General features: G+C 42.2%; 40 protein-coding genes, 1 tRNA gene and 2 pseudogenes (1 of these 43 running past the window's edge). 14 read left to right on the top strand and 29 right to left on the bottom strand.

Annotated elements, in window-relative coordinates; all coding sequences use genetic code 11:
* Both ACWPKD_RS14120 and ACWPKD_RS14125 read right to left on the bottom strand, forming a co-directional pair.
* Positions 1-1,539, bottom strand: a pseudogene (locus tag ACWPKD_RS14120) (hypothetical protein); the annotation flags it as partial.
* A 13-nt stretch (positions 1,540-1,552) separates the two neighbouring features.
* Complete coding sequence (locus tag ACWPKD_RS14125) at positions 1,553-1,855, bottom strand: hypothetical protein (RefSeq protein ID WP_455413341.1); 303 nt, start codon at positions 1,853-1,855, stop codon at positions 1,553-1,555.
* Positions 1,856-2,120: 265 nt separating this feature from the next.
* On the opposite strand from ACWPKD_RS14125, the gene ACWPKD_RS14130 reads away from it, so the two are divergent.
* Entirely contained in the window at positions 2,121-2,882 is a 762-nt protein-coding gene (locus ACWPKD_RS14130; RefSeq protein ID WP_455413342.1) for a UDP-2,3-diacylglucosamine diphosphatase, read from the top strand.
* On the opposite strand, the gene ACWPKD_RS14135 is transcribed toward ACWPKD_RS14130, so the two are convergent.
* The 3 genes from ACWPKD_RS14135 to ACWPKD_RS14145 all read right to left on the bottom strand — a co-directional run bounded on the left by ACWPKD_RS14135 (position 2,873) and on the right by ACWPKD_RS14145 (position 5,738).
* Complete coding sequence (locus ACWPKD_RS14135) at positions 2,873-3,328, bottom strand: hypothetical protein (protein ID WP_455413343.1); 456 nt, start codon at positions 3,326-3,328, stop codon at positions 2,873-2,875. The genes ACWPKD_RS14130 and ACWPKD_RS14135 overlap by 10 nt on opposite strands.
* Positions 3,329-3,494: 166 nt before the next feature.
* On the bottom strand, positions 3,495-4,805 hold the full coding sequence (locus ACWPKD_RS14140; RefSeq protein ID WP_455413344.1) for an HTTM domain-containing protein: 1,311 nt from the start codon (positions 4,803-4,805) through the stop codon (positions 3,495-3,497).
* Positions 4,806-5,738, bottom strand: a complete 933-nt coding sequence (locus ACWPKD_RS14145) for a bifunctional riboflavin kinase/FAD synthetase (protein ID WP_455413345.1) — start codon at positions 5,736-5,738, stop codon at positions 4,806-4,808.
* A gap of 171 nt (positions 5,739-5,909) precedes the next feature.
* On the opposite strand from ACWPKD_RS14145, the gene ACWPKD_RS14150 reads away from it, so the two are divergent.
* The 4 genes from ACWPKD_RS14150 to ACWPKD_RS14165 all read left to right on the top strand — a co-directional run bounded on the left by ACWPKD_RS14150 (position 5,910) and on the right by ACWPKD_RS14165 (position 17,667).
* Complete coding sequence (locus tag ACWPKD_RS14150) at positions 5,910-8,579, top strand: zinc-dependent metalloprotease (protein ID WP_455413346.1); 2,670 nt, start codon at positions 5,910-5,912, stop codon at positions 8,577-8,579.
* Between the two features lie 133 nt (positions 8,580-8,712).
* Positions 8,713-11,973: a zinc-dependent metalloprotease gene (locus tag ACWPKD_RS14155; protein ID WP_455413347.1), complete on the top strand. Its 3,261-nt coding sequence runs from the start codon at positions 8,713-8,715 to the stop codon at positions 11,971-11,973.
* Positions 11,974-12,092: 119 nt separating this feature from the next.
* On the top strand, positions 12,093-14,879 hold the full coding sequence (locus ACWPKD_RS14160; protein ID WP_455413348.1) for a reprolysin-like metallopeptidase: 2,787 nt from the start codon (positions 12,093-12,095) through the stop codon (positions 14,877-14,879).
* A gap of 109 nt (positions 14,880-14,988) precedes the next feature.
* A complete protein-coding gene (locus tag ACWPKD_RS14165) occupies positions 14,989-17,667 on the top strand; it encodes a reprolysin-like metallopeptidase (protein ID WP_455413349.1) in 2,679 nt (892 codons plus the stop codon).
* A gap of 47 nt (positions 17,668-17,714) precedes the next feature.
* Here the strand turns inward: ACWPKD_RS14165 and ACWPKD_RS14170 are convergent, their stop codons facing one another.
* From ACWPKD_RS14170 to ACWPKD_RS14185, 4 genes are all read right to left on the bottom strand, one after another.
* Entirely contained in the window at positions 17,715-18,236 is a 522-nt protein-coding gene (locus tag ACWPKD_RS14170) for a hypothetical protein (RefSeq protein WP_455413350.1), read from the bottom strand.
* A 37-nt stretch (positions 18,237-18,273) separates the two neighbouring features.
* A complete protein-coding gene (gene pth, locus ACWPKD_RS14175; RefSeq protein WP_455413457.1) occupies positions 18,274-18,888 on the bottom strand; it encodes an aminoacyl-tRNA hydrolase in 615 nt (204 codons plus the stop codon).
* 392 nt (positions 18,889-19,280) lie between these two features.
* Positions 19,281-19,889 carry a 50S ribosomal protein L25/general stress protein Ctc gene (locus ACWPKD_RS14180; protein WP_455413351.1) on the bottom strand — a complete coding sequence of 203 codons (609 nt, stop codon included), beginning with the start codon at positions 19,887-19,889 and terminating at the stop codon, positions 19,281-19,283.
* A gap of 29 nt (positions 19,890-19,918) precedes the next feature.
* Positions 19,919-20,860: a ribose-phosphate pyrophosphokinase gene (locus tag ACWPKD_RS14185; RefSeq protein ID WP_455413352.1), complete on the bottom strand. Its 942-nt coding sequence runs from the start codon at positions 20,858-20,860 to the stop codon at positions 19,919-19,921.
* 159 nt (positions 20,861-21,019) lie between these two features.
* Between ACWPKD_RS14185 and ACWPKD_RS14190 the strand changes: the two genes are divergently transcribed.
* Positions 21,020-21,099 (top strand) — tRNA-Leu (locus ACWPKD_RS14190).
* Between the two features lie 469 nt (positions 21,100-21,568).
* On the opposite strand, the gene ACWPKD_RS14195 is transcribed toward ACWPKD_RS14190, so the two are convergent.
* Positions 21,569-22,333, bottom strand: a complete 765-nt coding sequence (locus ACWPKD_RS14195) for a DUF5995 family protein (protein ID WP_455413353.1) — start codon at positions 22,331-22,333, stop codon at positions 21,569-21,571.
* A gap of 194 nt (positions 22,334-22,527) precedes the next feature.
* Between ACWPKD_RS14195 and bioB the strand changes: the two genes are divergently transcribed.
* The gene (gene bioB / locus ACWPKD_RS14200) at positions 22,528-23,625 is read left to right on the top strand and encodes a biotin synthase BioB (RefSeq protein WP_455413354.1); all 1,098 of its coding nucleotides are present in this window, start codon (positions 22,528-22,530) and stop codon (positions 23,623-23,625) included.
* Between the two features lie 114 nt (positions 23,626-23,739).
* Entirely contained in the window at positions 23,740-24,609 is an 870-nt protein-coding gene (locus ACWPKD_RS14205) for a cupin-like domain-containing protein (protein ID WP_455413355.1), read from the top strand.
* Positions 24,610-24,653: 44 nt separating this feature from the next.
* Here the strand turns inward: ACWPKD_RS14205 and ACWPKD_RS14210 are convergent, their stop codons facing one another.
* Entirely contained in the window at positions 24,654-28,709 is a 4,056-nt protein-coding gene (locus ACWPKD_RS14210) for a reprolysin-like metallopeptidase (RefSeq protein WP_455413356.1), read from the bottom strand.
* A gap of 141 nt (positions 28,710-28,850) precedes the next feature.
* Entirely contained in the window at positions 28,851-33,713 is a 4,863-nt protein-coding gene (locus ACWPKD_RS14215) for a choice-of-anchor D domain-containing protein (protein WP_455413357.1), read from the bottom strand.
* Positions 33,714-33,849: 136 nt separating this feature from the next.
* Here ACWPKD_RS14215 and ACWPKD_RS14220 point away from each other — a divergent pair, with 136 nt between their 5' ends.
* Positions 33,850-34,332 carry a regulatory protein RecX gene (locus ACWPKD_RS14220; RefSeq protein ID WP_455413358.1) on the top strand — a complete coding sequence of 161 codons (483 nt, stop codon included), beginning with the start codon at positions 33,850-33,852 and terminating at the stop codon, positions 34,330-34,332.
* On the opposite strand, the gene ACWPKD_RS14225 is transcribed toward ACWPKD_RS14220, so the two are convergent.
* The 10 genes and pseudogenes from ACWPKD_RS14225 to ACWPKD_RS14270 all read right to left on the bottom strand — a co-directional run bounded on the left by ACWPKD_RS14225 (position 34,327) and on the right by ACWPKD_RS14270 (position 42,303).
* On the bottom strand, positions 34,327-34,803 hold the full coding sequence (locus ACWPKD_RS14225) for a hypothetical protein (RefSeq protein WP_455413359.1): 477 nt from the start codon (positions 34,801-34,803) through the stop codon (positions 34,327-34,329). The two genes, ACWPKD_RS14220 and ACWPKD_RS14225, sit on opposite strands and share 6 nt — an antisense overlap.
* Before the next feature lie 17 nt (positions 34,804-34,820).
* A complete protein-coding gene (locus tag ACWPKD_RS14230; protein ID WP_455413360.1) occupies positions 34,821-35,972 on the bottom strand; it encodes a beta-ketoacyl synthase N-terminal-like domain-containing protein in 1,152 nt (383 codons plus the stop codon).
* Between the two features lie 19 nt (positions 35,973-35,991).
* Positions 35,992-37,263, bottom strand: a complete 1,272-nt coding sequence (bioA, locus tag ACWPKD_RS14235; protein WP_455413361.1) for an adenosylmethionine--8-amino-7-oxononanoate transaminase — start codon at positions 37,261-37,263, stop codon at positions 35,992-35,994.
* 40 nt (positions 37,264-37,303) lie between these two features.
* Positions 37,304-37,924 carry a dethiobiotin synthase gene (bioD, locus tag ACWPKD_RS14240; protein ID WP_455413362.1) on the bottom strand — a complete coding sequence of 207 codons (621 nt, stop codon included), beginning with the start codon at positions 37,922-37,924 and terminating at the stop codon, positions 37,304-37,306.
* Positions 37,925-37,927: 3 nt separating this feature from the next.
* On the bottom strand, positions 37,928-38,335 hold the full coding sequence (locus tag ACWPKD_RS14245) for a DUF2007 domain-containing protein (protein WP_455413363.1): 408 nt from the start codon (positions 38,333-38,335) through the stop codon (positions 37,928-37,930).
* Between the two features lie 205 nt (positions 38,336-38,540).
* Positions 38,541-38,663, bottom strand: a pseudogene (locus ACWPKD_RS14250) (RNA polymerase subunit sigma-70); the annotation flags it as partial.
* Positions 38,664-38,671: 8 nt separating this feature from the next.
* Positions 38,672-39,526 carry a TraB/GumN family protein gene (locus ACWPKD_RS14255; RefSeq protein WP_455413364.1) on the bottom strand — a complete coding sequence of 285 codons (855 nt, stop codon included), beginning with the start codon at positions 39,524-39,526 and terminating at the stop codon, positions 38,672-38,674.
* A gap of 41 nt (positions 39,527-39,567) precedes the next feature.
* A complete protein-coding gene (locus ACWPKD_RS14260; RefSeq protein WP_455413365.1) occupies positions 39,568-39,759 on the bottom strand; it encodes a hypothetical protein in 192 nt (63 codons plus the stop codon).
* Between the two features lie 73 nt (positions 39,760-39,832).
* Entirely contained in the window at positions 39,833-40,969 is a 1,137-nt protein-coding gene (locus ACWPKD_RS14265) for an aminotransferase class I/II-fold pyridoxal phosphate-dependent enzyme (protein ID WP_455413366.1), read from the bottom strand.
* 158 nt (positions 40,970-41,127) lie between these two features.
* A complete protein-coding gene (locus tag ACWPKD_RS14270) occupies positions 41,128-42,303 on the bottom strand; it encodes a T9SS type A sorting domain-containing protein (RefSeq protein ID WP_455413367.1) in 1,176 nt (391 codons plus the stop codon).
* Positions 42,304-42,640: 337 nt separating this feature from the next.
* Here ACWPKD_RS14270 and ACWPKD_RS14275 point away from each other — a divergent pair, with 337 nt between their 5' ends.
* Both ACWPKD_RS14275 and ACWPKD_RS14280 read left to right on the top strand, forming a co-directional pair.
* Complete coding sequence (locus tag ACWPKD_RS14275) at positions 42,641-43,144, top strand: DUF2975 domain-containing protein (RefSeq protein WP_455413368.1); 504 nt, start codon at positions 42,641-42,643, stop codon at positions 43,142-43,144.
* A gap of 3 nt (positions 43,145-43,147) precedes the next feature.
* Complete coding sequence (locus ACWPKD_RS14280; RefSeq protein ID WP_455413369.1) at positions 43,148-43,360, top strand: helix-turn-helix domain-containing protein; 213 nt, start codon at positions 43,148-43,150, stop codon at positions 43,358-43,360.
* On the opposite strand, the gene ACWPKD_RS14285 is transcribed toward ACWPKD_RS14280, so the two are convergent.
* The 7 genes from ACWPKD_RS14285 to ACWPKD_RS14315 form a co-directional block, all read right to left on the bottom strand.
* The gene (locus tag ACWPKD_RS14285) at positions 43,361-44,005 is read right to left on the bottom strand and encodes a DUF6624 domain-containing protein (RefSeq protein WP_455413370.1); all 645 of its coding nucleotides are present in this window, start codon (positions 44,003-44,005) and stop codon (positions 43,361-43,363) included.
* 68 nt (positions 44,006-44,073) lie between these two features.
* Complete coding sequence (locus ACWPKD_RS14290; RefSeq protein ID WP_455413371.1) at positions 44,074-48,870, bottom strand: VPS10 domain-containing protein; 4,797 nt, start codon at positions 48,868-48,870, stop codon at positions 44,074-44,076.
* 239 nt (positions 48,871-49,109) lie between these two features.
* The gene (locus ACWPKD_RS14295; protein ID WP_455413372.1) at positions 49,110-49,391 is read right to left on the bottom strand and encodes a F0F1 ATP synthase subunit epsilon; all 282 of its coding nucleotides are present in this window, start codon (positions 49,389-49,391) and stop codon (positions 49,110-49,112) included.
* A 76-nt stretch (positions 49,392-49,467) separates the two neighbouring features.
* A complete protein-coding gene (atpD, locus tag ACWPKD_RS14300; protein ID WP_455413373.1) occupies positions 49,468-50,979 on the bottom strand; it encodes a F0F1 ATP synthase subunit beta in 1,512 nt (503 codons plus the stop codon).
* A gap of 150 nt (positions 50,980-51,129) precedes the next feature.
* A complete protein-coding gene (glmS, locus tag ACWPKD_RS14305) occupies positions 51,130-52,977 on the bottom strand; it encodes a glutamine--fructose-6-phosphate transaminase (isomerizing) (protein WP_455413374.1) in 1,848 nt (615 codons plus the stop codon).
* Between the two features lie 2 nt (positions 52,978-52,979).
* Complete coding sequence (locus ACWPKD_RS14310; protein ID WP_455413375.1) at positions 52,980-54,674, bottom strand: DUF4270 domain-containing protein; 1,695 nt, start codon at positions 54,672-54,674, stop codon at positions 52,980-52,982.
* 13 nt (positions 54,675-54,687) lie between these two features.
* Positions 54,688-55,494 carry a glycogen/starch synthase gene (locus tag ACWPKD_RS14315; RefSeq protein ID WP_455413376.1) on the bottom strand — a complete coding sequence of 269 codons (807 nt, stop codon included), beginning with the start codon at positions 55,492-55,494 and terminating at the stop codon, positions 54,688-54,690.
* 109 nt (positions 55,495-55,603) lie between these two features.
* Between ACWPKD_RS14315 and panC the strand changes: the two genes are divergently transcribed.
* The 3 genes in view from panC to ACWPKD_RS14330 are tightly spaced (at most 50 nt apart) and all read left to right on the top strand, a layout consistent with a single transcriptional unit that may run on beyond the window.
* Complete coding sequence (panC, locus tag ACWPKD_RS14320) at positions 55,604-56,452, top strand: pantoate--beta-alanine ligase (RefSeq protein ID WP_455413458.1); 849 nt, start codon at positions 55,604-55,606, stop codon at positions 56,450-56,452.
* A 14-nt stretch (positions 56,453-56,466) separates the two neighbouring features.
* Positions 56,467-56,817, top strand: a complete 351-nt coding sequence (panD, locus tag ACWPKD_RS14325) for an aspartate 1-decarboxylase (RefSeq protein WP_313804708.1) — start codon at positions 56,467-56,469, stop codon at positions 56,815-56,817.
* 50 nt (positions 56,818-56,867) lie between these two features.
* Positions 56,868-57,671, top strand: partial view of a lysylphosphatidylglycerol synthase transmembrane domain-containing protein gene (locus ACWPKD_RS14330; protein WP_455413377.1) — the 5' portion only. It continues 111 nt past the right edge of the window; the window shows 804 of its 915 coding nt (coding positions 1-804); its start codon is at positions 56,868-56,870; its stop codon lies beyond the right edge, outside the window.

Raw genomic sequence — 57,671 nt, forward strand, 5'->3', positions numbered from 1 at the left:
GGTCATTGCAGTATTGATACAAACCGTCTGGCTTGTTCCCGCTGCAATGGTATTTTGTGGGTTTACCGTGATGGTGCCTGTAGCCGTTGCCGGTGGACATCCGCCCGTAGTAGTTACCGTATAGTTGAACGTACCTGATGCCGTTGGCGTTCCGCTTATCGTAGCGACATTAGCTGCCCATGAACCCGTTACCCCTGCAGGAAGTCCTGCAAATGTAGCACCCGTTGCACCTGTGGTAGCTAACGTTATATTGGTCATTGCAGTGTTAATACAAAGTGTTCTGTTAACACCTGCAGCAATGGTATTTAAAGGATTAACATTAACGGTAACTGTCGCTGTTGCCGTACAAGTCGCTGTTGTCCCGGTTACAGTATAGGTCGTGGTTACAGCCGGATTGGCGGTCACACTTGCCCCCGTCGTTCCGGACAATCCTGTTGCAGGTGACCAAGTATAAGTAATACCCGCACAACTTCCAGCACAACTTGCCGTTAATGTGGTCGAGCCACTTGGACAGATTGGATCTACCGAAGTGGTAGCAGTTACTGTTGGCGGCGTTACACAAGTACTTGCCGAAGCAGAAACCTGAATGCTATACGTACAGGCTGTTCCTGCAAATCCATCCAAAACAATTAAATAACATTGATTCGGGTTGGCCGTAAACGTATAATTATAATTGGTTGTAGCACCTGGATTCTGACAAACTAAAGAAGTTGCGGTTCCGGCAGTGATATCGGCACAATTCGTGGTATCGTCATAAATAGACAACTGCAACCCTTGCGTACTGTTACAAATCTGATTATTAACATTCAAAAATGCCGTTTGACCGGGTGTCCAGGTTGAAGGAGCGCACCATTGGTACCAAACATTATTTTCAACACTTCCCGATGGCGGATCCTGACAAACAGAAGGTCCATCCGCTGTTCCGTCTGCATTAGTGGAAGTGTAAGTAACGTTATTGGCTAAAACAAAAGCGCCAGCACAATTATTGTTACTTGCCGAGTGTGCTACTGTACTGGTAATACATGTGGCTACTCCATTAGCTGAAGGATATCCTGTGTATGCAGCCGCGGATTGCGACACCATAATAAAATAATTTTGACCCGCAGTCAAACCCGTAACATTGACCGTTCCGTTTATGGGAATATTGGCACTACAGGCTATCTGTGTCAAACTGCTGCAGGTTCCGGAATAAATCGCATAATCACGGGTTTCGGCTGTAGCTGCTCCCGGGCCTATATAATCGGTTAAATTGGTAATGGTGAAAGAAGTCGTAGTTGCCGTAACCATCAACCATTCTACCGGTTGAGAAGTTTCGTTGTCCGTAGTACAGGCCGGGTTTAAAGTAGAGGTTCCCGATAAGGTAACCATTGTACCGTCTCCCGTTTCCATTTGGTAATGACCTGCATACTGCATGCCGCTGGTATTGGCACAAGTAGTATAAGGGTACAACTGGATGGCATTGCAAGGCGTAGTTCCTTGCGCCATGCCCAGCTGAAAACACACAACATTTATAAATACTAATAGTAGTTTTTTTATCATGATCAACCTTTAATTAATTGGTAAATTTTTCCACCACAACATATTCAGGTTGTCGTGTTTTATCAATGGTTTGTAAAGCTTTTCGCGACCAGACCTTAATTCTGACTTTATCATTAACCATAAAGTAAGTGGTTTGCTCCTCTTTGCGAATCGCTTCAATTTTTTCAAGAATTTCAGTAGTAACCGCAATAGGTTGTGTAGCGGTACTTAAAAATTCGATTTGGAAGGTTCCCTCCAGTTTGTCAGGAAATTTTGCCTTTTCCTGAGCCAACAGGAAAGTTGGAAAAAGCATCAGTAGAAGAAAAAGGTGTTTCATTTTACAGGTTTTTGTTATTTTTTTACACTTAATCGACATTTTTATGTATTTTATCGATTGAAGCGTTACTAATTTACACTTTTTTAACAATTGTTCTGTTTATTTGATTGTTTTTTTAGTTAAAAATAGACGAATCAGAAATCCTTTAGCATATTTTATTACAGCAATTGAAAACAAATCCTACAAAAAAATTATCGTTTTAACATTTAACTCCAAAACGTTCCCTAAAGAAAAAAACCTTTTCTATCTTTGACTTATTTTTCTCATGAAACTACAAAACATAAAAAAAGCCTATTTTGCTTCAGACCAACACTTTGGAGCGCCAGATGCCGAAAGCAGCTTCCCGAGGGAACAAAAATTCGTGGCCTGGCTGGACGAGATTAAAAAGGATGCTGATGTGCTTTTCCTGTTGGGTGACTTATTCGATTTTTGGTTCGAATACAAAACTGTTGTTCCAAAAGGCTTTGTGAGGGTTTTGGGAAAATTGGCGGAATTAAGAGACAGTGGCATTCCGATATACTTCTTTGTAGGGAATCATGACTTGTGGATGTACGATTACTTCGAGAAAGAATTAAACATTCCCGTGTACCACAAACCTAAACACTTCGTCATAAACAATAAAGAATTCCTGATTGGACACGGAGATGGCTTAGGACCCGGAGACAAAGGCTATAAGAGAATGAAAGCCGTTTTCACCAATCCGTTTTCGAAATGGCTGTTTCGCTGGCTGCATCCGGATGTGGGTGTAAAATTGGCACAATACCTGTCTGTGAAAAACAAACTGATTTCCGGCAAGGAAGATGTTAAATACTTAGGAGAAGAAAACGAATGGCTGGTGCAATACGCCAAAAGAAAACTGGAAACCAAACATTACGATTTCTTCATTTTTGGGCACAGACATTTACCCCTTGAAATCATACTTCATGACAATTCAAGGTATTTCAATCTGGGTGATTGGATCGGTTATTTCACCTATGGCGAATTCGACGGTTCCGAGTTCAAACTGAAGCGGTACAATCACTCGTGAGTAAGGTGACCGTCACGAACGGTTTGCCCTTTCCAATACTGCATTAAGGCAAAAGCTGCGATGGCTGAAGAAGCCAATCCTTCAAACAACAAACCTACACAGTACTGATAAATCGAAGGGCTGCCCCCGAAAAGGAACGCTTCCGAAAGGGTTTTGATGTACTCGGCCCCTCCACGCAAATGAATGTAAATATTCAGTGCAATCACACTCAGGATAACCCCGATAAATGCGGTTATTGCCCCGGAAGTCAGGTTAAAAAGATAATCCCTGTGGCCGGCATAAATATTCGATTTGATGGTACGGTTGATGCCGTAGCAGACAATGAAGATATTGACAAATCTCAAGTAAAAAATATTAGACCAACCCATCATTTCCATCAACAGGAAGTAAATCCCGATTCCGACAAAAACAATAATTCCGTTCTTAAATTCTTTTGAAGCGACCATAGCGTTATATTTTATAAGTTACTACATTATTTCAAGAGAAAACAATAAAACTGTTAATTAGTTTTTACTCTTTTACGTCTTTAACAAATTTATAAAATATTTATTAATACGTTTTATGCAAAACCCTAATTATTAGTTAAATAACTTATTTATCGGTCAGAACGCATTATTCGTATAAAAGAATCCAGTCATTGTGCCCAAAGTAATCCCATTTGGCAGCGGCGAGATCCACATAAGGATCGATTAGTTTGCGATAAGGCTTGCCGTTTACCGATACATTGCAGTCGGCATAAACCGCAACCGCTTTCCCTTTGGCACGGAATTCCGATTTTATCCGCTGGGCCATCTGCCAGATCATATCAGGTTTATCCGCCATGCCGTCCAGTTGTTTACGGGTAAGTTGTTCGCGAAACGGATAATACAATTCCTTCCCGGTGGCTTTGTCAAGTACCCGGAACAAAACAACGCCGTCCCTTTCCCTCAACATCATCCGCCAGCTTAACCGGTGCCCTTCTTCCGTCCAAAGCACATCGCCAGCAATGAGCCAATGACGCAAAGGTAAAACCAACTGCACCAGAAAATACAGCGAAAAGAAAAGGATAGTCAACCGCGTTCTTGCACTTACTTTTTCAACATGAACCTCAGTCACAATAGGTTTGTTTCTGAAGAAAATACGGCGGATGGTTTCCGGTTCATAGAAAAACAAAGCAAAACTCAAGGCAAAATATGGGAAGATCCCGATCTTTAAAGTAATCGAGTTAAAAAGATGAAAAATCAAAGAAGCCAACAAGGCAATCGTTCGGGTTTTTTTAAAAAAGAGTGCCGGGATGATCAGTCCGTCAAAAAGAATTCCGGCATAAGCAATGAAAAGGTAAAACCATCGCTGTTGAAAAATGGCTTCCAAAGCCGGAGCATTATCCATAGACGCAAAAAGGTTTTTGGTAAACGTCCCGTCCAGCCAGTCCGGGTAAAATTTGGCTGCTGTGGCGTAAAAATAAACGATTGCTATCTGAAGCATCATCACCCAGGAACACCATATAGGCATGGTCAATCGTTTCAGACTAGGGTTTCTTTTAGCATCTAAAGAAGCATAGGTATTGGCCGGCAGGAAGATCATGATAAAAGCTACCAGCATCAACAAATAGTAATGATTGTTGTAAGAGGTTTTCTGCATGAAATAAACGCCCGCCCAAAGCACCGTCAGCAAAGACAGGCTAATCCTGTAGCGGTACCCGAGCATCACCAACAAAGACAAAAAGCCCATTGCCATGAAATAGAAATACATGCCATAACCCGGCAACGGTTGCAGCCATTCCATACCGATATGTGAAAACGTAAAATTGGGCAACATAAAATTACCCTTAACCCAACCCGTGATTATAGCCCCAAAAGTTTCGCAGGCAAAGAGAAAGCCGAAAAAGATCCTGAAAAGAACCAGAGGCGCATTGTCTATCTGCCTAAAAAGCCTTGATTCCATTTAAATCATTTTTGAAATAATCTGCATAGCAGTTTGCTTGTCGCTGGCTAGTTTAAGTCGTAAGGCATCTAAAGAATCGAATTTCATTTCGCTTCTTATCCGGTGATGAACGGCAATACGAAGTTCCTGATCGTACAAATCCGAATGGAACTCAAAAAAATGCACTTCAATGGATCGTTCCATACCGTTTACCGTGGGCCTGAACCCAATATTCATCATCCCAAAAACGGTTTTGCCCTCAATTTGTGAGGAAACCACATAGACGCCGTCATGAGGTATGAGTTTGTAGTCTTTGCTGATTTGAAGATTTGCCGTTGGATAACTGATGGTGCGTCCGAGTTGTTTTCCTTTGACCACTTTCCCTTCAAAAAAATAATCGTATCCCAAATAACGGTTGGCCAAAGCCACATCACCACTTTGCAGCGCATTTCTGATTTTGGTCGAACTGATGGACACCTCGTTGATTTCTTCAGCAGAAATCTGTTCCACTTCAAAACCGTATTTTTCCCCAAACAGGATCAGATCGTCGATAGTTGCCGAACGGTTCTTGCCGAAACGGTGATCGTAACCGATGATGATCTTGGCAATATTAAACTGCTTGACCAGGATCTCCTCCACAAAATCTTCCGCGGAAAGCTGTGAAAACTTTGCATCAAAAGGATGGATGACCAGATTATCGACCGCTGCCTTATCCAGCAAAAAGGCTTTTTCTTCAATCGTATTTAAAAGTTTGATCTCCGAATCCTGTTGCAGCACCATTCTGGGATGCGGGAAAAAAGTCAATACCACCGTTTCACAACCCAGTTCCAAAGCGGAATTTCGCAGCTTTTTCAAAATAGCCTGATGCCCTAAATGGACACCGTCAAAGGTTCCCAGGGTCAAGATCGTTTTTTGGGCTGAATGAAATTCCTGTATGGATTGAAAAATTTTCAAAAGTGTGAATTTTTGGCAAAGATACTTATTGTTGCCTTATTTCAAACTTTCAAACCATGGTTGGTTATAATTAATTTTAATAAAATACGCATTTTTTTGTTAATTTTATATTAATTTCAAAAAAGAAATCTATTTTTGTACTTATCAACACTAATTTTAATTAACTAAGAAATGAAAAAAACACTACTCAGCCTTTCGCTTTCATTAGCCTTTATCGGTGGAATGAATGCTCAAGCGAAAAAAGACTGGTCTGAAGTGAGGTCAAGCGATAATCTATCTATCGCAAGAACTGCACAAAGACAAAGTTTTCCAGAAACGTATTCGCTTTTCAGACTTGATTTCGAGAGCATCAAAAGAAAACTTTATGCCGCTCAGGACCGATCTGCTTCGAATGCTAATTATGTAATTGTGGAAATTCCAAACGCCAAAGGAGCAATGGAACGTTTCAAAATGTATGAAGCTTCAAACTTTGATGCACAATTACAGGCGCAATTCCCGGACATCCGAGCGTATGCCGGAGAAGGTTTAGATGACAAAACGGCTCAAATCCGTTTAAGCATCAGCCCGTCTGGAATCAACACCATGACATTCAGAGCTGACAAGCCAACGGAATACATGGAAGTTTACTCGGCAGACAAAACTACATATGCTTTATACACCAAAGACGCAAAAAGCAGCAGAGTTCCATTGACCTGTTCAACTGCGGATGATCATATGGTGGCTGATTTAACACAAAAAGCAAACCAGTTAAACACTACACAATCCAGTGACTTAGTTTTCAGAACATTCCGTTTGGCAATGTCCGTAACTGGTGAGTATGCTGCTTACTACGGTGGTACCCTACCTCAGGTTGTAGCGGCGGTTAACGCAACAATGACACGTGTTAACGGTGTATTCGAAAAAGATTTGGCAATCAGAATGACCCTTATTGCTAACTCCACCAACGTAATGTACCTAAATGCAGGTACAGACCCTTATGGTGCTACGGATGCAAATTACAACACGGAACTTCAGACTACTTTAACAGCGGTAATCGGTGAAGCGAATTACGATGTTGGACACTTAATGTCTGCTATCGGAAACAACGGTAATGCTGGTTGTATCGGATGTGTTTGTACAAACGGAAGCAAAGGAAGTGGTTTCACTACCAGTACAGCTCCTGTAGGGGATAATTTCGACATCGACTTCGTAGTACACGAATTAGGTCACCAGTTTGGTGCCAACCACTCGTTCACTTTCAGCAGTGAAAACAACTCGGTTAACTATGAGCCAGGATCTGGTGTTACTATCATGGGTTATGCCGGAATCACAAGTTACGACGTTGCACCGCACTCTATTGACACTTTCCACGCAGGTAACATTGCTCAGATCCAATCTAATATGGCATCTAAAACCTGTGAAACAGAAACAGCTATTACACACAGTGCTCCTGTAGTAAATGCAGGTGCAGATTACACCATTCCTTTAAGTACACCATTTACCTTAACAGGTACTGCTACTGATGCAGGAGGAGGTACTTTAAGTTACCAGTGGGAACAATATGACGAAGCAACTGCTGCTGCGCAATTGACAACAGGATCACCTGCTTCTCCTACTAAAACCGCAGGTCCTAACTTCAGATCGTATTTGCCTTCTGCTTCAGGCGCAAGAACATTCCCTAACTGGACGTCTGTTTTAGCATTAAGCCCTACCACAATGGGTGCTGACATCGTTGTGGAAGCGTTAAGCTCTGTAGCAAGAACTTTAAATTTCCGTTTAACGGTTAGAGACAATGTTCTTAACGGCGGACAAACTAATTTTGACAATGCTGTGGTTACGGTTGCCAACATCACTGCATTAACAGTACCAGTACCTAACGGCACTAGCTACGCTACAGGATCTACCCGAACAGTTACATGGACTGGAACTGGAGCTTCAGGACACAACACTATCGCAGGTGCCACAAACGTTGACATTTTATTATCAACTGACAACGGAGCAACTTGGGGTTATACTTTAGCAACTGGAACACCGAATGACGGTTCAGAAAACGTAACTTTACCAGCAGGAGTAAGTGCTCCTTACTGTAGATTCATGGTTAGAGCAAGTGCTAACATCTTCTTTAATGTTTCACAAACTTTCGCTATCGGATATACTATTACCAACACTTGTAACACCTATACAATCAACCCTAATGCGGCTATTCCGGATAACACTCCAACATTCTTAACGCACGGTCTGAATGTTCCTACTACTGCCAATATTTCTGATGTAAATTTGGCCGTGAATTTAACACACACTTGGATTTCAGATATCACTTTGGCTGTATTAAGTCCGGGAGCTACACAAGTAAACGTATTCAGTGGTGCTTGTACCAGCAACGACAACATCAATGCAACATTTGACGATCAAGGTAGTACTATCGTATGTGCGGCTACAATTACCGGAAATGTAATTCCATCTCAGCCGTTATCTGGCTTTAACGGTCAGAATCCAAACGGAACATGGACATTTGGAGTTCTGGACAATGCAGCTCAGGATACCGGAACGATCAACACTTACGCATTAACAATTTGTAGTCAAACAGTTACTTTATCAGCTAACAACTTTGGCTTAGAGAATTTCACAATCTATCCTAACCCGAACAATGGTAACTTCAATGTTCAGTTTGATACAAACTCTGGAAACGAGGTTTCAATCGAGGTTCACGATATGAGAGGAAGATTGGTATTCGAAAAAGCGTACCAAAACAACGGAACTTTCAACCAAAACATTCAGTTGAACAATGTTCAGTCAGGAATCTACCTGGTAACTGTACAGGATGGCGACAGAAAAGAGGTTAAGAAAATTTCGATCAAATAATTAATCGATTTCATACAGAGAAAGGAGGCATTTGCCTCCTTTTTTTTATTACATTTTTTACTACAATTTTCCGTTATTTAACTGAGAATCAAAACTTTTTTTATATTTGCTACACTAACTAAAATAACTAACAATGAAAAAAACGTTACTACTTGTCTTTGCATTGGCGGTATCCGGTGGATATGCGCAGTCTGACAGGTTTTGGAACGCTTCTACGAAAAGCAATGTAGAAGCCTCCAAGTCTGCAAAGAGGGACAACTTCCCTAAAGATTTTAAGCTTTACGACTTAAATCTTGAACAAATCAAACAAACTTTATTTTCTGTTAACGGCAGATCATCAGGAGTAATCATCACCCTTCCGAATGCGGACGGACAACTGGAACATTTCCAGATGTATGAAGCCTCGAATTTCGATCCGCAATTACAGGCACAATTCCCTGGAATCCGTGCGTATAAAGGATATGGTTTAGATGACAAATTAGCGCAGCTTCGTTTAAGTATCGCTCCGGACGGCATCCAGACCATGGTTTTCAGAACCGACAAAAAAAACGAATTCATTGAGCGCTATTCGGCTAACGGAAGCACTTATGCTGTTTTCACTTCTTCCAGAAACAAAGGAGAGATTCCTTTCACTTGTTCTACAGACGACAAAAAAATGTTCTCTGACATTTCCAAAACAGCGCAAACACTAAAATCATCCAGCGGAAAACTACTTACGTTCCGATTGGCGATGTCGTGTACCGGTGAATACGCGGCTTATCATGGGGGAACAGTACCAATGGTCATGACCGCTTTCAACAATACCATGACAAGAGTTAACGGTGTTTTCGAGAAAGATTTGGCTATCCATATGAACATGATTGCCAACACCTCAAGTGTAATCTATCTTAACGCCGGATCAGACCCTTACGGACCAAACGATGCCAATTACAACACCGAATTACAAAACACTTTAACTTCTGTTATCGGTAATGCGAATTACGATATCGGACACCTTGTTTCGGCTATTGGAAATAATGGTAATGCAGGTTGCATCGGATGTGTATGTGATTCCGGAAAAGGAAGTGGTTATACAACCAGTACCGCACCAATCGGGGACAATTTCGACATCGACTTCGTCGCACACGAAATGGGCCACCAATTTGGAGGAACCCACTCGTTCTCAAACAGCAATGAAGGATCAGGAACCAATGTTGAAGTTGGATCCGGAGTAACCGTTATGGGGTATGCAGGGATTACGCCGTATGACACTCATTTACACTCTATTGATGTTTTCCATGCTTCAAACATTTCTCAGATTCAAGCCAACATGGCATCCAAAACATGTCCTACGGTTACCAATTTGACGCACGGAGCTCCTGTGGTAAATGCAGGTGCCAACTATACAATTCCAAAAAGTACACCGTTTATCCTGACAGGATCCGCTACAGATCCTAACGGAGATACCTTAAACTATGTTTGGGAACAAAACGATGACGGTGTCGGACAAACCAATGCAAACAGTGCGGCCCGTGTCAACAAACCGACAGGTCCGAACTGGGTAAATTACATCCCTTCAGCAACTCCATCGAGATATTTTCCAAAATTAACTTCTGTAATTGCCAACCAGGCAACTACGGGCGGATTGGACATTGTCGCAGAAGCCCTTAGTACGGTGTCCCGTACGCTGAATTTCAGACTTACGGCACGCGACAACAACATACTTGGAGGTCAGACCGGATTTGACGATATGACTGTTACGGTTAACGGAGCAGTAGGAGTAGGACCTTTCCAGGTGACAGCACCAAACACAGCTGTTTCCTGGGGCGTGGGTACCAACCAGACAGTGACCTGGGATGTTGCCGGAACCACCACCAATAACATTAACGCTACGTATGTGGATATTTATCTTTCTACCGATGGCGGAAACACTTACCCAATTCTTTTGGCACACAGAGTTCCAAATGACGGAACAGAGACTGTTACCGTTCCGAACAACCCTGGAACGACAAACCGTGTAATGGTTAAAGGAAACGATCATATTTTCTTCGACATTTCAAACGCAAACTTTACTATTGCCGCTCCGACAAGTACTTTTGGCGTTGCTTTTAACGGACAGGTAGACGGACAGAACAAAACCGCTTGCCAGGGGTCCAATGCTGTATTTACCATTCCTTATACTACATATGGCGGCTTTAGCGGTACCACAACCTTTAGCGTTGCCGGTTTACCGGGAGGTGCAACTTCGGCTTTCGCTCCGACTTCAATTTCAAGTAATGGAAATGTTACCTTAACCATAAGCAACACTAATGCAGCAGCAGCGGCATTATACACAATGACTGTAACAGCTACTTCGGGAGCCACTTCTAAAACAGTTCCGCTTTATTTAAACCTGGTAAGTTCTAACTTTGGCACACAAAACTTAACCTCGCCTGCAAATGCGGCTACGGCTCAAAGTACCACAACCATTTTAACATGGCCGGTTAACGCCGCTGCCACACTATATGATGTACAGGTAGCTACTGATGCCGGTTTTACCAGCTTAATAGCTAACACAACAGTAGCTACAAATAGTTATGCTGCTTCAGGATTAACCGTAGCAACTACTTACTACTGGAGAGTAAGACCTAAAAACGCAGGATGTTCCGGAACTTTCAGTACTGCTTTCTCTTTTATGACAGGTCAGTCCAACTGTACTTACACTTATTCCAACAATACAACTTTGAATGTACCGGACGGAACAGGATCTAACACCCCTGGTGCCGAAGTAAACAAAACAATTGTTGTACCGGGAACGGTAACAGGAACTTTAAACGATGTGAATGTAACCTTATCGTTCAACCACGCTTATATTGATGACTTAGTAGTGTGGATGTCACATCCTGACGGAACCAATGTGTACTTATGGAACAGAAACTGTGAAAACGAATTCAGCGCTGTTAATGTAACGTTTGATGACGGTAACCCGTTCATTTCCGATACTTCATGTTCGGCTTCAACCGGAACATTTTCACCGAACACGCCATTAGCTGCTCTTAACGGAAAATTAGCTGCAGGTACCTGGACTTTACGTGCCCGTGATTACTGGAACGGAGACATCGGTACCGTAAACAACTGGAGCATTAATCTGTGTGTGGCAGAAAATTTAGGCACCAACAGTTTTGGCATCAGCGATTTGATGGTATACCCTAACCCTAACCAGGGAACTTTCAATGTACAGTTCGATTCTAAGTCCCAGGAGGATATCAAAATCGGTGTGTACGATATGAGAGGTCGCCTTGTTTTTGATAAAACTTATAAAAATTCAGGCATGTTCAACCAAACTATTCAGTTGAACAATGTACAATCCGGCATCTACATGGTAAACATTCAGGATGGGGAAAGAAAAGAAGTGAAAAAAATATCTATTAAATAGTTTTTAATTTTTCCTACAAAAAAGGCGTCAATATTGACGCCTTTTTTAGTTTAACTAATAATTATTTTGAATTTAATAAAAAAAATATAAATTTGACACAAACTTAACAATAACTAAAAATGAAAAGAAATTTACTATTAACTTTAGCTGCTTTCGCGTTATCCTCCGGATATGCCCAGAGTGACAAATTCTGGTCTGCATACAAGGGAGATGCTGGTAAAATAGCTACTGACAAGGGGGTTGCAAGGCTTACCTTCCCTAAAGATTTCGACCTGTACTCTTTGAATTTAGGCTCGCTTAGAGAAACCCTATTTTCGTTGCAAAACAAATCTACCAACCAAAAAGTTATCATTTCATTGCCAAATGCAGATGGTAAATTGGAACAATTTGAAATGTACGAAGCCTCTAACTTCGAAGCTGATTTACAGGCGCAATTTCCTGAAATCAGAGCTTATTCGGGAAAAGGAATCACTGACCCTTATGCAACGCTTAAATTAAGTATCTCTCCTCAAGGGATACAAACTATGGTTTTCAGAACAGATAAGGCAAACGAATTCATGGAGCCTTATTCTCAGAATCACGAAATTTATGCTGTTTACAAATCACAAAGAGACAAAGGACAGTTAAACTGGACTTGTTCAACTGACGACAAACAAGCCTTTACAGACATTTCAGGAAAAATTCAGAATGTTGCCAAGTCAAGTACCGGACAATTAAAAACCATGCGATTAGCGCAATCTTGTACTGCTGAATACTCCAACTATTTTGGAGCTACAAGTGCTGCACAAGTGAACTTAGTTCTAGCCGCTTTCAACAATACTTTAACCCGATGCAACGGCGTATATGAAAAAGATTTAGGGCTTCACTTAAATTTAGTTGCCGCTTCTACAAACGTAATCTATTACACGGCGGGTACTGATCCTTATTCTGATGCTGCAACAGGTTCCGGAGGTGCTTGGAATGCAGAGTTACAAAACACTTTAAGTTCAAGCTTAACAGGTCCTTCAACATCTTTGGCTGCCAACAATGCTGCCTATGACATTGGTCACTTGTTTGGAGCTTCCGGTGGTGGTGGTAACGCAGGTTGTATCGGATGTGTTTGTGATGACGACACAGCCAGTACTACGGACAAGAAAAAAGGAAGCGGATTCACTTCTCCTGGAGACGGAATCCCACAAGGAGATAACTTTGACATCGATTATGTAGTACATGAAGTAGGACATCAATTAGGTGGAAATCACACGTTCTCGCATGCAAGCGAAGGTTCGGGTGTAAATATGGAAGTGGGTTCAGGTGTGACCATTATGGGGTATGCCGGTATTACCAACTATGACTTTGTACCCCATTCAATCGATGCCTATCATGCTGCCTCAATTGCTCAAATCCAAGCCAATTTAGCAGGAAGATCTTGTCCTGTTACAACTGCAATATCTGCAAACAATGCAACTCCGGTTGCCCTTGCAGGTGCTGATTATACAATTCCAAAAAGCACACCTTTTATGTTAACGGGATCTGCTACAGATGCAAATGCAGGAGATGCCCTTACTTACAGCTGGGAACAATATGACGATGTTTCCGGACAAACAGCGGCTAACAGTGGTGCTTCGGCAGGAAAAACGGCAGGACCGAACTGGAGAACATTTGCTCCAACCGCTTCCCCAACCAGATACTTCCCGACTATGTCGACTGTTTTAGCCGGATTAACCGCTACTCCTGGAATTGAAGTTGCTTCGGAAGCGCTAAGTTCTGTTGCCAGAACGTTAAACTTCAGATTAACCGTGAGAGACAATGCTCCTTTCAGTTCTTCTGCTCCAATTAAAGTAGGTCAAACTAATTTTGACAATATGGTTGTGACTGTGGACGCAACAAGAGGTCCTCTGACTGTGACTTCTCAAAACACTGACGGCATCAGCTGGAATCCGGGTCAAACCCAAACGATCACTTGGGCGGTAAACAACACCAATACCAGCACAGGTGGTACTAACGTAGACATCTTATTGTCAACTGACAACGGAGCAACTTTCGGTACGGTTTTAGTTGCCAATACGCCAAATGACGGTTCAGAAACGATTACCGTTCCAAGTACTCTGGCACCTTACTGTAGAGTTATGGTAAAAGCATCCGGAAGCATTTTCTTCAATGTTAACGTTAAGAGTTTTGCCATTGGTTATATTGTAACTACTACAACAACATGTACCGATTACACGAGAACTTTTAGCCCTGCTCAAGCAATGGCTACAGGATGGACAGGATACACCATTCCTGCTATTACAGATAGTTACACCATCTCTGATGCTAACTTTAAAATAGTGTGTACTGCTGCAAGAACCAACCAGGTTTCTTTCGGATTGGTAAAACCAGGTTCTTCTGTAGTAGATTATGTGGCTTTCGACGGACCTACTTCAGGATGTGGAAACGCTGTAGCAAACATGAATGTAGTTTTCGATGATGAAGGTGCGGCTTTCAGTTGTGCTAACACTAACTCAGGAGCGGCTTACCGACCAGTATCTTCATTTGCTACATTAGACGGCATGAACTCTGCAGGCACATGGCGTTTAGCGGCAAAAAGTACCGTAACAACAAATACAATTACAAGTGCTACGTTAACACTATGCCACACGGACACTACTATTACCCTTGCTTCTGAAAGCTTTGGTCTAGAGAATTTCTCTATCTATCCAAACCCGAACAAAGGGAATTTCAACGTTCAGTTTACTTCTAACTCGTCTAACGAGATCAAAATCGGAGTACACGATATGAGAGGCCGTTTGGTTTTCGAAAACGACTTCCAGAACACAGGAACTTTCAACCAGAATATCGCTTTGAGCAATGTTCAAGCCGGAATCTACGTTGTAACAGTTCAGGACGGTGAAAGAAAAGAAGTGAAGAAAATTGTTATTGAGTAATCACTATAGATATTGTTAAAAAAGGAGGCTTTCGCCTCCTTTTTTGTTGTTTTTTTAAAAAGACATTGAAACATTTCTATATTTGCAACACTAACTGAATTAACTCCTTATGAAAAAAACTTTACTAACCCTTTCAGTATCCCTTTTGGTTTCCTTGGGGTACGGTCAATCAAAACTTTGGACAAAGACTTCTGAAGAAAAGATTGGAATTTTAGAAAAATTCGAACGGACTTCCCATCCGGATAAATTTGAACTTTTCGCCGTAAATTTTTCCCAATTAAAATCACAATTGGCAAATGCACCGCTTGACACGTCAGGAAGCCTTTCCAATGTTGTGGTTACTTTCCCGGATTACACCGGAAAACTATCGGAGTATGTTATTTACGAAGCTCCGGTTATGGAAAAAGGCTTGTCGGACAAATATCCTGATATCAAATCGTATGTAGGTAAAGGAATTACCGATAAGACCGCAACGATCCGTTTCAGTACTTCCTTATTTGGCTTGCATGTGATGATGACCTCCGGTGAAGCAGGAACGTATTATATTGATACTTACACGAAAGACTTAAACAATTATATCGTTTACAGCAGAAAAGACATCCGAAATACCAGAACATTCAGTTGTATGGTTGAAGACAGCCCGGAAGATGTTGTAAACAATACAGCAATTCAAGTTCAAAAAGCCACCGACGGAAAGTTCAGACAATACCGTCTTGCAATGGCTTGTACTATAGAATATGCGGCCTTCCATGTAAATGCTTCTCCGCAAACCGAAACAACCGATGCGGAAAAAAAAGCAACGGTTCTGGCGGCCATGAACACCACCATGACCCGTGTTAACGGTATTTACGAAAAAGACATGTCGTTACGCATGAACTTAATTGCAAATAATGATTTAATCATTTTCATATCCTCTGACAACTTCAACAACACCAACGCCAACACACTGATTAACCAAAGTCAGACGGTTATTGACGGTGCCATTGGCGCTGCAAACTATGACATTGGACACACTGTAAGTACCGGTGGTGGTGGTCTGGCGCAGTTAAACTCGCCGTGTACGGCTAATAAAGCAAGAGGAATCACTGGTTCCGGCGCACCGGTTGGTGACCCTTACGATGTAGATTATGTGGCACACGAAATGGGGCATCAGTTTGGAGGCCCTCACACGTTTAGCGGAACCGGAGGCAGTTGTGCCGGAAACGCAAGTGCCGCCGATGCTGTTGAACCTGCCAGTGGTAGTACAATTATGGCTTATGCCGGTATTTGCGGACCTGATGTACAACCCAACTCTGACCCGTATTTTCATGCTGTAAGCATTGCAAAAATGACCACTTTCATGACGGGAACCGGAAATTGTGCTGCACAGGCAAACAATAACAATACACCTCCTGTAATTGCACCTTTAACAAATTACACGATTCCTTACGGAACAGCTTACATATTAACCGGAAGTGCATCCGATGTGGATGGTACTGCAGCGTTAACGTATTGCTGGGAACAGACAAATGCGAGCGCGGGCACCGATTACCCTACTGCTGCACAAACCACTGGTCCTGTATACAGATCGATTAACCCAACAACTTCCCCTAAACGTTATCTGCCAAAATTTTCAGATGTACTGACCGGTAATTTAACACCGGCTTGGGAAGTAACACCGAATGTGGCCAGAACCATCAATTTCGCCTTAACGGTAAGAGACAACCAAACCCCTACAGGTGGTCAAACAGCAAGAGCAAACATGACGGTTACTACCGCCAATGTTGGTCCTTTTGCATTAACTTCACCTGCATCCGGAGCATCATGGGCAGTTAGCTCTTCTCAAAACATCACCTGGAATGTTGCCGGTACAACCACAAACGGCATTAATACGGCAAACGTTAACATCTTAATTTCTACTGACAACGGCGTTACCTTTACAACCCTTCTGGCAAACACGCCTAACGACGGTAATCAGCTTGTAACCATGCCAGCGGTTGGGGGCGTTAACTGCAGAATTATGATTGAAGCCGTTGGAAACATCTTCTACGCGGTATCTCCGAATTTCAGCATTGGTTATTCGGTTGTGACAACCTGTAACACATATACAGACGCTTCAGCTCTTCCCTTTGTGGATCAGGCTCCCGGTAATTACACTACAAGAACATTAACCGTTCCTATGAGTGGTTCTATTAGTTCGGTAGAAGTTAAAAACAACATCACACACACCTATCTTTCAGATGTACAAACAGACATCAGCAGCCCGGCTAATCCAAGCACTTTCGTTAAGCTTTTTAACAGAAGTTGTGGCGACACGAACGGGACTGTAAACCTTAATTTCGTTGACGGTGGCGGTGTGATCAACTGTACAGCCGGTGCCGCAACCCTTCAGAATGTAGCTCCAAGCGCAGCTTTATCCGCTTTTAACGGTCAAAATCCGAACGGCAACTGGACTTTCAGAGTCTATGATAATTTTGCAGGCGATACCGGAACCGTAAACTCATGGGCAATAACCGTTTGTACGCAAACGATTACCACCTTAGGCAATAACAGTTTTGGATTGGATAATTTCACCATTTATCCGAACCCTAACAACGGAAGTTTCAATGTACAGTTTACCACCAATACTTCTAACGAAATCAAAATTGGTGTACACGATATGAGAGGACGCTTGGTTTTCGAAAACAACTACCAAAACACGGGAACCATCAACCAGAACATTCAGCTGAACAATGTTCAGGCCGGGGTTTACATGGTTACCGTACAGGATGGTGAAAGAAAAGAAATGAAGAAAATTGTTGTGGAATAACAAACGCAACTTACAATAAACAGAAAAGCCCCATAAAGGGGCTTTTTTTATTCAACGCTTATGCTGTTTATGATTTGAGGCACATCGGTAATCACAAAATCCAAAGTGAAATACAATTTACCTTTTTCCTTTTTTAAATCTAATTTTCCTTTTTTTACATAAAAATAACCCGCCTGTCCTTTGCAGAAACAATGCCTGCCAAAAAGCATCTTGACATTTCCCAAGTCTTTATCGGTTAAACTTAGCTTATCTGCCTTGTTGTCAATCTCAAAAAGGATCTCTTCCCGATAACCGGCATCCTGCAAATCCTCGGGCGCCGTTTGAGCGTATTCAAAAAGCACAACCGATTTCGAAGGATCGTCTACGGTTTTATAATACAACTTTCCAGTTCCGTCTACGCTTACCTCAAGACGCTTGTTTTTTTTGATTTTTAAGCCACATTTCCCATCTTCCGGACATGATGACCGCAACGATGCCAAAACAACCTCATTTGGACTGTCTGCGACTTTTTCTTTTGTAGCCGTACAGCCCAAACAAAGCAACAACGGAAAAATAAAAAATGCTTTCATGGTTTCTTTTTGATAACTACTGCAAATACTACACCAATTATTTTCCGTTATATTCGCTCATGGTGTTGCCCAAACCGGCTAAAGCGAAAGAATTGATAGCCTGAAGGGCCACATCCATACGTTCGATAAGCTTTGTCTTTTCTTCTTCATCCCATTCGCCCAAAACATAATCCACCTGTCTTCCTTTTTTGAAATCATCGCTGATCCCGAAACGGAAACGCGGATAATCTGCAGAATTTAAAACCAGTTGGATATTTTTCAAGCCATTGTGCCCGCCGTCGCTGCCTTTTGGTTTGATTCGGATGGTTCCAAACGGCAAATTCAGATCGTCGGTGATGACCAAGATGTTGTCTTTGGCGATTTTCTCTTTTTCCATCCAGTACTGCACGGCTTTACCGCTAAGGTTCATGTACGTGTTGGGTTTCAGCAGCATCAGGGTTCGTCCTTTAACTTTATATTCGGTAACAGAGCCTAACTTAGCTGTTTCAAAAGAAAGCGACTCTTTTTTGGCCAAATGGTCAAGGATTTTAAAACCGATGTTATGACGCGTGTTCACGTATTCGGCACCGATGTTACCTAAACCAACTATTAAAAATTTTTTACTCACTTCGTTTCTGTTTTTTTGATGGAGTTCGAGAAGCTCCGATTTCATGGGATCGATAGGTTCTTTTGGAGAATGCTCTTTTCTGAAGATGTTTTTAAGCCATTTCATAACACAAAAGTAATGGAATTTCAAAACCTTTCCAAAAAGCCCAAAAAGCCACTCCACTAGCCCCGATGGGAGCGGCATCCTTTTTTCGGTGACTGAGGCTCGCGAAGTTACCGAAAAAAGATTACTTCGTCAGTTCGCTTCGCTCGTGTCAGCGGACAGCGGGAACAGCTTCTCCAAAAAAGACCAAGCCCTTCGCACTAAAAAATCTCGATTACAATTTATAACGGTTGCTTAAAACCACCCCGCCCTACGGAAACCTCCCGCTACGGAAACGGGAAAAATAAAAAAAGTCCCGATAAAATCGGGACTCTTGTATGGATGAGGATCAAAAATTATTTTTTCTTTCCTTTTGCTCCTTTTTCTGCTTTTGCAGCTTCCTGAGCAGCTTTCATCGCCGCACGAGAAATCTTCACCTGACAGATAACAGTATTGTCCGGTTGTAACAATCTGAAGTTGTTAGTAGGGATTTTAGTGATGTACAACTTGTTACCCATTTCTAACTCAGTGATGTCTGCTTCAACGAAGTCAGGTAAGTTAGCAGGCAAAGCTCTAACTTTCAATTTACGTTGGTTAAGACGTAAAACACCACCTGCCATAACTCCTTTAGAGTTACCGACAACTTTTACAGGAACTTCCATAGTGATTTCCTTTTTAGGATCTAACTGGTAGAAGTCGATGTGTAAAATTTTGTCTGATACTGGATCAAACTGGATATCTTGAAGGATAGCCTCATATTTTTTACCACCTGCCAAATCAATTGCAACGGTGTGCACGTTTGGAGTGTAAACTAAACCTTTAAAGCCTTTCTCTTCAGCTGTAAAGTGTACTGGTTGATCTCCTCCGTATAACACGCAAGGCACCATTCCAGCATTACGTACCGCTTTCGTTGCCGACTTGCCCACGCTTTCTCTTTCAGATCCTTTGATCGTAATTGATTTCATTTTGAAATATTTAAATAATTAATAAAATTCTAAACTATAAACTTCCCGCTAATGGAGTTGTTGTTCTGTACCATGTGCATTACTTCTGCAAACAATGGCGCACAGCTCACCACTCGTATTTTAGGGCTCTGTTGTTTCAACGGAATCGAATCGGTTACAATCAATTCCTGAATCTTCGAGTTTTCAATTTTTTCGTACGCACCACCCGACAGAATCGCGTGGGTACAAATGGCTCTTACACTCAAAGCGCCTCTTTCCATCATCATGTCTGCCGCTTTGGCTAAAGTACCTCCGGTGTCGATCATGTCGTCTACCAGAATTACGTTACGGCCTTTTACGTCACCGATCAGCTCCATAGTGTCGATTACATTAGCCGCTTTACGCTGCTTGTAACAGATTACCACGTCGGATTCCAAAAACTTGGAATAGGCATACGCTCTTTTTGAACCGCCCATATCCGGGGATGCGATGGTTAAATTCTCTAAATTTAAACTTCTCACATACGGCAGGAAAATAGTCGACGCAAACAGGTGGTCTACCGGCTTTTCGAAGAAGCCCTGAATCTGATCCGCGTGTAAATCCATGGTCATGATTCGTGTTGCTCCCGCTGATTCCAATAACTTGGCTACCAGTTTTGCTCCTATCGGCACTCTCGGTTTGTCTTTACGATCCTGACGCGCCCATCCGAAATAAGGGATTACCGCTGTAATGTGTCTGGCCGAAGCTCTTTTCGCTGCATCAATCATCAGCAAAAGCTCCATTAAATTGTCCGCACTTGGGAAAGTCGAACACACCAAAAACACGCGCAATCCGCGAATGGACTCTTCAAAAGACGGCTGAAACTCGCCATCACTATATTTAGAGAACGTTACCTTGCCCAGCTCCGCACCATAGTGCTCAGCGATCTTTTCAGCAAGATAGGTACTTTGTGAACATGCAAATATTTTTGCTTCCGGTTCAGTGTACGACATTTTAATTCGTTGTTATGTAGTTAGTTGAGTGTTGTGTTGCTCTAATGCGGTGCAAATTTAGAAATTAAATTCAACTCTGAAAGCAATTTTTTCTTTTATTTTTTGATTATATGTTGAATTTTTATTTACATTTGCACCCACAATTCGAAAGAACCGTATGCCGCGGTGGCGGAATTGGTAGACGCGCACGACTCAAACTCGTGTACTTAGGTGTGTGGGTTCGATTCCCACCCGCGGTACAACAAACCTCTCAGCAATGGGAGGTTTTTTTGTTTTACTAAACTGATAATCATAAGCTTTTTAGTCAAAAAAAACATTTATTCATGCTTAATTATTAAGTTTTTAACTTAACCACTTGCAATTTTTCACCATTTGTAGTATATCTGCATTATTCGTTCATTGAAACAAGATCTAACACATCCGAATGGTTCAAATCCATTAAAACAAAAATTAATAGAGTTAGTTTAACTGCAAAAACAGTCCTACTAATAGGCTGCTTAGCAACAAAGTCATTTGCTTTAGACTTTAGAGCAAATTTTAAAGACAATAAAATTATCAACATTAAAAAAACTAACGACATGGAAAACATTATTATTAAAAAAAATAAAAGTATGGATATAAAAATTAATTTAACGTTTAAAGGTAAGGGTGTGTACAACTATAATTAAAAAGGCAGGTAAAATACCTGCCTTTTTTGTTTCAATCCAACTATGTGTTTGCTTCCAACAAGACAATCTTCTCGGCTACAGTTCCCCTTTCAAAAAGACGGATGAGTTTAAAAACCCCACTGGCAATATAGCCCGGATTGCTTACTAATTGTGCAATCTTACGAACTTTCACATCCCGGCCCACAATCGCAAGTTTCTTAGCTTCAGCATCCATCGGAGCCAATTCCAACGCATATTTCCAGGCACCATCACGGGCGGTCTGCATGCTGAAATCGATTAAAAAAGTATCTGCACCGTTGGTGTATCTTAAAATCATTTTCAGCCTCGGCCAAACTTCGGACAAAGCATTTTCCACTCCTCCGACCAGGCTTGCAAGAATCTCATTGATCTTATCAAAATCGGTTTTCAGCTTGTGAATTTCTTCTCCGGGACAAATCTGGGCTGCCGCGATACCCAAATCGAGATTGATATGCGCATTGATGCCCAGCAAGAGATGCTGCAACAGTATCGGCCAGTAATTTTGCGTTTTTTCAAAGGCGAACTTCCAGCACTCCGAACAACTTTCCTTTTGCTTGTACTGATAATAAGCCATCAGATAACGGTTAGCAAAAACCACATCCAGTTGCTCCATGCGCAGGCCATCCTGAAAAATCCCTGCTGCAATACCTTCTTTCACTTTAATCGTTACCTTATGATACAAGGCTGCAAAATAGCCCAAAGGCGACTGATCGGCTTTCGATTGCGCAATGATTTCTTCCAATAACACTATTACTTCTTCGATTGTTGTAGCCTGTTTGATTTCCATCTGACAAATATTATTCTGAAATTTCTTTCAAAAATAAACAATTTGTCATACGAAACAAGTTCGCCAAAACCGATTTTAAAAGGGCCCGGGCTCAGGACTTCAAGCCTGAATCCGCTTTTACTCAATCTGTTCCCAACAAAATTTTTTACTTCGTTTGTAATTACCTATTTTTGAACCGAACAAACTAATGACGTATGAGCACAACCACTAGACACAACTGGACGAAAGAAGAAATCATCGCGATATACAACAAACCCTTGATGGATTTGCTTTACGAAGCGGCTTCCATCCACCGTGTACACCATGACCCGAATGTGGTTCAGGTATCCACTTTATTATCCATTAAAACCGGAGGATGTCCGGAAGATTGCGGCTATTGCCCACAGGCAGCCCGTTACCACACCGATATCGAAGGCAACGATTTAATGTCGGTTTCACAGGTGAAAGCACAGGCCTTACGTGCAAAATCAAGCGGTTCTTCCCGCGTTTGTATGGGAGCAGCCTGGAGAAACGTAAAAGACGGACCGGAATTCGATCAGGTATTGGAAATGGTGCGTACCATCAACAAACTGGACATGGAAGTATGCTGTACTTTGGGAATGTTGACCGAAAACCAGGCACAACGTTTGGCAGAAGCCGGATTGTACGCTTACAACCACAATTTAGACACTTCCGAAGAATATTATAAAGAAGTAATTTCAACCCGCGGTTTCGAAGACCGTTTGCAGACCATCGAAAACGTACGTAAAACCAACGTAACGGTGTGCAGCGGCGGTATCATCGGAATGGGCGAAAGCATCGAAGACCGTGCAGGAATGCTAGTAGCGTTATCGACGTTGAACCCACAACCGGAATCCGTGCCGATCAACGCATTGGTGGCTGTAGACGGTACACCGATGGAAGACGAAAAACCAGTGGAAATCTGGGAAATGATCCGCATGGTAGCCACTACAAGAATCGTAATGCCGGAAACCCAGGTGCGTTTGTCTGCGGGAAGAACCCAAATGTCCAGAGAAGGACAGGCGATGTGTTTCTTTGCCGGAGCAAACTCGATTTTTGCCGGAGACAAATTGTTGACCACTCCAAACCCGGACGTGAACGAAGACATGAAAATGTTCGAATTGTTAGGCTTACAACCGCAGAAACCGTTCATCAAACTGATGCAGCCGGAAACCGTGGAAGCCGAAGATTCAAAATTCCAGGCTTTAGGTGAAAAACCAAAATGGTCAAGGCCGGGACACACGATCGAAAGAAACCTTGAAGCGCAGACTAAAGGAAAAGAATGTTGTTAATTTTAACACTTTTCTAAAACAAAATATATTTACGGTAACGTAAAGCTTTCTTAACTTTGCTCTCAGCCCTATTTCTGAGAGCATTTTTTTGGCCACTAATTTTAATCGCCTTTCATGAAGTTACAGTTGACCGAAATCGAGCGTGTAAAAACCATTTCCAAAGAGGATTTTTATAATAATTACGTAAAAAAACAAAAACCGATAGTTATCGAGCAGCTAACCCAGGATTGGCCGGCGTATGAGAAATGGAAGCTGAACTATATTAAGGAACTTGCCGGCGATAAAACCGTACCGTTATATGATGACCGCCCGGTTTCCCACAAAGACGGTTTCAACGAGGCGCATGCCAAAATGAAAATGAGCGATTACATCGACCTGTTGCAATCCAAACCCACGAATTACCGCATCTTTTTATACAACCTGATGAAACAGGTGCCACAACTGCAAAACGACTTTAAATGGCCCGATATCGGCTTGAAACTCATCAAACAGTTACCGATGCTTTTCTTTGGTGGTGAAAATTCAAAAGTTTTTATCCATTACGATATCGATTATTCCAATATTCTGCATTTTCACTTTCACGGAAAAAAGCAATGCATTCTTTTTGATCCCGAACAAACAAAATATTTATACAAGGTGCCACATGCCCTGATTTCAAGAGAAGACATCGATTTTGACAATCCGGACTTCGAGAAGTGGCCCGCTTTGCAACACGCACAAGGTTTGATCTGCAACCTAAATCATGGCGAAATGCTTTACATGCCGGAAGGCTATTGGCATTATATGAAGTACCTGACGCCTGGGTTTTCCATGAGTTTGCGCGCCTATCCGAGAAAGTTAAGCAGTCTTTCCTATGCCGTGTACAATATTTTTGTGATGCGCCACTTCGACAATTTCATGCGAAAATGGAAAGGGCAGAAATGGATCGATTACAAAAACGAGCAGGCCGTAGTTAGAACCCATCGCAACTTAAACATCCAGTAATAAAAAATCCCGGTTTGAAACCGGGATTTTTTTATTTTTCAGTATTAGTAAATCACTTTTCGGTCTACTATCAGACCGTTTTCCAGTTCAATTTTAACGATTAAAGCATTGTTGGTTCTCTTTAAAGAATTCAAAACCACGGAATGCGCCGCAATGTTTTGCTTTTCAACCAAAAGGCGTCCCAGTATATCATAAACCGAAACCGCTTTAATACCTTCCAACGTAGACGAAATCTTCAATTCATCAACGGTTGCCACCATTATCGCATTACTTAGGACTTCCGTATCCGAATTTCCTAAAGTGGTGTTGGTAAAACGAAGCACGAAACGGTTGTTGAATTCACCTGCTTGCGTAGTAAAAGTGTAATCGGCCGCTTTTAAATCATGAATAATGTTCAGTAATTTGTCCTCCAGATAAATAGCCTGACTTGTTAAAACACCTTCCATTTGAGCAATGGAAACCGTATAGGTCTTTGCTTCTGCTGAACGGTAGCCCAATGGGACCACATCGTTAAGCACAAAAGTATTTCTTCCTTGAATCTTATATTTCTCTTCACCAATAAGCGAGTAAAACGTCGCCAAGGTATTGGTTTGGGTATATTGACCATCGTATCCATAATCCGCACCTGAGGTTGCTTCCGGGAAGAAGCCTACAAGCTGCTGACTGAAAATACCTTCCGCCTCATTTTTAAGGTTAAGCCAAACACGGTCGCTGCTGGCAACTTGCTCGTCTGCGGTACGGTAAAAATTCGCATTGGAATAGGTCGCTTTTCGCATGCTGTTGTTAAACACCACATTTCCGTTAGCGGAAGCATCAACCTGAAAACCTTGACCGGACGCTATAGCTCCAGTCGGCTGAGCGGTATTTCCCACTCCTGTGGAAGATGTTGCCGTTCCTCCTGACAAATTGTAATACGCGAAGTCATTCGGGCTGTAAACCGAACCGCTGTAATTGCCTACATGCGTCCAGAAATACAACGTTCCTGAAATAACACCCGCATTGGCGTTGATAAAATCATTAGCGCTGATGGCAGACGGATAAGGATTTCCGATTAAGTTGAAATCGTCGTTGTTTTTGGTATTGTCCATACTCAAGTTAACCGGCATGTTGATGATCCCGTTGTTCACTTTCCCGCTGAAAGTAACATTTTCCTGACGCGGAAAAGCTCCTGCAGCACTGGCCATAGCAGCATAGCCTCTACCGGCCTGCATGATTTCCGTTTGCGGTGTGAAAACCCAGGCATCCCTGTTATCATCGTGCGAATCGTTGTTATCGTCTCTAAAATTGGCCGCATTCAACTTATAGATTCTTGAAGGGTCCCAAGCCGAAAGAGCACTTCCAATAGTTCTGTTCTCTACCGGAGACGACCAGAACGTATAATCATATTGTTCAAAAGGCGCTGTGGTTTTGTAAACATTGATGGTTCCGTTGTTAGTAACCACGCCCGCATTATTGTTCATCACCAATGAACCGGCGTTGGCCACTTCAAGGATTCCTGTAGCATTTACGGTTACATCATTCAACACCTCAACAAAAGTATTGTCTCCGATTAACAGCGTTCTTCCGCCATTTACCGTCAAGCTGCAACAGGTAAAACTGCCATTCACACCCGTATTATAATTACCGTTGATAACCGCCAATGTATTTTTACTAGGTGCGCCGTTGGACCAGGCAGTTCCGTTCCAGGTGGAAGTTAGTGCCCCGCAAACCACAGGCAATTCCGTATAACTTTGTGAACAGATGGTCAGGGTGTAGGAATTTACGGTTCCGACATCGGCTGCACCTAAATCACGAATACCTACCAACCAGTTACCTTGTGGGTTCATGCCGTTATAAACGGATAATGCCTGAGCCGGCAAATAGGTTCCGTTAATTGGTGAAGCACAAACCATCGCCACACCCTGATCGTCAAACAATACATTTATATTGTCGTTGTTGGTACAGCTTCGGTTGAAAATGTTAATTTGGTTGGATGCCGACGGATTCTGCAATACTACCTGCAAATCTTCCACATACGGATGCGTCGCGTTCACTCTTAAATTCACGTCGGTAATTGTAGCGGCCGTAGGAACATTAATCGAACGAACCGTATAGACCGTATTGTTGTCCGGAACGTTAAAAGCAGAATTATAGGTGTAATCCGTACAGGTTGTTGTCATGGAATACCCAATGGCAAACCTGCTGGTATTGATCGCATAATAATCGTTTCCGGTAGGCTCAATCAGCAATCGGCAATTAGTGGAAAGCACATCCGGAACCGTAATGGTATGTGTACCGTCGTTTGGTGTATTGGCAAGAAGCGTGATTGGGAAAGTAACCCCACCGTCAATGGAAAGCAAAATATTTACATTGGCAGAACCTGTCAAAGCCGTTGTATTGTTTACCGTCCAGGTAATGGTTTGCGTACTTCCAATAGCCCAGCTAATCCCTGCAACATTTTGAGACGTAACAGAAAACGGCCCATAGGCATTGTCAAAGAACACGGTCATGTTATCGCTTTCGTTACAAGCACCGCCTGCTCTGTTATCGCGTACCGTAAATCTGAAATTTAAAGTTCTGTCTACTCCGGGAACAATTTCCCACATGTTGCCGCCTACCCCATTGGCCACGTGTCCTGCAAGATTTGGAAACCTGCGCATCGGGCTGGCGGTTGGTGTAAAGGAACGAAAATTGGGGCCGGTAGTTTTAGTGGTATTCGGATACGTCGTAGTAGCGTCTCCGATGTCCATTTGCTCCCAGCAGTAGGTTAAGGATGCCAAACCGTCTGCATCAGTACCAACACCTGTAAGTTTAAAAGCCGTACCAATTGGCAAGGTTTTATCGGCTCCTGCATTGGCTGTTGGCACGGCATTGCCTGTCGCCGTAAGGGTTGGACACGCTTTTGCCTTAATATTATTGCTTACCTGCTGAATACTTATAGCATGAAAATAGGCATCACTGTTCGCTTGAACATCGGTAGCCCCTGTGATTCCGGCATAGCCCATGATGGTGCTTCCGCTTCCGGGTTCCAATTGCGCCACAGCAACCTGTGTAGAATGGGTAAAAGTGTGATTGCCTCCGAACTGATGTCCCAATTCGTGGGCTACATAATCGATATCGAAGGTATCACCCTGAGGGATTCCGTTGGCCGGCGAGGTATACCCGCTTCCTTTTTGACCGTTTACACAGACACAACCGATACAACCGGCATTTCCACCGCCTCCGGTAGCTCCAAACAAATGACCCACATCATAATTCGCTTCTCCGATTACGGACGTTAGCGTGTTTTGAAGTTCAGCATTCCAGTTCGCCATATTGGCCGCTGCCGAATACGGATCGGTAGCCGCATTAGTGTATACTACATTAGCATTGGTTCCGATTAAAATCAACCGAACATTGAAATCATTTTCAAACACCCCGTTCACTCTCGTTACGGTGGCGTTGATAGCCGCCATGGCTCCGGCAACGGTTCCGCCATGAAAGGTTGTATATTCTCCAGTACAGGACATGGCCAGACGGAAACGGCGCAATTGCGAATCATCGGCATTGTTTAAGGCGCCTTTTTGTGCAGCCTCGTGCGCTACTAATTGTTCTTCGGTTCCGCAAGTAAAAGGCAAGCCGGTGGCTGCATTGTCTCTACGGTTAAAAACAATATACTTTTTATAATCTGTAGTTATCGGATCGATGATAGTGGTGCCGTGATTGGGTTTACGGATTATGGCACTAAAGCCTTTTTCATCTGAAATACTAAAACGAATAACCGTACCAGGATCGCTGACACTTACCCCCGCGTACGAACGGATATTGGGGAATTGCGCCTGCAAAGCCGGTTCCATAATGGAGGCTTCGGACACACGGAATTGCTCAAGAGTTCCCTTTTCATTCGGAACACTGATTGTCAATTTTTCGGCAGTGACTTTACCGCTGATTTTTGCAAGTTCCCTTTGAAGTTGCGGAAACTGTAAGGTAAACGTTTTGTATTCTTTCGGAAAATCTTCACGGAGTAATACACTTTTTTCTGTAGAAGGTATCAGTACCGTTGGATTCCAGAACTGTTTCTCTTGTGAGAATAGAGAGACAGCTGTTAATTGCAGCATAGCAATCAGCAGTAGTTTTTTCATTATTGGGTTAATTGGTTAGTTAGGTGCGGCAATATTATCTCTTTTTTAACAAATACCCAAGGAAATGTTTAAAAAAACCGTAATAAAAAAAGCGTCAAATCCTTGGACCTGACGCTTGTAATAAAAATCGTTATTTTTTATTTAATAAATCACTTTCTTATCAATTACCTGACCGTTTTGCAACGTCACTTTTACCAGTAAAGCACTCTGGGTTGGACGCACATTGGTTAAGGTATCGCTAATGGCATTGATGTTCTTTTTCTCAGCAATCAGCCTTCCTAAAACATCGTATACCATAACATTTTTGATCGGCTCCAACGAAGAACTAATGTGGATACCGTTGTTGGCATACACCATAACCGCGGCTGAAGCTGCATCAAAATCACCGGTACCTAAAGTCGTGTTGGTAAAGCGCAGCACAAATCGGTCGTTAAATTCTCCGGCCGGTGTTGAAAACACATAATTCGAAGCTTTCAGATCGTGAATGATATTCAATTGTCTGTCTTCTAAATACACATTGTTCGAACGCAACACCCCTTCGATATCCCCGATGGAAACCGTATAGGTTTTTTGGTAAGCCGAACGGAAACCTAACGGAATTCTGTCGTTTATATCAAAAGTACTTCTACCCTGAATTTTATAAGGTTTAGACTCTATTACGGAATAGAATGCCGCGTATGTCGCTGTTTTTACATTATAACCATCATAGCCTCTGTCTACACCCATAGTCGCATTCGGGAAGAAACCGATCAGCTGCTGACTGAAAATACCTTCCGGATTGGTAAGGTTCAACCAGATTCTGTCCTTTTGGGTTACTCCGGCCTGAGCATCTCTGTAGAAATTCGTATTAGCATGCGTTTTATTACGCATACCGTTATTGAACACTACCGAAGTAGCTACATCTGCATCGACCTGGAAGCCTTGCCCGGAAGCTATGAAACCGTTCGGCGCGTTGCTGTTACCGTTTCCGGAAAGCAAACCTGCTCTTGTTCCGGTTCCTCCGGCCAGGTTGTAATAAGCAAAATCATCAGGGCTGAAATTCAGTTGTTGTGGCCCCGGATTAATTGCTGCCACCTGTATATTTCCTTCGTGCGTCCAGAAATAAAGGGTTCCGGAAATACTTGGGTTATCAGTAATGAATTCATCAGCGCTGATTGCCGACGGATAAGGGTTTCCTACTAAGTTAAAATCGTCATTCACTTTAGCATTGTCCAAACTTAAAGCGATAGCTTGCGTAATCACCCCGTTATTCACCTTGCCATTGTATACAGCACCCTGTTGTGCCGGATAGGTCTGGTTGATTCTACCCATGGCCGCATAACCGCGCCCCGGAGACATGATTTCAGCCTGCGGGGTAAATACCCAGGCATCCATATTGTCATCATGGGAATCGTTGTTATCGTCTCTGAATTTGCTGGTATCTAATTTGTAGATATAATTCGGTTGCCATAAACTGAACACACTGATTGGTGTACCGGACACCGGTGACGACCAGAACGTATAATCGTAACGGTCAAAAGGTGTAGACATTTTACGCACATTCGTAGTTCCGTTATTGGTTACCGTACCAGCATCGTCAATCATTACCAGGGAACCCTGATTTTGGATTTCCAAAGTACCGTCAACCGTTAAATTATTCTGAATGGTAACAAAATCACCATTTTTAATATCTAAAGTAGAACCTCCGTTAATAACCAGGCTACAACAATCGAAATCCCCGTGAACAGAAGTATCATAATTGCCATTCAAAACAGCAGCCGTTGTTAAGGTTGGCGCACCGTTATCCCAAGCTGATCCATTCCAGGTAGTAGATGTTGCTCCCAAAGTTAACATGGTTGCGCTTGAAGCCACATAACAGGTAGCCGTATCTTCCATTACCTGACAGTAAAACTGATAGCCGTTCAATCCTGTCAAGTTAGAAATGTTCAAGGTATTTGAGGTTACACCGGAGAAAACCCCGGCATTCAGCATCATTGTCCATCCGGCATTGCCCGGCGCGGTATAATACCACTGATAGGTTAATCCGGCCCCGCCAAAAACAGATTCTGTACCGATTACAACGATTTGAGCCGAGTTGGTAGCACAATTAAAAGTCAAGGAAGGTGCAGTAGAAACCGGCGGATTGCGGATACCATCATAGGTATCAATAGTGGAATAATCGTCGTTACAACCATTGAAATCTACGATGTTCCAATCTGATGCACTAAAAGTTGTATTCGGAAGCGGTGTCGCTGTTTCCTTTCTCATGAAGTTATATCCCGCAGAGCCTAATCCCAAGGAATTAATCCAAGTTGTACCGTTACAAACACCCCAGGTATCAATAATGGTTCCTAATCGGGCTAAGTGGATACAGTCGTTATTGTTTACCCCGCTCGACACATCATTCTGATCGGCCAAGGACCCGTTACCGCCCGCTACCGCACAGGCTGTACCTACGCTGGTCGCTAAAGTAAAGGATTGTCCGGGCGCTAAAGTTCCGGTCAATGGGATATCATCACCAGTTCCCGATCCGTTATTACGGATAAGGATTTCATAATTGGTCATGTCAATGGTTGAAGACGTTGCATTAAACACTTCAATATAAGACAAGGATCCTGACGAAGCATCGGTTACCTGAGAGATGAACAATTCGGTAATTCCGGTAGCTGCCGGGGCACACGTACTGTTATCGTCTGCAATAACGGTAAAGGTGGAATATTTTTGTGTACAAGTTCCGGCATCCTCAATCACAACGTCACCCGTTGTGGCGCCTAAAGGAACTGTTGCTGTAATCACCGTGCCCGATACAACGGTGTAAACCGCATTCAAAGCACCAAATCTTACATTAGTAGCCGTTCCAAAACCGCTACCGTTAATGGTTACCACCGTTCCGGAAGGACCGCTGGTTGGGGTAATGGAAGTTATGGTTGTAGTTGGCGTACAGGAAATTCCCGTACCCTGAATGTTGAAATTATATGGGTTTTCATCACTATCGTTATTCGCAATGGAAAGAGCAGCAGAACGTAAACCTAAAGCCGATGGCTGGAACGTAATCTCAAAAGTGGTGGTTCCGGTAACCGCTGCCACTGGGGTAGTAGGCACTACCGACACACTGAAATCAGCTGCATTGGCTCCCGAAATGGCAATATACGGATTGACTCCAATCAAATGTAACGGATCTACTCCTGTATTTTGAATCGTAAAGGTTTTGGTAATGATGTTCCCGACTAAAGTGGAACCAAAATCGGTGTTGTCACCTACAATCGGAGTGGTATCACCATCTGCGATGGAAGTTGCATTTCCGGTGATGTTCATTTCCGGGAAAGTTGGTGGCGCACAATACACATAGATATCATCAAGTGTTCTTTCTTGGGCTCCAGACGCTCTGGTGTCTATAAATCGAAGATAATATGTCCCATTGGAATAGGCACTCAAATCAACTGTTTCCATAGCACAAGTGGCGGAAATAGTTGAAATGGTCACAACATCAGTCCATGGTGCTGCTCCTGTTGGAGAAATTTGAACCTTCATACTCCAAGCATCTGTTCCACCACTTCTTCTTTTATTAAATGTAAGTGTTTGAGGATTAACAATTGCCGGTGTAACAGCTGCATCATTAACTCCGTTAAAAACCATACCTGAAGCACCTCCGCAATTTTGACCTCCATATGTTATTGATGTCATAGTCCATCCTGCAGGCGCACCACTTTCAAAATTCGCTGATAAACAAGGTGCTGTCGGAGTAGCACAGTTGCTAACCGGTATCGTAGCCGATGTCCTGTAATTCATGGTTTGCGGAACGCTTATATAGGAATTAAAAGGAATCAACGCAAAATAATAAGCCGTGTTAGGAGTTAAACCGGTAACTGAAAACGACGTGTCCGTACCGGCTACCGAAGTATAACCGGCCACAGTGGCGTCACCAACAGAAGAACCAACAGTATGAATCATTCCGTCAGTAGGCAAGCCTGTGGGTGCCGAACCTGTTTTTTGTAAAATAATATATCCCGTACCACCAATGGTATTGGCCGCACTGAAACTTAAATTAATTTGTGTAGAAGATATAACGTTACAACTGAAGACAGCGGCATGTCCGGTTGGCTCCGTACTCCTTGTATAAGCCGCTATTACAGTGGGTGTAGCTAAATTATAGCAGTCACCTAAAGTATTGTATTCATAAGCTGTCACTCTGTACTCTGACCCTGGGTTCAATCCTGTTATTGGCGCTGCTGATGTTCCTGCCGCTCTGTAAACCACACGGTTGTTGGCGTCAATCTGACCTGCAGATGCCCAGTTTAAATTGGCTGTGTATGCAGTACCGCTAACAGGCGAAGCTGGCGATGGCACTCCGCCAGCAGAAGGCTTTATTACTATCATTCTTCCGTTCCCCGAACCTGCTGTCCAGCTTAGATCAAAACCATCTAAAGTGGAATTGCTATATGATAAAGCTGACGGTTGTGTTCCTGGTGCGGTACACCCTGAAGCTGTTCCTTGCACTGTAAAATCATCAATCCTGTGATTTCCACTGTTGGTTGACGTTGATGTCCATCTAAACCTTAAATTTGACACTCCTTCAGCACCAACTGGCAAACTCACACGAGTCCCACCATTTACCAAAGCCCATGTGGAATTGGTTGCAACATTTGTAAAAGCGACATTATTCCATGTGGTTCCGTCTGAACTCCATTGAAAAGTAACAGCCGCCGCAAAGGTAGCAGTGGATCGTCCTCCCCATAAAACCGTTATAGCAGTATAGCCGACAGTTGACAAGTTATTTGAATAGGTAAGTGTATGCGTTAAACCATTAGTACCGGTTCCGTTGAAAACAACATTTGCATTCCCACTTGCACCAGTATACCCACTGGAAACCGAGGCGGTAGACCCAGCCCAGCCATTTGTAGCATTAGAACTTGTCCAACCAGTTGGTAAAGTAGTAGTTGTTCCAAAATTTTCAGAATACAACGTTACTTGTCCCAAACTCACAAGCGAGAACAATAAAGAAAAAACTAGAAATTTTAATTTCATATCAAATTTTAGGTTTTTTTGGTGAAATTTCCTATATTTACATTCCCATTTTATCGACCAACGGCAAAAAATGGGGGATAAAGGTACGGATTTTTGGGAAATAATTCTCTATAAGGGATTAAATTTACGTTAAGTTATGAACAGTAACTCATTGAAAATCTATACAGTAGAAGAAGCCACCCGAAAACTGGAATATTACTGTAGCTATCAGGAACGCTGCCATATGGAAGTAGTGGAGAAACTCAAATCCATGAAGATGATCCCTCAGGTTATTGACACTATTGTGGTCCACCTGATCGAAAATAATTTTCTTAATGAAGAACGTTTTGCGCAAAGTTTTGCCCGAGGCAAGCACAACATCAAAAAATGGGGTAAAATCCGGATCTCCAACGAGTTGAAATTCCGCAACATCAGCAAATACAATATCGAAAACGCCCTAAAACAAATTACGGCAGCAGAATACAATGCCAACTTCCACGAGCTGGCCGAAAAACATTGGGACAGCATCACCGAAAGAAGCCTGCCCAAAAAGAAAAAAAAGTTCTGTGATTTTTTACTGCGAAAAGGCTACGAAAGCAACCTTGTTTTTGAGAAACTGAACGACCTGGAAAGCCTATAGCCACTTTTTCTCTCTTTCCGTAGCGTCAAGAATATCTATACCTAAAGCAAATGAAATGTGTTTTGCCACTTCAAATGCATCATTCCTGTCTTTGGTTTTATAAAACGTAATATGCCTGCTGGTATTATAAAACAGATTCAATATAATCACAGCATTTGTAACCGCCGCGGTTGCTGCAACACCATTGACACGTTCTGTTTCACTGGTTCTGAAGACAGAAACATATTCAAAATCAGGAATCGGCTTCCAATTCCCTACTTTAACTCCTAAAAATGATTTTACCGTACGATAGGTCTTATCAGTAAGATTGATTTCTGCTCCTTCCGAAACAAACATATAAAGTCCCAGGCATGTCATAATAATTGAACTAATATTCCCCATCAAAAGCCCAAAAATACCGAGTATAAGAAAAATGCAACCAACACCTATTCTACTGACTGATAACTCTTTTGTATAAGTAATAATAGTCATTAATCTACTGATTTTAATTATTTAGACAGCAACACACTCACCGCATTTCCGCCAAAACCTACCGCATTTACCAACACTTTCCGGATCGGTCTGCTCTGAATTTCTTCTTTTGCAAAAGGTACGCCGATAAACTGCTGGTACTGCATCATCAGGATAGCCAGTTCCACGCTCAGGATTCCGGAAGAACCGAAAGTATGTCCAATTTTCCACTTATTCGTGGTCAATAAAGGCAATTGCTTTCCGAATACTTTCTGAATCGCATTCCATTCCGACAAATCCCCTTTGATGGTTCCCGGTGCGTGCATTACGATGGCATCGACTTCACTTAAGGGTAAATCACCAATGGCCATTTTCATCGACTTCTGAAAACAATCCGCTTCCGTGGAAATCGAAATGCCGTGTTCCAAAATATCCGTAGCATAACCAATGCCTTCAATATAGGCCAAAGCTTTTTCCGAGTTTCCATTTTCAAGGCAAATCACACCGGCACCTTCTCCCAAAACCATAGTGTTGCGGGTTTTTTCCATATCAAAAGCACGACACGGAAACTCGCTGGCATCATTGGAATAAATTTTCAAAGCCTGCATCTGTGCCACGGTAAACGGTGTTAAAGAGGCCTCACTTCCGCCTACCAAAAACTTGTCGGCCATACCGGAACGCAGCCACGCCACGCCATTCAGTAAGGCATGTAACGCCGTCGAACAGGTAATCGAATGAGAAATTTCCGGACCGGTCGCTTTCAAATCGTGTGCCACCCAGGAAGAAATATTTCCCATAGTGGTGGTCGGAGAAGCCAAAGTCCCTGTTTTTCCGGTAGTGATGAATTCCTGATGGTAGTTTTCAAAAAGCTCGGTAGCCCCACGGGAAGAACCAATATTGATACCAAAGACATCGTTTTCGTTCCAACCGGCTTGCGCAACAGCGGCTCGGGAAGCCAACATCGCATACAAAACCGAACTGTCAAGATTTTTGTATTTGTTATCCGATTGTCGCAACCCCTGCACCTGCTCCAGCAATTGTTCAGGCAAAGCGGCAACCGGTACCGTTTGACCGCCAATTTTCTTTTCTGCAATTAGCGTAGTAAGTTTCAGGTATTCCTCCCAAATCAATTCAGGCTGATTTCCTAAAGGTGAAAAAGACGATAGGGCGGTGATGGCAATCGGTTTCAAATGAAAAATTTTTACAAAGTTAGCATTCTAGCAATGCTTCTTCTATAGTTTGATAGATTTTTTCAAGTTGAGCATCAGAAATCACATAAGGCGGTAACACATAGACGATATTCCCCACCGGTCGCAACACGATTCCTTTCGCTATAAAGAAATTGTACAGTTTGTTGCGGAAGCTGCCGTAATAACTATTCGCGCCTTCCGTTTTAAATTCAAAAGCCAGGATTACGCCCAACACTCTTACAGTCGCCACGCGCAGGTGTGTCTGAAGTTTTTTCTCAAAGGCGAGATGCCTGGTATTTATTCTGCGGATATTGTCCTGCATTTCCACAGTAGTCAACAGTTCCATACTTGCCAAAGCCGCAGCACAACCGGTTGGATTGGCGGTAAATGTATGTCCGTGAAACAAAGCTTTGTTCACATCGTCGTCATAAAAACCATCAAAAAGTTCTTGAGTAAAAGACGTAATCGCCATTGGAATGGTTCCTCCGGTAAGTGCTTTGGACAAACACATCATGTCGGGTTGCTGCGTCAGGTAATCGCAAGCAAAATTTTTTCCGGTTTTTCCGAAACCTGTCATCACTTCGTCGGCTATGGTAAAAACATTGTGCTCTTTGCAAAGTGTCATCAGCCTGTCCAGTTCCGAAGCCTCATACACAACCATTCCCGCTGCCCCCTGCACCAAAGGCTCAAAGATGAATCCGGCAAATTCGTCAGTCTTCAGTAAAACTTCTAAAGCATCATAACTAGCTTTTTCATTACCCGGAGTCGGTACTGGAATACGGACGACTTCCAAGAGTGATCCTTTAAACGCTTCGGTAAAAAAGGAAATCCCGCTTGCCGCCATCGCTGCAAACGTATCGCCGTGAAAGGCATTTTCAAAGGCAATGATTTTGGTGCGTTTTTCGCCTTGGTTGTAAAAATACTGCAAGGCTACTTTAAGGGCAATTTCCACCGCGGTAGAACCATTATCGGAATAAAACAGCTTCTTTTGATTGGACGGCAGCAACTGCATCAGCTTTTCTGCTACCAAAACAGCGGGTTCGTGCGTAAAACCACCAAACAAAACGTGTTCTAAGGTAGTGAGCTGTTTGTAAATCGCATCGGCTATATAGCGGTTAGAATGCCCGTAAGGATTCACCCACCAGGAAGCAATCGCATCGATATACTCCTTGCCGTTTTCATCCCAAAGCAAGGCGCCTTCGCCTTTGAAAATGGCTATATGAGGCGCAGCGGTTTTATGCTGTGTGTACGGATGCCAGTTGTGTTGTAGGTCGCGTTCGGAAAGGTTCATCTGAATAATGAATTATAAATTTTGAATGATGAATTATAAATTACCCCAACTCATGTAGTATACCCTTAAACTTATCCGCATAATAACGGATCACGTTTGCGTCGAAATACGGCTCGTTCTCTATTCTTCCCAGCATTTTCAGACCGGTTTTTTTCAGAATGATGTTTTCCGATGCAGGATTTTCATCTCCGTTGAAGATAATCCCTGCAATATCGAGTTTTCGGTTTTGAAGGGCTTCCGCGGTCAACAAAGTATGATTGATGCTTCCCAGATAATGACGGGAGATGATTACGACCTTATAATCCGACTGAATCAGATCGATCACACAATCGGTTTCGTTCAGCGGCACTAAAACACCGCCGGCACCTTCTATTACCAAATCGTTTTTGGTTTTTGGCTCTTTAATCTTTTTCAAATCAATGCTGACACCGTCCAATTCCGCGGCTAAATGGGGACTCGCCGGTGTTTGAAAGGCATAGGCATTTTCAAAAACCTTCGTTTTGCTATTGGAAAGGTATTTTTTGATTTTATGCGAATCGGAATTTTCGAGGTCTCCGGCCTGTATTGGTTTCCAGTAATCGGCCTGTAATGCTTCTGTGATGATGGCGGAGGCGATGGTTTTGCCCACATCGGTTCCAATTCCGGTAATGAAGAGTTTCATGAATTAAAATTCGTTTTTACATTGATTACACTGGTACTTGTACTTGGTATAAAAAGGCAATAAGAACAACAAAAAAGAGAACACAAACGACAGAAACGATTTCACATTTCGTATCGTGGTAAGCATTTGAATTTCTTCCGAACCGCATTTCGCACAACGCAGTGCTTTCCCCTGATCATCAACAGAATACTTTCCTATGGCCAACAGTATTTGTTCTGCTTTTTCAAAATCTTCTGATTTTACAAAAAGTTTTACGCCTCCAATGGCATTGCTCATTAAAGGATCCGTATCTACAGTATAGTTATCAAACATGAAAACCTCTATTTCTTCTGACTCCAGCTTCCCTTTGTATATTAAGGCTTCGGAAGTATATTGAAAGGCGGCGATTTTCTTCAGTGTTTCTTTTCCCATGATAAATTAAAATACAAACTTACTTTGTTATTCCCGAATTTCAATTGAAATCAATAAAAAACCCATCGTAAAGATGGGCTATTCTTACTCTTCTTTTAACTGGTCGATGACCTTTCGGATCGCTTTGGCATATTTTCTGTAGAAATAATTTACCCACCATACCGTGAGACAGGCAATGCTGGCTGCCATGATTACAAAACCCGCAGACGATTTCCTGAAACAGATCCTCCTGATCGTCGCGATTGTCCATGTACATCCTGGAAACCTTATACAGGATTCCTTTATGGGATTCAAGTCGGGTTAAAAATTCTTTTTCTCTGGATTCCAAAACGCGGGTTACTGCATTACGGGTTGTACGGTATAACCGGCTTTTCTCAAGAGTTGAATAACGCCTTGTTCGCCGCCCAGATGCGCAGCGCCCACAGCTATGAAAACACTTTCTTTTTTCAATAATTCGGGCATTTTGGCCACCCAGTTGGCATTACGGTTGTCCAACAACCATTTCTTCCCTTCAGCATCCATATATTTGGGTTCGATGGTCATCTCGTAAATTTTTTGAATGTCTTCGGAATTGTACAACAACACGAGTTGTTTGAAATATTCACTATCGTAATGTATCAACTGTTCAACCATTGCCTTTGAAGAAAAGGCTTTGTTGAAAAAATCCAGCTGCTCGCTCATCTTCTCCAATCCTACGATATCCATTTTTCTTGCCGATGCCATACTCATAAATTCCACCTCATACATTTTTGGCGGGCAGTTCAGTGATTGCAGCATTACAATGCTCATGATGGTTACCAAAGTGTGGTTTTCAAATTCTTTGGCCCCTTTTCCTAATTTCTCTTTTAAAAAGGCATCCAGTTTTTGGTAGTCTTCCTTGCTCAGTCTTTTGCTTAACGGTTCCTTGCTCAAGGCCGATTCCTGCATGATCGTTAATTCCGCCATGTCGTCCAGGTCTACTTCCATGGCTACCTTGCTGCTTTTGCGGAATGCCGTTTTGGTTTTTTCTGTCATTTTAAAATCGCTTTCGCACATCAGGTGTACAGTGCCATACAAATACGAAGATTTTTGCAGGCCGTTCCCGGAGATTTCCCAAAGCAATGACGTTTCCGGTTTCGGTGCCTGCGCAGTAGCCGCTGTTCCGAAAAAGGTGGTAACTGCTAAAAGGGCGGTTTGAATAAATGTTTTCATATTGATTAGATTGATGATTGCATGAGGACTGAAATATTCCGTTACTTTTCGGTTTGTTCTCTTTTTTTGGAGGCGACCCCTACCACCAAAAGACAAATCATAATGGCTAAAAGTGCTCTTCGGGGCCGGTCGAAAACAAATTCGCTTACCAATGAAAAAGCAATTCCCATGAAAGTCATGAAAATCAACAGGGAATTAGCCGGTGTTGTTTTTTTGGGATTGGTCGTTTTCATAACATTCTTATTTTGGGTTTACAACTCGTAAGTAACCAAAAGTGCAAAACGTTACAAAAATTTTTACATTATTCTATAAAAGGTCATAAATACAGGTCAAAACGGCAGAAATTTCCGCTTTGGAATTGTAGCGGTGCAAACAAAAACGCAAACGCTCCTGTCCTTGCGGTACGGTAGGTGACAAAATAGCCTTTACATCGAAACCTTTGTGCTGGAGTTGTTGAGCCATGGCTTTCACTTTTTCATTTCCGGGCACAATGGCCGAATGGATGGCCGATTTGCTGTACACAAACATCGGTTGCAGCCCCAAACGGTTTTTCTCCTGATTGAAATGGACGATATTTTCTTTCAGTGCTGTTATTTTTTGTGGCGCCAATGCCTGATAAGCCGTAAGAATTGCAGCCACCGAATGCGGGGAAAGCCCCGTGGTATAAATAAAACTTCGGGCGAAATTCACCAGATAATCTTTCAATTTGGCACTGCCCAAAATAGCAGCACCGTGACAACCCAAGCCTTTTCCGAAGGTCATAATGCGCGCGAAAACCTTATCGTGCAAGTGCATGCTTTGCACCAATCCTTCCCCGTTTTCCCCAAAAACCCCTAAGGCATGGGCTTCGTCAAGTACCAGATAGGCATGATGCTTTTCCGTTAGGGCGATCAGTTCTTCAAGGTTTGGACAATCCCCATCCATGGAATATACGGATTCGGCTACCACATAGATATTAGCCGCATCACTTTGAAACTTGTTCAGTTTGTCGTTCAGTTCTTCAAAATCGTTATGTCCGAACTTATACGCTTTAGCATGCGACAACTGAATTCCGTCGCGTATGGAGGCGTGAATAAGTTCGTCGTATAAAATAACATCGCCCCGCTGCGGAACGGCGCTGAAAAAGCCCACATTGGCATCATAGCCGGAATTAAAAATCAGAGCCGATTCCGCCTGATGGAAACCAGCGATAAAGGTTTCCGCTTCCTGGTACAGCACATGATTACCGGAGAGCAGTCGAGAACCGGTAGCCCCGTTGCTTTTTATATTCCGGTCGAGCAACAGCTGATGGGTTGCCTCAAATAGTTCCGAATCGTGTGCAAAACCCAAATAATCGTTCGAAGAAAAATCGATCAAACCAGTGGCTTCCGGCAATTTTCGCAGGGAATTGCTTTGGATACGCTGCTCGAGTTTTTCGTTTAAGGTCTTCGGAAATGGTTTCATAACTCAAAGATAATCATCTTTTGGTTTTTTTGTGCTGCTAAAACAACACATCAAGAACTTACTGTTACAGAACTTTGCATACCGCTTCGAAAAATGCAGACATCATTCAAAATTGACGGTATTAAAAAAGGCCGCTTTAATAAAACGGCCTTTTTGAACTACTCTTTGATTACTTTTAAGGTTTGGTTTTTCTCTTGCCCTATTTGGATAAAATAAACACCTTTAACCAGTTGACTGACACCTACAGTAGTTTCTGAACCGTTTAGTTTTCCATTTAAAACCTGTCTCCCAAACTGATCGAAAACACGGTAGTTCGTCTTGTTGCTAATCTGTTTTGTCTGGATTCGGATAACATCCGATGCCGGATTCGGATACACCACAACATCATTTGCCAAATTAAAATCATCGGTTCCAAGATTTGACGGATACGTATAAGTAACTCTTTGTGAATTCTCCCAGGCATTGCTCACATCGTTCCAGATTTGGGAAATTTGCTGGTTTAAACTTCCGTTTAGATTGTTTGCGAAATTAATTTGAGAAGAATTCTTCCAAATACTGGCAGAAACATCCCAACTCTCAAACAAGTATCCTATAAGATAATTATTTCCGTCGTAGCTGTTGGTCTGTTTTGCTAAATTCTGCCATGTGTTATTACTCCAATTTTCCGTAACTCTTGTCGAAATATTGTTAGCGCCGTCATAGCTAAAAGTTATTTTTTGAGAATCAACCCAAATTGTCGTTGCTTCTTCCCAATTTTGAACAACATAGTAGTTAATCATCCCGTTGGGAAGATTGGTGTAATTGTATTTAAAGAAATTTTTCCATGAATTTGTGGCAGTATCCCAAGTTTGAAACAAATACGTAATCAGATAATTGTTTGCATCGTAGGTTTGCGCTATTCGCGTGGAATTTTGCCAGTTATTGTTCGTCCAATTCTCCGATACAATTTCAAGAATCGCATCTGCCGAATTGTAAGTATAAGCCGCTCTTGTAGCATCCGTCCAAACTGAATTGGTATTGTCCCAATTTTGAGAAACATAATGATTTATGGTTCCGTTGGGATTATTGGTATGATTGTATTGGACAAAATTCTTCCAGGCTGCGGAGGGCACATCCCAAAGTTGATACTGGTAATTTATCATGTAATTATTCGCATCGTAAGCATAAGTGGTTTTTCCATTATTTTGCCAAGCATCATTGGTCCAACTCTCAATAAGTTGTGTTTGGGGGTTTTGCCCGAATGAATGCAATCCGAACAGCAAACAGGCCAACAATTGTATTCCCGCGTTGATTTTACTTTGTACTCCTAACACTTTGTGTACTTTTCTTTTCATGTATCTAATTTGTTAATATTTCGATGGTTTCTAAACCCCTAATCCCAAAAACGCTGTATCGATCAGGCTACAGTTGCTTGGCGTTAAAAAATTCAGGCGCAAAATTAGTGCATAAATTCTTATTTATTTTGAAACCTGAAATTAATTTATAAGAAATTAAACACGAAAAGTCATAACGAAAACCACTTCCACCTATAAGTTGTTTATTTTAAACACTTTAAATCACATAACCATTATTTCTCTTGAGAAGTCAAACTGTTTTTTACTGTTTTTCAACTTTTTTTTATCGTTTATCGATAATTTTAATACATTTGCTGCAACCAATACAATTTAAATCATGAGAAAATTAAATTTATTAAAAACCATTGTTGATTATATCTGGATTATGTCAATCCTATTTTACCCTGTAGCCATTGTTGTGGCCATCATGATGGTTATTGACAAGGAAAGCATTGACATTCCTGTTAAAATTGCAGGCAGCGAATTTCTAATCAATTCTGTTGGCGGGAAAATTGCCTTTTTACTGGGCATTGTCAATTTCGGGTTATTGCTTTATGCTTTATTCCACTTTAAAAAATTACTGGCCAATTTTAAAAAACTTCAGATTTTTGAAACGGAAAGTTATTTATTACTCAAAAAAACAGGCCAATTGGTTATCTGTTCCTCGCTACTGCATCTGGCAGCCGAAACTATAGGCAGAGTCTCCGAAAATACCGTTGCCATTGAATTTGGCTTTGGACCTTTTCTTTATCTGTTATCCATCGGGCTCTTTTTTGTAGTACTCTCGGAAGTATTCAAAATCGGAAAACGCATCAAAGAAGAAAACGAGTTAACCGTGTAAACCATGCCTATTATCGTAAATCTTGACGTAATGCTGGCCAAACGCAAAATGCGTTCTAACGAACTGGCGGAACTGATCGGTATTACCAATACGAATCTGTCCATATTAAAAACCGGAAAAGCGAAAGCTATCCGGTTTTCGACTTTGGAAGCCATTTGTGAGATTTTGGAATGTCAGCCGGGTGATATTATGGAGTACCTTCCGGAAGAAAAGTGATTATTTCGACAGGTGCTCCAAAAACTTCTGGCTTTTCTTAAGGTTCTTTTTATACTTGTCAAAATCCCAATTGAAATATTCATCTTTTATGGGCTTCAGTTTCAGTTCTTTTGATCGGATAGCATCGAGTTGCTCCACATCCTGTATGGGCAGGAAGAAAATCTCATCGCCCTTGGACAGTTGTCCTTGTTGGGTACCGTATTTCTGGGACAATCCTTTTTTAACCAATAACAAATCTTCAAAAATGGCCAAATCTTCCCCTGAAAGTTTATTTTTGGCGAAGGCGTCCCGGAATACTGGCAGGTACTTTTCCATAGCTTTCACATCGGAACGCAATATCCTTTTGTAAAGTGTCTGACTGGCTTTTTTACCGATTTCGGCTTCCCCCAGAAATCCGTGGGCATCTAAAATCTTTTTGGCTGTCTGAACACTGCTACTGTCTTTATGCAATTCCATAACCCAAAAATTTCGGGCTTCTTTGGAGGCTGCCCCGGATTGCATCACTACTTGCAAAAACTTTATGGAGCCCATTTTTAATGCCATGTCGACCGTATTGATTTCTTTGATCACTTCGGCATATTTGGTATCCTGCGCCTGGGAAAAGCATGTTCCTAAGGCAAAAATCAAGGTGAGTATTTTTTTCATTTTCTAATTAATTAATGCTGTAAAAATAAAAAAAGCCCTACAATTTGTCGGGCTTTTTAGATTCTTTTTTAAAAAATCAGCTTTCTGGTCAGTAACGTTCCGTTTTCAAGCTTTACTTTTACTAACAGTGTCTGATTGGAAGGAGGTATACTCGAAATAACGGCTTCGTTTTTACTCTCACCTTTCCCTGCATATAAAATCCTTCCCAAAACATCATAAACCGTTATTTCCGTTATTATTTCAGCTGCTTTCAGATGGATTCCGGATTCGTTTCCAAAAACGGCAAAGCTGTTGGCGGCATTGAAATCCTGACTGTCCAGCAATTCACTTTTATAAATTAATTCAAAACGGTTGTTGAAGGTTCCTTGCTGTGCAACGAAAACATACGGTGATTGTTTTAGGTTATGCTCCGCATTATTGAGCTTGTCCCTTACAATAACATTCTGATTGGCAAACAAGCCGTCAACCGCAAATAACGAAATATTATAAGTGCCCGCAGCAGGTAGCTGAACGCCCAACGGCACTACATGCGTATCGGAAAAAGGAAGTCCGAATGCTTGTATGGCGAGCGGATCATCATTGGCAAAAGTGTAAATCCTCTGTGTATTGGCCTCTACCTTAGTGTAAGTATCAAACAACCAATCTTTTTGATTTGTCGCGCCTTCAACATACCCGATCAAAGTACGGTCAGCACTTTGGCTGCTGTTTACCAAATCCAACCATATCCTGTTTTTCTGAATACCGGATTCCGTTCTGTAAAACTGACTATTGTTGTTTGCCTTACTTCTCAATTCGTTTTTGAAGACAACATTGCCCGTTGCCGCCGGGCCATCATGCATGGTGACAAAGAAACCTTGTCCGCCGGCAATAAATCCGTTAAAACCGGTTGGTCCGCTAAGGGTTCCGGTTCCATTGTACACTATGAAATCATTTGTGGAGTAGTTCGAAACATAACTTCCGTAAAAAGGATTTGACGTTCCGCCTGAAGGCAGTGTATTGTGGGTCCAGATCCTTACGGTACCTTCAATTGCGCCACTGTTCAGATTCAGAAATGATAAAGCGTCAATAGCGGAAGGATACGGATTTCCTATCAGGTTCAGGTTATCATCAAATTTTGTGATATTCACACCATTATTTCCAACAAAATTGGCTGTACGGTTTCCTCTTGAAATTGGCACTGAAATCACACCGTTATTAGGCACCCCATTATTAAATATGGCTGTGAAATTCTGAACACTGGAATTATTAAAAGTACTTGGCCCTCGCACTATATAGCCTTTTCCGGATGACATTAGCTGCCCGGATGCATTTAACCAATATCCGGAACCGCCGTTGGGATTGACATAAGTCGGGTCCCATTTAAAAATGTATTGTGAAGGCGTTAACGTTGAAATATTGTTGGTTACAAAACCGGAAACCGGTGAAGACCAATACACATAATCCTGTTGACGGATAGAAGCGATTCTTTCATAGGTAATATTTCCCGTATTAATTGCCGCATTATTTTCCTGAACCAATGACCCATTGTTTTTTACTTTTAAAGTACCGTTAACCGTCACTTCATTTTCGACCAATACGTAATTTGAATCGTTTATGTTTAACTCAAAACCATTATTAACCACTATTTTACAGCACTCTATATTTCCGGAGACAGCAGTGCTGTAGTTTCCGTTGATAACCGCAATTTTATCTGTATTTGGAATACCGTTGCTCCAAGCACTGCCATTCCATACGGTAGCTTCTGAACATTTTGAAACTATCAATATATCATCAATGGCCAGATCTGAATCACTCGCAAAACCGGTGATGCCCCTAATTCTGATTTTTATGGTTTGCCCCACAAACGCATTCAGGTCGATACTGGCTTTGTACCACTGATTTCCTTTGTCCCCGTAAAATGGCGTAATGTAATCTTCCTTCCAAACTCCGTTTGAGAAAAGGTCTACATGTAAGCTTCCCATGGATTCGCCATACATATGATAGGCAAATTCAAAGTTGTAATCCTGATCCAAAAAAATGCATTGACTTTCTAAAATGGCCGTGTTTGCACGACAGCTTGACGCTTCAAGATAGGCATATTTACCGGTTGCCGTACCAGGGTTATAATCGACATCAGGCCCTGTATTTACGGTTGGGGTTCCACCTACATCAATTCGCCAATCAATATCGTCTTTCGTGCCGTTTGTTAAATTAGACCATAGTCCCGAAATAGCACAAACGTCAGCACCGCAATTCGATGCCGTGCTGCAGGCGGTTTGCGTTTCAAAATTTTGATTAAAACTTGAAGCAATCGTTCCTGCGCTTATTTGAATGTTGGCTATTTTTGAAACTACACTTGATCCAAAGGCATTAGTAGCCGTAAGCTGAATGGTGTAAGAACCTGATGCATTAAACAGTACTTGTGGGTTTTGTGAAGTTGCCGTTGTACTGTTCGCAAAACTAAATGTAGCAGGAGTAATCGACCATAACCATGAGGTTGGTGTGTTATTCGAATTATCGGTTAACGGAAAAACAGCATCGGTACAACCACTGGTGTTTTTTATATCAAAACAGGCTATCGGGGCAACACTTCCCGGGTCTTTCAAATCACTAACCCAAAGTCCTTGCCCATAGGTGGCCGCATACAATTTACTATTGCATTCGGTTGTATTGTAATGTATTTCAAGTTCCGTAATTTCCAGATTAGACAATCCGGTCGAGTAACTAATCCAGTTGCTCATAGTTGAATCCCTGTAGTAAACCCCAACATCCATACCCACATACATCGCGCTTATAGGACTGGACTTGTCAATAGCTATAGTATTCAACGAGATTGCGGGCAACGTTCCTGAAAAGTCAGCCCAACTGGTACCTCCATTGGTAGTTTTATATATTTTATTTCCTATGGCAACGTATACTATATTTGGATTTGTCGGGTCAATTTCAATATCTTTTGGTGTACTTGTAACTGGCAAACTGGCTGTTAAATCAGTCCATGTTGGACTTGCGGCTAAAGCATCTGAAGATTTGTAAAATCTATTTGTTCCGTTTCGGGATACATAGACAACGTTGCTGTTAGAGGGTGCAATAGCCAAATCCACAACGGTTGAAGTCCCTGCAAAGGCAGAAATCTGTGTCCAAACATTCGTTGCTCTAACATCGGTATTCCGCCAAATATTAACGAATCCGGCAAGCATCGTGTTGCTGTTATTTGGGTCTAATTTATAGGGCGTTACCCAAGGGCCGCCTTCCGTAATTGAACCTGCAATACCTGAAAAAGATGCTCCTCCATTTGTTGATCTTGAGATACTCCCATTGTATGCCTCGGCATATATATAGTTGTCATTGGTAGGGTCAATGGCACATTCCATTCCGTCGCCACCTCTTACGGTAACAAAATTTGAGCCTCTGCCCATTGCCGATCCGTTATCCTGATAACCATTAATTACTAAATCAAATTTTTGCTGTGAAACCCCTATTTTATAGATTTGGGCAATTCCCAAACCACTACTAATCTCATTCCATTTTACACCGCCATCTGTGGTATAATACAACCCACCGTCGTTACCGTTGTATACTGCATTGGTGTGTGGAGAAAACTCTAACACATGTTGATCGGCATGAACACCATCAATACCTCCACTAGAGGAAACCCAATAAGAAACACAACTCATTGTAACACCGCCATCGAGCGACTTCCACAGATTTACACCTCCGGTATAAATTATATTTGCGTTAGTAGGATCGGCCGCAATTGCTAAATCATACCAAGCCTGACTGGCCGTATCACTCCCATTGGTGGCATAGCCTAAGATATTGGGCCCAGTCGTTTGCGTAGCGAAATTTGCACCACTGTCAATAGACTTATAAATACCGACTAATCCTGAACCCCCACCGGCTAAAAGATATACCCAGTTGGGCTGATTTGGCGATACTGCTAAAGCAATCCTGTCTGTTCCTGCTGGTACCCCACTGGTTACTTCTGCCCAATTCGCTCCTCCGTTTGTTGATTTGAAAAATTTTGTCCCGGAAGCATAAACAATACTCGAATTCGTGGGATGAAAAGCAATGTCTTTCGGATTGACCGTTAAACCTGCCGAAGCCAGCCAGTTTGCTCCCCCATCCGTTGAACGATATACTATGTTGTTGGATCCGGCCGCAAGCAAAATATTGGGATCAACAGGACTCATAATAATTTCATTGATGGTCCTGTTACCCATTCCGGTGTTTCGCGGTGACCAGGTTTGTCCGCCGTCGGTACTTCTCCACACACCATATCCGGGCGAATCCCCGGCATCCCTATCGCCGGTACCAACGTAAATAATGTCGGGATTAGTTGGATGCACAACAATGCTGGATACGCCAAGCCTTGTTAATCCGATGGAGTATTCTGTCCAGGTATACCCGTTATCAGTGGATTTCCACAATCCTCCTGCAGGCGCCCCGACAAATAGTGTATTAGGTTGGGTTGGGTGAAATGCAATACTGGCCACACGCCCATTACCGGTCATTTGACCTGTGTTATTAGAAGGACTGTAAACAGGGCCGACAATTTTCCAGTTTCCTGTTCCGGTAGCGTATCTGTTAGTACTGTTCTGATCTAAATATTTTTGATATTCTTTTAGAACACTGCCGTCTTCCGGGAAATTCCCATTAACATCGACCCTCTGGGACCAGTAGTACTCCCATCTTTTAAATTGTTTTATACCTAATCCTTTAGGTAAATTTTTAGCATCCTGTATACCACGTTCCTGGTAATACTTATTGAAATCTGAAACGATTTCATTAAAGTTACTGGTTTTATCGAACATCAGCTGTTTCCACTGATTCTGGGCAGAAACAATGGTGGTGGAGAACAGCAACAGTGCAATCTTAAAAAACTTCATTTCAATACTTTTTGGGTTGACCCAAAAATATAAAAAAACATTTTCTATATCACTCATTTCAAGATATTTAATGCTAATTTTAATTGCATTTCGTCCCAACTTTCCAAAAACAGCCCTGATAACAAAGGCATCCTTTTACTATAAAAAAGTAAAAAATAAAGCGGATAGCCGAAGGATCCCTAACAAACAAAAAAAGCCTGACATATTTTGTCAGGCTTTTCTTTTATTTATTAACTGTCTTAGTCGGCTAAAACAATTATCTTATTGTCATTCATTTCGATAGTTCCCGAAGTGATAGGCAACCAATAGGTCTGTTCATTAACTTTGTCGAATTTTTCTACAAATTCTTTGGCAATTTTAATGTTCGAACCAACGATTTTTATGTTACCTTTTCCCAACAACGACACGATAGGCGCGTGGTTGTTCAACATCTGGAACTCACCATTTATTCCCGGAACCGCTACCGAAGTAACTTCTCCTTTGAATAATGTGGCTTCTGGTGATACAATTTCTACAATCATCTTTTTAAATTTTGAATTTTAAATTTCGAATTTTAAATTAATTTATAACTCAACATTCAACATTTAAAATATGTGATTATGCTTCTGCTAACATTTTCTGTCCAGCTTCGATCACATCTTCGATGGTACCTTTCAAGTTGAACGCCGCCTCAGGTAAGTGGTCTAACTCACCGTCGATGATCATGTTAAATCCTTTGATAGTATCTTTGATATCAACCAATACTCCAGGGATACCTGTAAACTGCTCGGCAACGTGGAACGGCTGAGACAAGAAACGTTGTACACGACGTGCTCTTGATACCGAAAGTTTATCTTCTTCAGACAACTCTTCCATACCCAAAATCGCGATGATATCCTGTAATTGTTTGTATTTCTGTAGAATCTCTTTTACTCTTTGTGCAGTAGCGTAGTGCTCTTTTCCTAAAATTTCCGGAGTAAGGATACGAGAAGTAGAATCCAGTGGATCTACCGCAGGGTAAATACCTAACTCAGCAATTTTACGGGACAATACCGTTGTAGCATCTAAGTGCGCGAACGTTGTAGCAGGCGCCGGATCCGTTAAGTCATCCGCAGGTACGTAAACCGCCTGTACAGAAGTAATGGAACCTTTTTTAGTTGATGTAATACGCTCCTGCATCACACCCATCTCAGTTGCTAATGTCGGTTGGTAACCTACCGCAGATGGCATACGTCCTAATAACGCAGACACCTCAGAACCCGCCTGTGTAAAACGGAAGATGTTGTCTACGAAGAAAAGTACGTCTTTCCCCTGACCTTCACCAGCTCCATCACGGAAATACTCAGCGATAGAAAGACCTGATAAAGCTACACGAGCACGAGCACCAGGTGGCTCATTCATCTGACCGAATACGAAAGTAGCTTTAGACTCTCTCATTCCCGGTTTGTCAACTTTGGATAAATCCCATCCTCCGTTTTCCATAGAATGCATGAAATCATCACCATACTTGATAATTCCAGACTCTAACATCTCACGAAGTAAGTCATTCCCCTCACGTGTTCTCTCTCCTACTCCTGCGAATACGGAAAGACCACCGTGACCTTTTGCAATATTGTTGATCAACTCCTGGATCAATACCGTTTTACCTACTCCGGCACCACCGAACAATCCAATTTTACCTCCTTTTGCGTAAGGCTCGATCAAATCGATTACTTTGATACCTGTAAATAAAACTTCTGTTGAAGTTGATAAATCTTCGAATTTTGGAGCCGATCTGTGGATTGGTAATCCGTTCTCACCATCTTTTGGCAAATCTCCAAGACCGTCAATAGCATCACCAATTACGTTGAAAAGACGTCCGTAAATATCTTTACCAATCGGCATCTGAATCGGATTTCCTGTTGAAAGCACTTCAGTACCTCTACTTAGCCCATCTGTCGAATCCATTGAGATAGTACGAACTGTGTCCTCACCAATGTGAGACTGTACCTCAAGTACTAATTTTGAACCATCTTTTTTAGTAATTTCCAATGAATCGTAGATTTTTGGAAGCTCGGCGTTTTGTGTGTTGAAAACCACGTCAACAACAGGTCCGATAATTTGTGCAACTTTACCTGTAACTTTAGACATTGCTTATGTATTTATTAAACAGCTATTTACGTTTTATGAAAAAACCTCTTTTTTCAGAGCGCAAAGATAGTTTTTTATCGCGTAATAATCCAACTTAATTTTTGAATTTTTTGCAATAAAAAAGCGGACTGTAAAAATCCGCTTTCAATATTATTCCACAGTAACCGATTTTGCTAGGTTTCTAGGCTGATCGACGTTACATTCGCGCATCACGGCAATGTGATACGACAGCAATTGTAACGGAATTGTCGTTAATAACGGCGTTAATGCTTCGGCTGTATCCGGGATTTCGATGATGTGGTCGGCTAATTCTTTCACCTGCACATCGCCTTTGGTTACCACCGCAATGATTTTTCCGCTTCGGGCTTTGATTTCCTGTATGTTACTTACTACTTTATCGTAATGGTTTTGCTTTGGTGCAATTACCACTACCGGCATCTGCTCATCGATAAGCGCGATGGGCCCGTGCTTCATTTCTGCAGCCGGATACCCTTCCGCGTGGATATAGGAGATCTCTTTTAATTTAAGAGCCCCTTCCAAAGCCACCGGGAAATTATATCCTCTACCTAAATAAAGGCAATTCGGCGCATCTTTGTAAATAGAAGCAATAGTTTTTGCTACATCATTGGTCTGTAATGCCTCTTCCACTTTTTCAGGAATCAGTTCCAGTTCCAACAAATAACGCTGGTAGTCCGTATGGCTCATCGTTCCTTTAGCCTTAGCCAAACGAAGGGAGATAAGCGTTAAAATAGTAATCTGAGTTGTAAACGCTTTTGTGGACGCCACCCCGATTTCCGGACCGGCATGCGTATAAGCTCCTGCGTGAGTCTCACGTGAAATAGACGAACCTACCACATTACACACTCCAAACACGAAAGCTCCTTTTTCTTTTGCCAATTTGATGGCCGCCAAAGTATCCGCAGTTTCTCCCGATTGTGAAATCGCGATCACCACATCATTCGGGTAAATGATCGGGTTTCGGTAACGGAACTCCGAAGCGTATTCCACCTCTACCGGGATTCTGGCAAATTCTTCAAAAATATATTCCGCAACCAAACCGGCATGCCACGAAGTTCCGCAGGCCACGATTAAGATTCGGTTCGCGTTGGTGAATTTTTCAATATTATCTTCCACACCTGCCATCTGGATGATGCCTTTGTTGGCAAGCAAACGACCGCGGTATGTATCTTTAATTACGTTCGGTTGTTCGTAGATTTCTTTTAACATGAAATGATCGTAACCACCTTTTTCAATCTGCTCCAGGTTCATCTGAAGTTGCTGAATGTAAGGATCCACCAAAGAATCGTCTTTGATTTTACGGACTTTCATCGGTTTCCCTAAACGGATGATTGCCATTTCTTCGTCTTCCAGATAAATCGCATTATTGGTGTATTCAATAAAAGGCGAAGCATCCGAAGCCACAAAATATTCGTCTTCCCCAATTCCGATCGCCAACGGGCTTCCCAAACGGGCCACTACGATTTCATCGGGTTTTTTGGTGTCCATTACGGCAATAGCATATGCGCCAACCACTTGGTTTAAAGCCACTTGCACTGCCTTTCCTAATTTAAGGTTCTCTTTTTTCTGAACCTCTTCGATCAGGTTGATCAACACTTCTGTATCGGTATCCGATTTAAAGGAATATCCTCTGTTAATCAACTCTTTTTTCAAAGGCTCGTAATTTTCGATGATTCCGTTGTGGATAATCACCAACTCGCCGGAATTGGAATAATGCGGATGCGAATTCACATCGTTCGGCACCCCATGAGTAGCCCAACGCGTGTGCCCCATACCCATGGTCCCGGTCAGCGAGATTTCTTTTTCGGCTCTTGCCTCTAAATCGGAAACTTTTCCTTTGGTTTTAGCCAGTTTGAAAGCGCCGTTTTCACACAGCACCACACCGGCACTGTCGTACCCACGGTACTCCAATCGTTTCAACCCTTTGATGATCACAGGATAGGCTTGTCTGTGACCGATATATCCAACAATTCCACACATAATTAATCGGGTTTTGTATAATAAATCTCTAATTTAAGTCTTTTTTCCGGATCTTCACTGTTTTGGTTGTGTAAAACCGTTCCTAAAGGACTCACCACAGAAGACGTAGGCAACATCTTAACCTGCGGGGTACCCACCGGGCTTTTCAGGTACACATTAGTAGCATTCCCAATGTTCTCGGTAACCGCAAGACGAAGCCTGAAGTTCGTGGAATCTTTCTTGATACAGGCTTTAAGGTATTCGGTAATTCTGAATTTATATTTTACCCCTTTTTTGGCAGCATCTTTTTCAAGAATCCCTCCGTAAAAATACTTGTTGAATTTAGACCCTAAAGGACTTATGGTAGGATCCAGCGCGTAATCCGCAATCGGTTTGTTGTTCTTGGAATCGTACAAATAAATTCTTTTTGGCTCAAAAGGTCTTGGGTTTTCTGTATCAGGATTTACTTCATCTATTCCCATAACGCTCTGGTCTACATAAAACACAAGGTTCGCTTCGTTGATCAGCCAGCCTTGGGATTTAATGTACTCTAATTCATCCGGGGTTCCGTCATTATCGGCATCCGGTCCGAACAGATCAATATACGCAAACGATCCTTCACCCGAACCTGTTGTCCCTTTACCACCACCGGTTAACAGCAGTCTGTTAGGCCCTACGCTCATGTTGTAATTGTTATCGTAGAAATTCGCGGTATTTCCTTTAAGATTAAGCTTCACGCTGCTTCTTTTGGTTGTGGTAACCGGAGGAGTTCCGGAAGTTGCCTCATAACTGTATTCTATCTGGATATATCCTTTTGAGAAATCAAGCATGGCCATAGCCCCTTTATCATCCGCATTGGCTTCCGCCTTAAAGTACAATCCTCTGAAATATTCTTTAAATACGTTGTTGTTCAGCAAATCGGCATCCGGAGCTTTCAATATTCGGTTCTTAATGAATTCTTTATTCAGGTTGATCCACATCCCGGGCGCAAATCTGTCTTTGATGACTTTTTTCTCCGGATCTGTGGTAACCACATTCGAGGCATCCAAAAACTGTCCTGCCTGGTTGGTTTTATAAATGATCTTCTCCGACTTATCAAAGAAAAACTCATCGTTCTCCGACACCGGTCCGTCGTTAAGCGGCGATCCGTTTACAACCGACTGCCCGGAATCGTCAAACCCTCTTTTATAAGGTTCAATCTTAAGATCCTTTTCGTTGGAATAGTGCTTCAGGATACCGTCAGCCTCACCCGGATCATTGTTCCCCATGTAATAGCCGTTCTCGTATACTTTCAATTTAAATTTCGTCTCTCTGCCATACACAGAATCCAACACATACTTGCGTCGGATATTGTCATCTTCCATACCGTCGGCATGGTTGAAATACGGAATGTATACCCAAGCCGAATCCACCTGAGGATTATCCCCGAAGTCCGGAGCAGCCCCGATAAGTTCCACTTGTGTTACAAAATGAGAGGTGGTTTTACCAAAAACAGGATTGTTGTAAACCCCAAAAGAGTTTACCGGTAAATTATTGGTCTGAACCGCACCGGTCAATTCCGAACCCGTCTGCAAACCATAGAAGGTGTGCTTATTCAAATCGAAATAATCTTCCCCTACAATATCAGAACCAATCGTGTTGAAATCTTTGTCACAGGAAATAAAAGAAACCGTCAATGCCAACAAGGACAATTTCCCAATCAATGATATTTTACCCATATCTGTTTTTAAATTATAAAACGCTTTTTCTGTAGAATTCGGTATACGCTTCCGCGAACTTATCTTTAGCCACGAAAGGTAAAAAAGGTTTACCCGAACTTTCTATAAATTTTGTTAAACTTGGCGAAACCTCTTCAGAGGCCACAATCACCGCATCGGAGTGGGCAATCGAAGCTTTCATAATGTTCTCGAAATCCGGCACCGCTAAATCTTTTACGGATGCTTCCGGCACATTGTCGAACATCACTTTGTTCATCATCGTGGTATCTAAAGTACCGTCAAAAGACTGGCTGTAAACAGAAGTAACGATTTTGGTATCGGCGAAAAGCACTTCGTTTTTATAGAAATGTTTCATGTATACCGGCAACATTGCGGCCATCCAACCGTGTACGTGGATAATATCCGGCACCCAGTTTAATTTTTTTACGGTTTCCACCACACCTTTCGCAAAGAAAATCGCTCGCTCGTCATTATCGGGATACAACACCCCTTCTTCGTCCGTAAAAGTGGCTTTGCGTTTGAAATATTCATCGTTGTCGATAAAATATACCTGAATACGCTCCTTAGGAATGGAAGCTACTTTAATAATCAGAGGCATGTCCATATCGTTCACCACCAAATTCATCCCGGACAATCGAATCACCTCATGCAGCTGATGTCTGCGCTCGTTAATATTTCCGTATCGCGGCATAAAAATTCGTATCTGTCCACCCTGATCGTTGATCATTTTCGGCACGTCATACGACATTAAAGAAACCTCATTTTCAGCTAAGTACGGCACTACTTCAGATGATACATACAATATCCTCTTATCTTCCATTTGCAATTTTTATTTTAGTAATAGGTACAAAAAACATGCAAAATTACAAAAATTTATGCAGTTGTTTAACAAAATAGTAATTTTGCTATCCAATTTAAATCAGAAGAAAATGTTCATCTTCACCAAAAAGTCCGATTTAAAGGCACATTTGGCACAAATACGAAGACCGAAAACCAAAATCGGATTTGTTCCTACCATGGGCGCTTTGCATCAGGGCCATCTTTCTTTGATGAAAGAATCAAACAAAAACAACGGCATCACCGTAGTGAGTATTTTCGTGAACCCGACGCAGTTCAACAACGCGGAAGATCTGGAAAAATACCCGAGAACCCTCGAGAGCGATGTGGCAAAAATCGAAACCCTTTCCAAAGACATTATAGTGTATGCCCCAACCGTAGATGATATTTACGAAGGCAAAACCCAATCCGTAGCTTTCGATTACGACGGACTGGAATTCCAGATGGAAGGCGCACACCGACCTGGCCATTTTGATGGCGTGGGTACCATCGTGAAAAAACTTTTCGAAATTGTGGAACCTACCAATGCCTATTTCGGCGAAAAAGACTTTCAGCAGCTGCAGATCGTAAAAAAAATGGTGGAGAAACACAAAATGGCGGTCATCATCCACGGCTGCCCCATCCACCGGGAACCCAACGGACTGGCCATGAGCTCCCGAAACGAAAGGCTTTCCGAAACAGCCCGAAAAGAATCTGCCTTAATTTACAAGACGTTAAAAAACGCTAAAACCAAATTTGAAAAACAATCCGCTCAGGAGGTGATTGCGTTTGTGGAAAACGAATTCAAAAAACATCCGGATTTCCAGCTGGAATACTTCGAAATTGCGGATGAAGCCACCTTGCTTCCCTGCAAAAGAAAGAGCAAATCGAAGAAATACCGCGGTTTTATTGCTGTTTTCATAAACAACGTACGATTAATTGACAATATTTCATTAAATTGATATAACTTTGCATCATGTTGATTCAAGTTGTAAAATCCAAGATTCACCGCGTGAAGGTGACTGGAGCCGATTTAAACTACATCGGTAGTATTACCATAGACGAAGCTTTAATGGAAGCTTCCAATATTTACGAAGGCGAAAAAGTGTCCATTGTAAACCTGAATAACGGGGAACGTCTGGAAACTTACGCGATTACAGGGCCGCGAAACAGTGGCGAAATCACCCTGAACGGACCGGCAGCCAGAAAAGTGCACAAAGGCGATATCATTATCATCATTGCCTACGGAACACTTACCTGTGAAGAAGCCAAGGCTTTCAAACCTTCGATTATCTTCCCGAACGAAGAAGACAATTCACTGAAATAGTTTTGAACGAAAAGCTAAAAAAAATACTGAGCATAGGACTCCCACTTTCATTGGGAGTCTTTTTAGTTTTGTATTCGTATTACAGCTACACTCCGGAACAACTCGAGAAAATAAAAGGGCATTTCAAAAATGCCAATTATACCTACATCTTTATTTCTTCGTTGTTTTCCATCGTAAGTCTTGCGGCCCGAGGGTATCGCTGGCGCTACAGCCTGGAACACATGGGCTATTTGTCCAGTTTCAAAATCAATTTCGCCGCGGTTAACATCGGATACGTCATGAATTATACGATTCCGCGTTCAGGGGAAATTGCCCGTGCCTTAGTACTGAAGAAGACCTACGACATTCCCTTCGACAAAGCTATCGGAACCATTATTGCCGAACGGGTGATCGATTTGTTCATTCTTATCAGTTTCATCCTGACCGCCTTTTTCCTTCAGTTTGATCAGTTGCAGGCCTTTATAAGCGAAAAAATTCCATTTCAGAAATTAGTCTATTTAGCGATTTTTGCGTGCTTCGCCCTTATAACCGGTTTACTGCTTTTCATTTATTCCAAATGGAAACCCATACTCTTTATTAAAGAGAAAATTGCAGGCTTGGCAGAAGGGCTTATGAGCACCTTTAAAATGCCCAACCGCATTCCTTTTTTGGCGTTAACGGCCGTGATCTGGATCTCTTACGTCCTTACTTTTTATTCCGCCATTTTCGCACTTCCGGAAACCAGCGGCATTGGTTTTGGCACCATCGTAACCGCATTTGTTGTGGGAAGTTTGGCCGTTACATTCACCAATGGTGGTTTTGGGGCTTTTCCTTTATTGATCTCAGAAATCCTGGTCCTGTATAACATCCCTGAA

It is taken from the genome of Flavobacterium pedocola (genome assembly GCF_053764385.1).

Excerpts from the sequence above, each read along its gene's own strand:
- ACWPKD_RS14125 (WP_455413341.1), bottom strand. The coding sequence starts at position 1,855 with ATGAAACACCTTTTTCTTCTACTGATGCTTTTTCCAACTTTCCTGTTG.
- ACWPKD_RS14130 (WP_455413342.1), top strand. The coding sequence starts at position 2,121 with ATGAAACTACAAAACATAAAAAAAGCCTATTTTGCTTCAGACCAACAC.
- ACWPKD_RS14135 (WP_455413343.1), bottom strand. The coding sequence starts at position 3,328 with ATGGTCGCTTCAAAAGAATTTAAGAACGGAATTATTGTTTTTGTCGGA.
- ACWPKD_RS14140 (WP_455413344.1), bottom strand. The coding sequence starts at position 4,805 with ATGGAATCAAGGCTTTTTAGGCAGATAGACAATGCGCCTCTGGTTCTT.
- ACWPKD_RS14150 (WP_455413346.1), top strand. The coding sequence starts at position 5,910 with ATGAAAAAAACACTACTCAGCCTTTCGCTTTCATTAGCCTTTATCGGT.
- ACWPKD_RS14155 (WP_455413347.1), top strand. The coding sequence starts at position 8,713 with ATGAAAAAAACGTTACTACTTGTCTTTGCATTGGCGGTATCCGGTGGA.
- ACWPKD_RS14160 (WP_455413348.1), top strand. The coding sequence starts at position 12,093 with ATGAAAAGAAATTTACTATTAACTTTAGCTGCTTTCGCGTTATCCTCC.
- ACWPKD_RS14165 (WP_455413349.1), top strand. The coding sequence starts at position 14,989 with ATGAAAAAAACTTTACTAACCCTTTCAGTATCCCTTTTGGTTTCCTTG.
- ACWPKD_RS14170 (WP_455413350.1), bottom strand. The coding sequence starts at position 18,236 with ATGAAAGCATTTTTTATTTTTCCGTTGTTGCTTTGTTTGGGCTGTACG.
- pth (WP_455413457.1), bottom strand. The coding sequence starts at position 18,888 with ATGAAATCGGAGCTTCTCGAACTCCATCAAAAAAACAGAAACGAAGTG.
- ACWPKD_RS14180 (WP_455413351.1), bottom strand. The coding sequence starts at position 19,889 with ATGAAATCAATTACGATCAAAGGATCTGAAAGAGAAAGCGTGGGCAAG.
- ACWPKD_RS14185 (WP_455413352.1), bottom strand. The coding sequence starts at position 20,860 with ATGTCGTACACTGAACCGGAAGCAAAAATATTTGCATGTTCACAAAGT.
- ACWPKD_RS14195 (WP_455413353.1), bottom strand. The coding sequence starts at position 22,333 with ATGGAAATCAAACAGGCTACAACAATCGAAGAAGTAATAGTGTTATTG.
- bioB (WP_455413354.1), top strand. The coding sequence starts at position 22,528 with ATGAGCACAACCACTAGACACAACTGGACGAAAGAAGAAATCATCGCG.
- ACWPKD_RS14205 (WP_455413355.1), top strand. The coding sequence starts at position 23,740 with ATGAAGTTACAGTTGACCGAAATCGAGCGTGTAAAAACCATTTCCAAA.
- ACWPKD_RS14210 (WP_455413356.1), bottom strand. The coding sequence starts at position 28,709 with ATGAAAAAACTACTGCTGATTGCTATGCTGCAATTAACAGCTGTCTCT.
- ACWPKD_RS14215 (WP_455413357.1), bottom strand. The coding sequence starts at position 33,713 with ATGAAATTAAAATTTCTAGTTTTTTCTTTATTGTTCTCGCTTGTGAGT.
- ACWPKD_RS14220 (WP_455413358.1), top strand. The coding sequence starts at position 33,850 with ATGAACAGTAACTCATTGAAAATCTATACAGTAGAAGAAGCCACCCGA.
- ACWPKD_RS14225 (WP_455413359.1), bottom strand. The coding sequence starts at position 34,803 with ATGACTATTATTACTTATACAAAAGAGTTATCAGTCAGTAGAATAGGT.
- bioA (WP_455413361.1), bottom strand. The coding sequence starts at position 37,263 with ATGAACCTTTCCGAACGCGACCTACAACACAACTGGCATCCGTACACA.
- bioD (WP_455413362.1), bottom strand. The coding sequence starts at position 37,924 with ATGAAACTCTTCATTACCGGAATTGGAACCGATGTGGGCAAAACCATC.
- ACWPKD_RS14245 (WP_455413363.1), bottom strand. The coding sequence starts at position 38,335 with ATGGGAAAAGAAACACTGAAGAAAATCGCCGCCTTTCAATATACTTCC.
- ACWPKD_RS14255 (WP_455413364.1), bottom strand. The coding sequence starts at position 39,526 with ATGAAAACATTTATTCAAACCGCCCTTTTAGCAGTTACCACCTTTTTC.
- ACWPKD_RS14260 (WP_455413365.1), bottom strand. The coding sequence starts at position 39,759 with ATGAAAACGACCAATCCCAAAAAAACAACACCGGCTAATTCCCTGTTG.
- ACWPKD_RS14265 (WP_455413366.1), bottom strand. The coding sequence starts at position 40,969 with ATGAAACCATTTCCGAAGACCTTAAACGAAAAACTCGAGCAGCGTATC.
- ACWPKD_RS14270 (WP_455413367.1), bottom strand. The coding sequence starts at position 42,303 with ATGAAAAGAAAAGTACACAAAGTGTTAGGAGTACAAAGTAAAATCAAC.
- ACWPKD_RS14275 (WP_455413368.1), top strand. The coding sequence starts at position 42,641 with ATGAGAAAATTAAATTTATTAAAAACCATTGTTGATTATATCTGGATT.
- ACWPKD_RS14280 (WP_455413369.1), top strand. The coding sequence starts at position 43,148 with ATGCCTATTATCGTAAATCTTGACGTAATGCTGGCCAAACGCAAAATG.
- ACWPKD_RS14285 (WP_455413370.1), bottom strand. The coding sequence starts at position 44,005 with ATGAAAAAAATACTCACCTTGATTTTTGCCTTAGGAACATGCTTTTCC.
- ACWPKD_RS14290 (WP_455413371.1), bottom strand. The coding sequence starts at position 48,870 with ATGAAGTTTTTTAAGATTGCACTGTTGCTGTTCTCCACCACCATTGTT.
- ACWPKD_RS14295 (WP_455413372.1), bottom strand. The coding sequence starts at position 49,391 with ATGATTGTAGAAATTGTATCACCAGAAGCCACATTATTCAAAGGAGAA.
- atpD (WP_455413373.1), bottom strand. The coding sequence starts at position 50,979 with ATGTCTAAAGTTACAGGTAAAGTTGCACAAATTATCGGACCTGTTGTT.
- glmS (WP_455413374.1), bottom strand. The coding sequence starts at position 52,977 with ATGTGTGGAATTGTTGGATATATCGGTCACAGACAAGCCTATCCTGTG.
- ACWPKD_RS14310 (WP_455413375.1), bottom strand. The coding sequence starts at position 54,674 with ATGGGTAAAATATCATTGATTGGGAAATTGTCCTTGTTGGCATTGACG.
- ACWPKD_RS14315 (WP_455413376.1), bottom strand. The coding sequence starts at position 55,494 with ATGGAAGATAAGAGGATATTGTATGTATCATCTGAAGTAGTGCCGTAC.
- panC (WP_455413458.1), top strand. The coding sequence starts at position 55,604 with ATGTTCATCTTCACCAAAAAGTCCGATTTAAAGGCACATTTGGCACAA.
- panD (WP_313804708.1), top strand. The coding sequence starts at position 56,467 with ATGTTGATTCAAGTTGTAAAATCCAAGATTCACCGCGTGAAGGTGACT.